We start from the raw sequence: 57,671 nt of genomic DNA on the forward strand, positions 1-57,671 counted from the left end.
CGGCACTAATAAACTGCCAGAACTCCTCTTGCAAGTCGTACTTATCAAACTCATCCAGTAAGACATTCTGGTTATCAGTTTGCGCGGCAATAACTGCCAGAAGAATGGAAGTCAACTGAATATCTGTTGTCTTTGCTAATGCCGCCATTGCAACTTGATAAGGATTCTTACCGGGCTGATTCAATTGTTTAAACCGTGCAACTCGCTCTTTATTGTTAAAGAACTTAGCCTGATCACGAACAAATTCACGCTGACTATCTGGTAAGCCAAGTTCCTTTTGCAACATCGCAGCAGCATCTGCCGTAAACTCCTGGTTATACAGTTCCATGTCGGTTAAGAAATCTAACGAAATCTCGGGTTTCGAATACGGTGAATAAACCAATGCGCGCTTCCCAGCTTTCTCAAGGTCAATCAAGTGCAGTTTTGTCTTCACCTGTTCACGATGATTTAACACGACAATTGGTTCACGAATCTTTTCCCTAAGTTCGTCCAAGTTGTCGGTAAAGTCCCCATTTGCGTCGTACCAGAACACAAAATGCGTCATGTCATTGAACAGTTTCTCAATACCAGCCACAACATCTTGCAAACCAACTTCAGCCATATTTCCTCCTGCTAAATACCAATCATTCTCAATGTTTACTTGCAATAAGTATAACGAAGCACATCACTAAATACCACAAGATGACTGTTCTTTTGTTCACTCCAAACTATAATCAGAGCGTCATCAAGAACCTGGTAACGATGATTTCTGAGGAGGATTTCGACGTATCCAAGGAGGGGCAGGTCGAAATTATTGGGTGGTTGTATCAGTATTACAATAGTGAACCAAAGGACGAGGCATTCAAAAAGAAGAAGTACGACTCTTCCGAGATTCCAGCCGTTACGCAACTTTTTACGCCTGACTGGATCGTTAAATATCTAGTTGAAAATTCTCTCGGACGATACTGGATCCGAGTCTTACATGCTCGAGGAGATAAGCGATCCGCTTCAGAAATAGCTTCTAATTTTGCCTGGAAATACTTCATGCCCGAAGCTAAGCAGGAACAAGACTTGGCACAACCAGAATTTGCCGAAAAAAAAGTCGAGGCTATTACGTTTGATGATCCAGCAATGGGATCAGGTCACATACTGATCTATGCCTTTGAAGTTTTCTTACAGATTTATGAATCGGAAGGTTACTCACGTCGAGACGCTGCCAAAAGCGTAGTAGAGAACAATCTTCATGGTTTTGACATTGATCGTCGGGCATTTCAGCTTACCTACTTTGCGGTCATGATGAAGTTCCGTGCTGAGAATCGTCGTGCTCTAAGATTAGATTTGCGACCAAACGTTTTTGAGGTGCCAACAACCGGTCTGACATTAGCCGACTTTGGTATTGAGAAAGATACAAACAAGCAAATAACTAAAAATCTAGCTGAGCTACTGGCAAATTTTAAAAATGCAAAAGAATTAGGCTCACTTCTAGATTTTTCGACAGTTCAACTAAACGACGAATTAATTAATTCGATTGTTAGTACTAAAAGAGTAGGACAATTATCTTTTGATGAGTCTCAGAGCTTGGAACATCACAATGAGCTTTCTAAGCTAATTGCTGTGGGCACAGCATTACAGAATCGCTACGTGATAAATGTTACGAATCCTCCCTATATGGGATCTGGAAAGATGCCATCCATATTATCAAGGTTTGTAAGTAAACACTATCCAGCAAGTAAATCAGATTTATTTGCAGCCTTTATTGAACGTCTTCATGGTATGACAGATGAAGATGGGCTGTTTGCGATGATCACACAACATCAATGGATGTTTCTCTCCAGCTTCAAGGCGCTTCGTGAACGCATGATGAATTGGCCAATTATTAACATGGCACACCTTGGCACACGAGCGTTTGAAGAAATTGGCGGTGAAGTGGTACAAACCACGGCATTTGTTATACAGAAGCATCCTGAAAGTGAATACGTTGGCACTTATGAACGCTTGGTCAACTTTGATTCTCAGTCAAAGAAACAAAAGGCGTATCTTGAAGCGGTCAAGACTCCTTCTCTTAACTATGTTTATCGTACTAATCAAACGAATTTTGAGAAGATTCCGGGAAGCCCTATTGCTTATTGGGCAAGTAAAAATCTAATTATTGATTTTGAAAAAGGTGTTAATTTAGATACGATTGTTGACCCTAAGGCGGGGCTTACGACAGGGGATAATGCTCTATTTCTTCGGCAGTGGTTTGAAGTTAGTTCTGAGAACATTTTTTTTAATGCTCACTCAAATGAAGAAGCCACTAAATCAAGTGCCAGGTGGTTCCCCTACAACAAAGGAGGTTCCTACAGAAAATGGAGCGGAAATTATGATTTCGTAGTTGATTGGAAAAACAATGGAGTTGCAATTAGAAACTTTACCAGAGGAACAACACAAATCAAGTCTCGCGTTATGAGTTCTGATACGTATTTTCATTCAGCAATTACCTGGTCTCTCATAACAAGTGGCGGATTCAGCATCCGTTACCGTCGTTCAGGGAGTATTCATGATAGTGCTGGCAAAGAGGCTTTTGGATCGGAATCTAACTTACTTTTAGTTTTAGGGTTACTTAATTCAAAACTCGGAGACTATATTTTTAAGTTATTGAACCCGACAATAAATATGCAGATTGGCGATTTTAGAAACTTTCCAGTATTGAAAATAAACTCTCAATTGAATATATGTGGAATCATAAAACAAAATATTGAATTATCTGATTTGGATTGGAATGTTGATGAAACTTCATGGGATTTTTTAACAAACCCGTTAAGTGCTTCTATCGCTGAGCATAATCGAGCATCTCCGACAAAATCCTTGCATTTCAAAGTCATTTGTGACAAATATGTGCCAACTATGCAAGGAGGTTGTATTAATGGTTAGTTATCAGAAACGCGGAAAGGTTTGGCAGTACGAAATATCTTACAAAGATCTTGACGGTACATACAAGAAACTGCGCAAATCCGGTTTCGCGCTTAAGGCTGATGCAGAATTAGCTGCAAGCCAGATAAAGTCGTCTTATATTGACGTGAAGCAGTTTAAAGCAGGTAATATAACATTGGCGGATTATTTCGAACGCTGGATTCATCTGTATAAACAAGGAGCGGTCACTAAAGTTACGTATATCAAGTATGAGAACACACTCAACCACATCCATCGCTTATTCGGATCTCTCCTACTTCGAGACATCACGCGCTCTATATATCAAGAACGGCTAAACGCCTTTGCAAAAAGCCACGCTCCGAGGACTGTTGCCGCTCTTCATAAACAGATTAGATCAGCTATCCTTGATGCGATTGATGAGAAAGTTCTCCAGTTAGATCCAACAAGAAAGGCCATTATATCCGGAAGAATTATTCCACAACAAAGACGAGCACTGGATTATAAAGAATGGTTAACCCTGGTTCACCATTTAGACACAGCAGTCCCTAGTCAAATGATTATCTACCTCGCCGCGGTGACAGGTCTCCGCTTCGCAGAAATACTCGGCCTCACTCCACGAGATATAGTTTTTCAAAAAGGAGAATTGACAGTCAACAAAACGTGGGACTACAAATATCAGTCGGGTTTCAAGAAAACCAAAAATAGAGCCTCCAACCGAACAATCCTTTTAGATACAAAGTCACTGGAACATCTTCGTGACTTTATTACCACCAATTGGCAACCGTCTCCTGATACGCCACTTTTCATACACAACAACAAGGCCCCTGTTAGTGCGGAAATTAATAAAGAATTGTCCCATAAGCTAAAGTCTTTAAACCTTCCTCGAATCACCTTCCACGGTTTACGACACACCCACGCGTCTATTCTGCTTTACCAAGGTGTCAGCGTTCTCTCCGTTTCAAAGCGTTTAGGCCACAGCAACATCACAACTACACAGTCCACTTATCTACACGTAATCAAAGAACTAGAGAACAAGGACAATGATAAGATCCTATCAATTTTAGAAGAAATATAAATTGGCACATTTCTTGGCACAACAAAGGCGATCGCACACCACGCGATCGCCTTTGTTGGTCATTTAATTGGTGTCAGAATTTTAGTTCCTGCTTGAAGTTTCTCGTGGTTTACCAACACGCCATCATCTAGATCCAAATCTATATTTAGATTTGCTACGTGCTGAAGCTGCTCATCATACTTCACTAATTCTGTCATCTGTTTTGTCAGTTTACTGATTTGCTTCTTATAAGCATTTTTCTGGCGAGTCTCTTTTTCCTTCTCTGCAAAGTTTTGAAGCTGTTCGAGACGCTGCTTATATGCTTCTTGCAGCGGATGTAAATACTTCGTCCGAATCATCGCCATCGTCCCAGTATTATACCGATGCAGGTACATTAAGCCAACAAATCCGCCGTTTCTTCCAGAATTTAATTCCCAATAAATTGGTCGTTTCTGGTAAGTTGAAAGATGATCCTTTTGGTAGAAGTCATCTCGAATGTATGAACGGATTTGTTCTTCTGGTGTACTACCTCGCTTGCCCAAAGCATTAGCAATAAACTTCATGTTTTCAGCCAAATGCTCTTCGCCAAAAGTCGTGGTCAAGAACTCTTTGAATCTGTTAATAATGTCCCGCGAATCACCAAAGTAATCTTCATCAGTTAACAAAATAAAGTCATCGGCACTGGGCTTAAACGTTTCATACTTAGTAGAATCCCACGACCCTCCTGCAAAAGCGAGGCCTGGTGTGTCGATCGAATAACGCCCAAAGACACAGCCAATGAAGTAAGAAATAAATGCTTTAATATCCCGCGTCAAGTCTGCTTTGCGAACAGATACCTCTTTATCGTCTTCTTCAGGAGACAACTCGTCCTGCAAACCATAGAGATCGATAAAGATGCGATTTAGCTCCTCTTCGTTTGACTTCAGCTGGTTAAAACGATCTTCTGCTTCTCGCTTCCACTGATTGAACGCAGCTTCAACTGTCCAATTTCGATTATGCTCAGCGATACATGAAACTAACAGATCCCATTTAAATCCCCAAGATCTTTCATCTAAATTCCAATCGACATGGCAAAGAACAATATTTTGTCTAACCTTCTCGGTTATATTCGGTTCTTGTGCGGACCTTGAAACAGGTAGATTTAAAAAATATCCTGATTTCATATGGATCGTTGGGTTTAAGATTGACAGGAGATAATTTCCAACCGTAGAATTCGCAAACCCCATTAAATAGCGGTCGGATATATTCTTCTGCTTTGAAAAAGCGGATAAAGCATTGCTTTCGAATAGCATTCCTGGCAAGAGGAGTCGCATGCTGAATTTTCCGCTAGTAATGTCAGACCAAGTAAATCCAGAATGGAAATAGAATTGTTCATTTGGTACAATTGCTTTTTGTTTTGATGCCCCAAGATGTTGCTTGATCTCATTACCATTGTTTTCCCAATTAATGACATATTCTAAATTACCGAACCATTTTCTGTACGGTCCCCCCTTTGAAATAGGAGCCCACTTTTTTGAAGTGCGAGCGAAATCTATTGCATCGCATGCATTAAATTTTATATTTTGAAAAGAAACTTCATACCATCTTCTGAGAAAACGCAGGTTATTGCCAGTTTGAATACCAACTCCGGCAAAAAGAAAATCACTAATTGACGGAGAATTCTGAAATTTTTCAAATACATTTTCTGGCACCCAATAAGCAACTGGGCTTCCCGGAATCTTTTCAAAATTCGTTTGATTAGTACGATAAACATACGAAACTGACGGATCTTCAATGGCCTTTTTAACATACTGCCGTTGTATTTCCATGCCGCCCTTAAAATCTGAGAGTTTTAGGTAAGTCCCCGTAAAATTATGGCTCTGAGAATTTCTGACAACAAAAGTGTTGATCGGAACAGTCGCCTCTTCAAACGCAGAATACTCCATTTGTATTAAGCTTGATATTTGTTGATTTTCGAGAATGTTGCGACGCAAGGATTCATAAGTCTTTATAAACATCCAAACGAAAGGTGTCATGAATGCCGCATATCCGTTTTGTTTCGTCATGTTGATATTTTTCCAGATAAATACTGAAAAGAGATCACCTGAGTATGGCTTGTAGTACTTCTTCACAAACTTTTTGAGATCGCCATTCATTCGGTTCAAGTAAGGGGGATTAGTCGCAACTACGTCAAACTTAGTCTGAAGAACACTTGCTATGGAGACCATTTGACCTAGGGCCTTTTTTGCTTGATGAATACCAAAGACATCTAATCCAGTATTCTCTGGTAATGTATCAATAGCTTGCCGAATTGCTACAAGGTCATAATTCTTTTCGAAATGCATAATTGAACCTAACAACTTGCCCTCTTTGAAAGTCTGAATAAGATCACGAATATCGGCAATCGTTTCAGAGTTTCCTTTAAGCTCTGCAAATACATCTTCCGGTATTTTCTGCATATTCTCAAAGACGTTTAAATGATGTTGAATTGGTTTGCGCAATATTCGGCGGTTGTATTGCCGAGCTTTCATCATGAGCGCAAAGTAAGCCAACTGGTAAGCACGCTTGTCAATTTCCAGACCGTACAAGTTATGTGCCAAAATCATGGCTGCAGCTTCGCGATTACTGTAACCTTGCTCGTCATACATTTTGATCAGTAAATCAAAAGCATAGACCAAGATGTGTCCAGAACCCATCGCGTCATCAAGAACTTTCAAATCGGCTAAATCTAAGGGCTTATCAGTGCGTTCAATAGGTCCTGGCAAAAGATATTTCAAATCGTCCTTAATTGGCGAGTTTGGATAATGCTCTAAATAAAGCTTTCCCAGAGAATTATCAATCATGTAACGAACTACCCAATCAGTGGTAAATAATTGTGTTGCTGCTGGAATGTCACTAGTTTTGACCGGGCCGCCATTGATGTTCACAACCTGATCGTGTGGCTCACTATTGTAATACTGATACAACCACCCAATAATCTCGACCTGACCTTCCTTGGACACATCGAAATCCTCCTCAGAAATCATCGTTACCAGGTTCTTGATGACGCTCTGATTATAGTTTGGAGTGAACAATAATTGCATGAAGTCATCCGTTTTTTCGAACAACTCCGGCAAGTTTTTGTGTAAAGCATTCGCTTGCTTAGTGAACAGCATTGCATATGCACTGTCCATATCTTTAGGTAGCTCAGTTTCCTGTGCCTTTCTAATCAGGTTGCGTTCGTCAGGCGTATAGCCTCCGAGCGCGTCCTCAGCATCAAATGCGTCCCGAAGAATGTCTGGTTCATTGCGGTGTGTTTCTGAAGAAAGCACACGAACACCACTAGGTAAATACCCATTAACTTCCATGAATCGAATTGCAATAATCCGGTTAAACCATGTATAGGCAACCTCTTCGGTGAGATCTTTAATTGCATCTTTCAGACTCTTGTCTTTGGCCATCGCAGTTAGACGATTGACCAAAGCTTGGCGCCGTTTGATGTCTTCCCCAATAACGGGCGGCACATCCGGACCGTAGAATTCAATTTGGCTGGTTGATCTTTCTTCCTTCGCGGCAATACCAGACTCCGTAATGCCGAGATTGCGGAGACGCAGAGAAATGTCAGTGATTAATTCTCGACGAGCTTCAACCGCGAACTTGTTAATGGCTTTTTTATCCATTTGTATCCTCTCTGATTTAACAAAACGGCATCAATCTATTTCCAATTTAATAACTTGATTCTGCTCGCTTGATAGTTTTGCCTCTAATCTTTGTTTGAAAAGGGCTGCGATCTTCTCTATATCCTCGGAATCTTCAAGTTTATAGTCGCCCGGATCAAGTAACTGACGCATTTTAACAATTCTCTCTGCCTTTTTAACTTGGACTTTTGGCGTCACCAGTTCAGGATTTGTGCCTTCCCCAGAATCGTCCGACTTAGGCTTAACTACCGGTGGTTTAACAGCCAGTTTAGCTGTCATGTCGGCAATGCGGCCAGTAAGCTGTTCCAATTGTGATCGGGCCTGAGCAGGCTTTACCGCTAGTGCATTAATTGTAGTGGCATCTTGACCTTCCTTAGCAATTCGGTCAATGACCATCACGAATTCCTGTTTCAATTTTTCTTGGGTCGTAGCTTCTAAACCCGAATCTGACAACCGATCCAACCCGCGTTTCTTAAGTTCTTCGATCTCGGCCAAGTATTTAGCTGCTTCCTTATCAAATGCTTGAATAAACAATTCATTGAATTGAGCGCGCAGTTCTTTAATCGATGGAACCGTTTCCTTGCGCAACTTCTGCGATTTTAGGGCAGTTTCCAATTGCTTTGCTATTTCCTTCAAATCACCGTCACTCAAAAAGTCACGAGATTGTTGGTAATTACGAACTGCTTCTAGTCCCTGTTCCCAGATCTCTCTCTGGGGAATGGAAAAGTAAAAGTCTCGGATACCATCATCAATATAATCTTCATGCCAGTCTTCCAACCTGTCAGCATTTTTAAACACATAATCATAGAAAACACTGGCGTCATTAATCGTCACTAAGTCTTTTGACATCCGTATCCCAGTTTGTAACAAAACATGGCCTGGGAAGCGCTGATCAAGATTCTCAAAATCCTGAAGATTCTTTAGGTCACTCTGAATTTTAGCTTTTAGTTCGCTAGCCATCTGTTCTTCATTGTCTGAGTCAAAGGTCTTCTTATCAAAAACCTCCGCAGCGACTTCACGCATCTTCTTAATCTTATTAGCTGGGATCTCCGGTCGAACTTGGAATGCAAGATTGGTTCGTTTCTGCTTTTTGGTAAAGAACTCGGTCATTGCTTTGGAAGAAATCCCATCGCTCAAAGTATTTATCGGCGATCCATTAAAGAACATCTTTAACTTGCCATCTGTCACCAGCTTTGCTAGCAACCATTCGATGTCTTCTTCGGTGTAACCATATGGGATGCCACGGAATTTAGCCAAGATACTCGTCATGGTTACATGGGTGTTATTCTGATTCTCTTGAATTAGCCAGTCAGTCAAAGCATCCAGCGCCTGACGGTTGTCGCCTTCATCGATTGATAAACGATCCGGATCAAATAAGTCTTGGATATCTTTTTCAGACTTGGCGGCGTTGATATAATCAAGCTTCCGATAGTTATTGTCAATCAGTAACTTCATCGCAGCGTCTAGCCGATTCTTGAAGCTGGCTTCGGATTCAATTTTTCGACCGCCAACATAAACGTCAGCATCATCTAAAGCGTTAGTCATTTGAATATTTGCCTGCTTAAGTAATTGCACGCGCTCACCTTGACGGGCATCGACCATGATCTTGTATCGTTCATCTCGTCCCGTTGGATTAGTGTTAACAAAATGTTCAATCTTCAGGGCACGGCGAACTTGGTCAATGTAATCTGATGTAGCTGGTAACGCAACCAAAACAGCATTGCTTTCTATTCCAGAAGAAGCTTGCAAAAAATCCGTTTCATTTTGAAAATCACCGTCTAAGGGTGTAACCACATGAACGGTTAAAGGATTGCGATGTTGCACACTATCAACATTGTCAATCTTCTTGTCAAAGTTGAAGATATACCGGCCGTTCAATTTGGGATACGAGTATGCTCCGTTTAGGGCTGATTTTCCCTCAAACAGATAGTCACTAATCTGTCTGGAAATGTCACCACTCTCAATTTGCTGATTCTTGATATCGCGCGTAATGTCCTGCTCAGCATCAGTCAAGAACTCATAGGTCTTATCGCTCAGATTATTTTCCACGAATTCTTGATTCACCAAAATGGTAAGCGCATCGGATACGCGCTTTTTCAACACGACTCGATCTACATCTACTTTATCGATCATCAAGGTCGTAATGTTGTTCAAGGTTGCTTTGAATTTCTTGACATACTTCACCATAAACAAAACCTTGAGGATCTGTAGTGTAAATGGATTGTCCTCATGATCTGGGTTAACCTTCGCAGATTCACGGGCACGTTGAATCACGATCGCATGGGTATGATCAAGAAATTGATCTAGTCCTTCAAAGAAAAGACTGAATGGTGCCAAAACATTATCTTCAGATGTCATCATTGCTTCGGCGGATTCTTGGAACAACGACAACATTGAGCGTTCGCCTTCAGACAAATGCTTGCCTTCCGAGCCGTTTTCTCGAATAGCAGTTAACACGTCCTGCAATAAATCAAATTGATATGGAATAAATGGATAGTTTTGCGCAAAATCACGACCAGAATTGTACTTTGGCCGGCTAATGCCGTCGTCGAAATCAATGGCATTGTTGATAGATGCAGCATTCGCCTCGTATTTCGACTCTAACAGATTTTCTGCTGGTTCCGTCTTAGTTAAGAGCCGTTGCCGAATCACTTCGTCAACATTAGTTGAACTCATGGCAATTCTGGTTTTGAATCGCCCTTGAATTTTCGAGAAATCTTGTCCTGAAGCAATATCCGTTACTTTGTCGATCGCCTGTTGCGACGTGACAACGACCCACGCTTTACCATGTGTTTTTGTGCCAAGTTGTTCCACAATCGTTTGCAAGTTCAACATCCGCTGGACACTATCACCAATAAATTGGCCCACTTCATCAGCGAGGAAAATAACGCGATTACCAGTTTTTTTAGTATAAGCACTCACACAATCAGCAAACTCCTCGATACTGATTTCATAAGGTGTACTTAGCTGTTCAATGAAACCCTCTGCATTAGATTCACTTGCATAACCGCTAGCAACCATAGCCGCCTGAATAGTACCCTTATTAAAATAATAGGCATCGCGTAGTTCTTCCCAAGATTGATGTTTAGGATCAATAGAGCTTATCTGTTCCTTAAACGCATCAAATTTGCCCGCATCTGTTAGTTTTCGCTCCAACTCAGCGATCCAAAAATCAACATCAGTGAATCCCTGCATTTCGTTAAAGACCTGCATGAAGACTTTTAAAATGGACTGCTGATCAGTTCCGCTGTTGTCCTTAGCCTTAGCATCAATGTTGAACAAAATAACCTTATTTTTAGCAGCCGCTGCGGCATGCATATCGTTAAGCACCATCGGATCATTGATCTTGTCATCAAAAAAATCGACAGCTGGTTTTTGATTAACAGGACGATTCGACAAAATGTAAGAGATAATCTTTAAAAAATGTGATTTCCCAGAACCGAAGAAGCCTGAAATCCACACACCCATATCATCCGTTGGGCCATGCAAGCTCTCGTTGAAAGCACTGAAGAAATCAGCAAAATGGCGTTGTAACTCTTTTGTCACAACGTATTCTTCAAGCTCCTGTCTTACATTTGCGTCATCATCTTGATCAACTTTGATGACACCTTGAATATTTCGATCGATCGGTCGTTTGAACAATTCTTTAATTTCCATGCCCCATACCCCTTTTCTCTTTAACAATGTCCTTTTGATCTTTCAAGTTGACTTTAATTAACCAATTCGGAATGCTCGATAATAATTGTTATCTGACAATTTTCCAAAAATATTAAGATTTAAGCTGTTATATTTACCTGGAAAAAACATAACCACCGGTTGCTTATCAATGACCTGATTTAATGTGTTCAAAACGCGGTGAGATCTGATCAACGGGAAGACCTGACCCACCCCCGTTAAGAAAATAATGGTCGGAGAATCATTCCGAATCAAGTGCTCTTCTATATACTGAACGATCAGGTTATGTTCATGCCCCATCTTCAGAACATTATTTACTTGCCGAATGACCACGCTAATGCCGTCTTTTTTCTCCGCTTCTGACAGGCTATACCCCATCTGTTCAAATATAGTCATGACAATGTTTAACAAGTTGAAGACCTGGACGTTAGCTTTAATTGTCGCTGGTGTTGAGGTATTTGCAATGTTTTCCACCTCATTGCGGACTCGCAACTCATCTTTGGGATCATAGTCAAAAATATAAAAACCGACCTCGTTTGATAGTCCACGATTCTGTTGAAAAGCCGGATCCTTCAGCTTCTCACGAAATCGTTCAAATCGTTTATCCAATGCTGTCATACTTGTCTCCCTGTTAGTGCCTCGATATATTGCGTCATATCGTGTTGTTTTAGTAGCCGTTCGACTTGGGGATCTAAAACTGCTCGCTGCAACACAAGGTTTTCCTCCTTATGCTCCGCCAATCCACTGGCAACTAAATATTCACGTAACTTGTTCTTAAGCTTTTTTACTGTGACCGAACGCCAGTGGCTCGCTTCCGGATGCATCAAAGGTAAGTTTCTCATGTAAGTCCCGATCTCATATGGTTCCAGCTTTAAATCACCCATCACAAATTCTGTCTTAACCACAGTTAAAACGAAATCTTCAACTAACGCTGACATCTTCATGATGGCAACTAGATTAATTAACTTTTGATTGCTTAAGGTAAACTGGTCCAAATTCTTTGTGAAATCATCTGGTAATTCGTGGTAACGCCGGTGCATCGCAAGGCGCACATCGTTTTGTCGGTTTTTCGAAGACAGCTGGAACACGTTGTCTTCTATAATGGCCTGATCGACGTCATTCCAGGATTTCCCAGAGTTCAGCATTGATGCCGTTGCAACAAATTCCCTAAACCAAAAACCTTGAGACACAATACTAGCAGACAGTTTTTTCACAATGTGCCTCCTTTACCGTTAAAAGTAGAAACCGTTTCATTTCATATTATATCAAGAAAACCTGCTGCACGCTGGCTCTCCTAAAACTAGGCTGTGGATAACTATTTTTGCCTCCACTACCCCACAACCTGCCTAACCGCCACCCAAATCAACCCAGCAGCCATCAACCCCATGGAAACATTAACCACCCGCGACGCGATCCGCCGCTCGCGCTCGTCCATGTCTTCCAACATGCCAAGGGTGTAGTCGTTATACGGCCCGGCATCCCAATAACCGACATAGTAGCTCAAGATGCCTTTTTCGCGGAAGGTTAACGGCTCGCTGCCTTCGTGTAGGAGCAGCTTGTCGTCGAATAGCGCGTATAGATCGTCGCTGAACATGGCGGTGCGGCGGTTGTGTTGAGCCTCTGTCTTGACGCGTTCCAGGAGTTTGTGGAATCTGTCCCATTCGCGTTGGTCGGCGTCGTCTTGTGGGGTCCATTCGTCTAACTTTTTCTGGAAGATGTGGAGGACGTCGTCGAAGTGGCGGCGTTGGTAGTTGTTGGCGAAGGTTAAGTAACGGTTGTTTTCGTTGAGGTGTTTGGTTTGCCAGGTTTGAAACAGGAAAAGGCCTAGCAGTCCGAGGGTTGTTATGGCGTTCAGGAGGTTGCTGAAGTTCCATTGTGCCATGAGGTGTTGGAGGCTGCTGATGACCCAGAAGGTGGCGATGAGCAGCGTGACGGCGATGGAAAGTAGCTGCTTTTGGCGAATTTGTGGATTTTTTTGCATTTCTTCGTAGATGGTTTGCCGGTATTTTAAGTACATGATGATGTAGTCCAGTAGGTTCAGTGAGCGGACTTGCCGGTAAGTCTTGACGATTGCAAATAACAAAACGACCAGGCTAACGAGGTTGATGACCTGGTTGATCGCATCAATTTGCGCCATAGCGTAACTCCTTTGCAAAAAGTATCGGCACCCATTTTTCCAGCCAGAACCGTTGGCGACTGTGGCTTGTTGACTGGCCATTTTGCCCTATGCGCCAACATAATTTGATTTTAAACGGAATCCCATTAAATTGCGAGGTTAACGAAAAGGTTCTGCTCAACTGCAAAAGTTGGATAAGTTGGCTTTTCCCCTTCGCGCTGGATGTGCTACAGTTAGGTTCTGTATAGAAGTAACATCAAGCATCTTTGGGGAGCAGAAAAAATTGACCAAACAAGCACATCACATCGTCATCCCTGACGCCATCATGGAAGACCTGGATATTAAAGATGGCGAACAAGTCGAGGTGACGTTAAAAGATAAGGAAGCGGTGATTCGGCCGAAGCAGGCGGATACGGGGACGCAGACGATTTCGCTGCGGTTCTTTCTGATTCCATCAATTCTGTCAGGGATTATTTTTCTGGCGTATTTCTTCTACTTTAACATCATGCAAGTGCCGATGACGGGGAAAAACTCGATTGCGCAGATGGTGATTGTCCTTGGCGAGCTGAGTGGCATGAGTACGTTTGCGGTGGCGTATATTCGCAATCACCGGCAGATCCATGGACGTGATCATCGGCGTCGGTATTGGCGGATTTTCCCGACGTTGCTGCTGTCGTTTGCGATTATTCTAGCATTCGTGGCCTCGGTGTTTTTCTGGGCGATTGGTTATATGTTTGAAGGCGTCAGTTTTGATATTTACACGGCGACCGGGCTGTTCTTCATTTTTATCAGTATTGTGAACTACCTGATGATTTATTCGGCGCTGTCGATTTCGACGTCGTTTATTACCACGCTGTTTCTGTCAACATTTGTCGGCGGCGTGGTGGGCGCGATTGTGACCAACAGTTCGCGTCAGTGGTGGCAGCACAATGTCAGCTTTTTAGGCACCAGCAAAGCCCTGAACGCGTGGCAGTTTAACCTGACCATCGCGGTGTCGGCCTTGCTGTGGATCGCCTTGGTGGACTACTTATTCGTTCCGCTCATGGCGCATCGCAAAACCGACTGGCGGCTAATCGCGCTCCGCATCTTACTGACCGTCGCTGCCATCGCCTTGCTGGGGGTCGGCCTGTTCCCGAATAATCGCGGTATCCTGCATGTTCTGCACACCCAAAGCGCGTGGTTCCTGAACTACTTCCTGATCGGCATGATCATCGCCGTGCGCTGGCTGCTGCCGGGGGTATCGCGCGAATTTCTCAGCACCAGCTACACCATCGGCGGCATCATTATCTTAGCCGCCATCCTGTTCCAATTCGTGCACTACCTGTCGCTGACTGCGTTCGAGATGATCGCCTTCGCCTTAGCCATGTCATGGATCATGCTGCTGCTGCAAAACATCCACCGGCTTTATCAAAAAGATGAATCCACCTTCGTCGTGACGGTGACGAGTGGAAAAGAAAAGTCATCTGAAAAATCGGCATAGAAATTACATCAAATGGTGAGCCTCAGCGCATAAACTGAAGTTCGCCATTTTATTTTGCTCCAATCGCTGACACCTTGAACTGCTGTACCCTATCGTTGGCGCATTCAAACATACCGTAACCGGCCGTCTATGTAAAAAACAACCTCACCAGCAAATCGCCAGTCAGGTTGCCTTTTGTCGATCACCAAACGACCTAATTTCTGCATCAGTTATCTCCGACACTTCAAAATCATTCAATAATTTTCGATCGCCGCGTAATGGTGTGCATTTTCTCAATCCACGGGTGAATCGGTTCCTTCAAGAAGAGTCCCAACAAGAAGAAGCTAATGCCGAATACGGCCAGAACGGCGAGGTCAAGCCAGAGATTAGGCCAGTAGATACCACCGACCGTTTCCCGTAAGAGGTTGACGGCGTAGGTGAATGGCAGCCACGGATTGATCATCTGGAAGAATTTGCCTGACAGCACGACTGGGAAGTTCCCTCCGGCTCCGGAAATGGACAAGACCAGAATGATGATGCCGATGCCTTTCCCGATGTTGCCGAATAGCGAGATCAACATGTAGAGGATCGAAACGAAGACCACGCTCAGCATCATGGAAAATAGCAGGTAAAGTGGCTTGTCGACGACGTAAGTGCCAATCAGGAAAAGATTGCCAAGTGCCGCAATGAGGCCCTGCAACATCCCCAGTCCCACAAACGTCAGCCAGCGTGCAACGTACATTTGTTTGACCGTGGCATCGCTGAGTGTTGCCGGCAACTGGTATTCGGTGACCAAAATCGCCCCAAGTAACAATGCCCCGACCCAGATACACAAGGCCAGATAGAATGGCGCACTTTGCGATCCGTACGTCGGAATCGCGTAGAAGCTTTGTTGCTTGAGCTCGACCGGTTTAGCCAAGAACCCGGCCTCTTTCGTCGCATCCCGGCGCAAAAGCTTGATCAGTTGCGACAGGTCAACCGACTTTTCACCTTTTTTGATGGCAGCGGCGCCTTTTTGAATGGCATCTTTTAGGGTCGGCCAGTCGTTTTTGATGAAGGTATGCGCATCATCCAGCCCACTCTGCAGCTGCGGCATTTTTTCGTTTGCCAGCGCCAAGGTGTTGGTCAGATCCTTTTCAATGCCCGGCAGATCCTGGTTAATAAAGTCGGTCGCCTTCGTCAATTTGGCTTTAAGACTAGGAAAATCGTTTTGGTACAAATCGGCAACGGTCGTCACGCCACTCGTGATCAGGTTCATGTGTCCATTCAGTAAGGTGTTGGCATCGGTTAGTTCCTGCTTCAGCGCTGGCAATTGTTGTTGAGCCTTGACCAAAAAGCTATGCGCCTGCGTGAGCAAATCCTTGGTGCCACTGAGGAGCGATGGTAGTTCTGGCAAGATCTGATTGTTGATGGTGGCAAGCGTGGTGCTGGCGTCCTCAAGTGCGGCTTTAAAGTCGTTCAACACCTGTTTGACACTGGTGCCGATATCGAGTGCCTTGAGCGCATCAGCAGTGGCAGCAAACTGATCAGCCGTTTTGGCTAGCGCTCCCAAGCGTGCCTGGATCTCACTGGTACTCAGATTAGGCACGTCCTTGGCCAGCGCTTCGGCACCATCCTTCACTGCGGTTGCCGTTGCCGCAACTTCTTTCAGCTGGGCAATGGCGCCGGCCAAGATCTGGTCGTCTTTACCGGTATGTTTGTTAAGGCTGGCCTGCACCCGTTCAAGCATTTCGGCCAACCTAGTCGCGTTGTCCGCCACCTTGCCCTGCCGCTTCGCCAAGGCCGTCACCCGTTCGACCATCGCCTGCTTAACGGCGGCCTTATCCTGATTATTGTCAAGCTGCTGGAGTTGATTCTGCAAGGTCGTTAAATCCGCACTTAGGCTGGTGTTGGCTGCCGCAATCAGCGTCAAACCGGCATCGGTGGCATTTTGCACAACATCCAAAGCAGTACTGATTTTCGGCAGCACCTCATCTTTGGTGGTCCCCACTGCCGCCTGCGCTTTTTGGCCGAAATCCGTCAGCGCTGGTAAGGTGCCATCGACCTGATTAATCACCGTGATGCCTTGATCGGTCACTTTGACCGCTTGACTGACGCCGCTTTCCAGTTGATCAAAATTGGTGACCACCGTGTTCAGCTGCGCGCCGGCTTGCTGAACTTCCGGTAATTTGCTTTTCACCGCAGTTGGCAGTTCACCGGCATCTTGCACCATCGGCAAATAACCATTCGCGGCGGTTAGTTTCTGGGCCATTTGATTGACTTCTGGGAGATACCCGGCGATTTCATTTGCCATTTGTAACTTTGCCCGAATTGCCGGCATTTTTCCTTGTAAGTCGTCCACTTCAGCCAGGTACTTTTCAATGGTCGGTAACTGATCATTGGTATTCGTGACCAGACTGGCAAACCGCCGAATCATCGGCAGGTTTTGATCCAGCTTGATGCCGGCTTTATTAAACGTCTTGACCAGCGTTTTGGCGACGGTTGCGACGAATTCATCCGAAATGGTATTTTGCAGCGTGCTTGCGCCGGTGCTGGTAATTTTCGGAGCAATCGCATTGATTTTCTCGTTTACATAATAATCCAGCTTAGACTTATGGATCTTCCCGTCAACAAAGCTCAGCAGATCAGTGGAAAAATGCTTTGGCACCACGACACCGGCGTAATACTTGCCGCTTTTGACGCCTTCTTGGACGGCCTTTTTAGAATCCACAAACCGCCAGCCAAGCTGTTTATTGTGCTTCAGTTGATCCATCAGCTCGTCCCCGACCGCAATTTTCTGATCCCGAAAAGTCGCCGGCTGATCAGCCGAGTATACCGCGACCGTCAGATCCTGGGTATTGCTGTAAGGATCCCACAGCGCCCAAACGTTAAACCAGCAATAAAGGCTGGGAATGATGACCAGTGCCGCGATCAGCAGAAAAGCGAACGGACTTTTCACAATCCGTTTCCAGTCCAAAGCAACTAGTTTACCAATGTTACGCATAACTTCCTCCGAATGTCAGCTTGAAATATTGGTTGATTATATCACAGGTGTTTGCTCACGCCATTGGACAAAATGCGGGATGTGTTAGGTTTTGCAAGGACAGCGCTTGACGTTTCAGAATATCAAAAACATCATAAAAAGCCTTAACCCTACCTTATCAGGCATCCAAACACCCAAGGTAGCATTAAGGCTTATTTCAATGCAATTTTTCCTACAACGACGCCGGCGAAACCGACTCAACCTTCACATCTTCCCGTTGAACCGCAAGGAGATCCGCACCAGCTTGAACAGTTGTGTCCGCAACCGGCTCGATACGCGCGTATGATTTACTGTTCGTGATCAGCACGATGGTGGTTGGATCAAGTCCGGCCTTTTTGATCGCCGCTTGATCAAAGGTGCCGAGTAAGTCGCCCTTGTTGACATGCTGACCGGCTTTAACAGCCACCGTGAACGGCGCGCCTTTCAAATTGACGGTGTCGATGCCCAGATGGACCAGAATTTCCATGCCGTCATCGGTCGTCATGCCATACGCGTGGCCAGTGTCGGCAACCACCGACAATGTACCGGTTTGCGGGGCGTAGACGTTGTTGACGCCTTTTTCTGCTGGTTGGATCGCCAGTCCGTCGCCCATCATGCCGGAAGCGAAAACCGGATCGCTGACCTTGGCCAAGGCCACGGTTTCACCGCTGACCGGTGCGTAGACTTTGTCGTCGCTGACGGTGGAGGAAATCACGGCATTGGCCGTCTCGACGTTTTCGTCAGGCTTCAGAACTTCTTTAGGAATTGCGAATGCGTTGGTGGCAACGAAGGCAACCACCACCGTACCTAACGAAACCACTGTGTACCATAACAATGCGTGGCCGTTATAGATGTACATCAGGTAAGACGGCACCACCGCGAGTCCGTATGAGTTGGCTGCGACGTTGAGCATGCTGAGAATGGCCGCCCCGAGCCCGGACGTCAGCACCGTAACGATCAGTGGCCGGAAGTTGTAGCGAATTAAGACCCCGAATAACGTCGGTTCCGAAACCCCGAAGAGCTGCGACGTGAACGCGCCCATTGACGTGGCTTTTGCCTTATTGGAACGGGCCCGCAGGAAAATGGCGAGCGCCACGCCTAAGTTCGCGAATCCATACATAGCTTCCAACGTGATCAACGGGTTCAACCCGGTTGACGCCAGCAAAGATGTTTCGATGGCAATCATGGTCTGGTGGATCCCGATCAGGACCATCAGCGGATACGCTGCCCCGATCAGGAAGCCGCCAATCCCAAATGGCAAGTGGATCACCGCTTCAACGCCGACCAGCATCCCACTTTCAATCGCATGAACAATGGGACCGACCCCCAGAATCATGATGGCGAACGTGACCAGCATGGTGAGAAACGGCGTCAGAATCTGTTCCAACACATTGGGCATGTGCCGCCGGAAAAAGAGTTCCAATTTTGCCCCGATAAAGCCAGCCACCAGTGCGGTTAACACCGATCCCTGACTACCTTCAACCGGCAACCAGCCAAACAACATAATCGCCTTGGCACTGCCATCCGCCACAGAATAGGCATTCGGTAAAATCGGCGACACCAGCATCAAGCCGATGACGATCCCGATAATTGGCGTCCCTTTAAAATAGCGGAACGTTGACCAGACAATCAGCGCAGGTAGGAACGCGAACACCGTGTCGGTCAAAACGGAAATTACCGAGGTTAAACTCGCGGGAATATCACTGGGAACCGCACCGAAAAGTTTCAAGACCTGAGCGTTCGTGGCAGCACTTTTCAACCCTAAAAACAACCCGGTTGCGGCGATGACTGGAATAATCGGAATGAAAATACCAGACAACATCGCCATCAAGCGTTGCACGAGCGTTTTGTGCTCACCGGTTGCCGCCGCAGTCGTATCGGCGTCATCCTTGCCATAAATGGCATTCACCGTGCCTAGCTTGGCAATCGCCGCATACACATCGTTGACAACACCAGTGCCGATAATGACCTGATACTGGCCAGAGCCATAAAACACGCCTTTGACTTCCGGTAGTTTTTCCAGCGCCTTGTCGTCAATTGCCTTGCGATCCTTGACTACAAAGCGCAACCGGGTTTGGCAATGGGTCACGGAATCAATGTTGTTCTCCCCGACCAGCTTCAGAATTGCTTTTGCTTCTTGTTCATAATTTTTTGCCATCTTAATTCACCTCAATGAGAATTGCTTGATAAGGTTTCAACGTTGGTGCGGCATCCGGATAGTTATTAAGCCAGATCCGCCCAGCCGGTAATGCGACCGTTGCCGGCTGGGCGCTTAAATTGACGAAAATCTGCACATGCTGCCCGCGGGCATAGGCGATAACATGATCGTCTGCGACCTTGATCGGAGCAAAATCGCCCTCAATTAGATCCGTCCGCAATGACGAATCGTTGCGCAACCGGCAAAGCTTTTGGTAAAAGTGCCACACCGAGTTTGGATCTGCATGCTCATCCTGCCAGTTCACACCAGGGGCCTGCTGGGCGATTGGCAACCACGGCTGATGGGTGCTGAAGCCGCCATTGACCTGATCATTCCAAGGATACGGTGTGCGCGCATTGTCGCGTGACCGCCGATTGACACACGCCAGCGCCTCCGCTGGGGAATAGCCTTCCGCAAGCGCCCGCTGATAGTTATCGTGCGTCGGCAGATCGTCAAACTGGTCGATCCTGGTTCGCGTTGCATTGACCATCCCTAACTCCTGCCCTTGATAAATGAACGGACATCCCCGTAAGCAGAAGTACAACAATGCCAGTGCTTTGGCTCCGATAGCATTGCGATAAGCCGGATCCTTAATATACTTGCTCAAACTCCGCGGCTGGTCATGATTTTCCAAAAAGTTCGCGCCCCAACCAACCTTTTGAATCGCCAGCTGGCTTTTGGCAATCGCGTCACCTAACATTTTGGGTGTCCAGTCCGTTTGTTTGAACCATTCGGAACCGGAAGCCACATCGATATCGGCATAATGAAAATCAAAAATCATGGAAAAGTAGCCGTTGGGACCGATGAAATCAGCTAGCTGATCGTAACTTACCCCAGAAGCCTCGCCAATTGTGACGGCGTTGGCTGGACGAAAAGTCGCATCATTTAGCTCTTTAAGAAAACGACCCAGACCCGGACGATTTTCAGCCTTACGCTTGATCTTGCCAAGGCCATCACTGCCATCAGGGGTCAACGCCGCAAAGTCCTGATCCTTTTTAATAAACGTGATGGCATCAATGCGGAAGCCAGCCAAGCCTTTTGCCAGCCACCAATTAATCATTTGGTAAATGGCTTGCCGCAGTTTCGGATTTTCCCAATTGAGATCCGGTTGTTCCGGCGAAAAAACGTGCAGGTAGTATGTGTTCGGCTCACCCGGCACCACGGTCCAGGCCGAGCCGGCGCCGAAGTTCGAGCGCCAGTTATTCGGCGGCTGGCCGTCGTGACCCTGACGAAAAATATAAAACTGCCGATACGGCGAGTTTGGATCTTTTAACGCTGCCTGAAACCACGGGTGCTGATCCGATGTGTGATTCACCACCAAATCCATCACGACTTTAATGCCAAGCGTCTTAGCTGTTGCCATGAGCCGGTCAAAATCGGCCATGGTGCCAAACTGCGGATTGATGGCTTGATAATCCGAAATATCGTAGCCGTTGTCCACCATCGGACTTTTGTAAATCGGCGACAGCCAAATCGCCGTCACGCCTAATTCCTTAAGTTTTGGCAATTCCTCAATGATGGCAGGCAAGTCACCAATGCCATCGTCGTTACTGTCTTTGAATGACGCCGGATAAATTTGATAAAAGATTTCCTGTTGCCACCATGTGCGGCTGGTTGGATTGACCATGTTTGAATCCCCCTGCTAAATGACGCTTTGATATTTAAAGTGTGGTATCGATTCCATATTGGCTAAAAATAAAACTCAGGCGCTTTGCCTGATTTTTAACGATAACGCTAATGTTGCCGGATCCTTTTGGTGGTCGCCGCGGCCAAGTCCGCGCAACAACATATCCGTGGCAACCTGGGCCATCTCGGTCACCGGTTGATGAACGGTGGTCAGCGGCACGCGGGCGAACGGCGCAAATGGCTGATCATCATACCCCATCACCGCGATGTCATCCGGTACCTTCAGATCCGCCGCCAGCAAACTATCCAGCACGCCAACCGCCACTTCATCCGAGTTGGTAAAAATGGCGTCAGGCCGCTTGACTGGTGCTAATGCGGCTAATTGCTTGCCAATCGCTTGGCCTTCCGCGGCGGTATGCACTTGATCGAAAAGTAATGATGGCTCAACTGCCAGTTTATGTGCCGCCATAAAGTCAAAGAACGCTTGAGTACGGGTCTTCCCGTGCCGCGCGCTTTGAATGGCACCGCCTGTCACGTAGGCAAATCGGCGGTGCCCTTTTTCATACAGGTAATCAAGTGCATCCCGCGTTGCCTGATAATGCGGCAGCACCAAGGAAGTCGCATGTGGAATCTTCACATCGGCATTCACCACTACGACACGCCCGGGAAAAGCTTTGGCAACAGCCGCAACCCGCTCCGGTGCTTCAACCGAGGCCAAAATAATGCCATCCAGTTTCCGGCTTTTCAATTGATCCAAAAACCGCTCCTCGGCATCCGGATCGTCATAAGTCTGCGAAATCATCACTTGATAACCTTGCTCATGCAGCGTGCGCTCAATTGCATCAAACAACCCAGCGAAAAACGGATTCGTCACCCGCGAGACCAAAACCCCGATATTGCCAGTGGCTTGGGCCCGCAATGAGGTCGCTGCAGCACTCGGTGTATAGCCTAGCGTTTGAATCGCCGCTTCAATCCGCGCCTTCTTGTCCGCGGAAATATACGGATGATGATTTAAATATCGCGACACGGTTGTCACGCCGACCCCCGCTGCTGTCGCAATTTCCCGAATCGTCGCCATGGACTTGCTCTCCTTTTTATGGAATCGATTTCATAAAACGAGTATACAGCGCTTTCAGAGAATGTCAAGTTGTTATCCGGGAATTTTCCGCGCACTTTGCGCAGGACTGTCCTCACTAAACACCACGCCGAGGCAAACAAAAACTCCAGCCACATGACCAATTAAGGCCACATAACTGGAGCAAGGACATGACTTCTTTTAATCCTGCATTCGCCGGCCTCACAACCCGCCGTTATCCTTCCGCAAATTCCATGCCTGCACCGCGCTGACCGCAGCTGCCGGGGTGACGCGCACGGCACTGGGACAGGTGTCGCCAAAGAACCGGCCGGAAACCACGCGATAGCCATCGTCAATGAAAAGCTCGAAAACGGACACGTCAATGAACAACCGAATCGTCACGGTCTTACCTGCTGGAAAACCAAATTGCCGCAGACTACCGCCATTATTGCGGTTCTCCCGCTGCACCATACCCTGCCCGCTATCGGAATCAAGGTTAATCAGCAACTGATCATGATCGCCGTCAGGAATATGCAGCGTCGTCTTCTGTCCGGCCGCCAGCGTCATCGTGAGTTCGAAGGCACCGGTTAAGTCGGCCACTGACCAGTTGTCGGCCGTCTGTGTCACAGTCGGCAAGCTATCATCCGCAGTCTCGCGCAACGTCTCAACGTTTGGATGCGGCACCAGACAAACATGCCCATCGCGGAGATCCAGCTTCCGCACGTAACTCAATACGCCTTCCCAGCCATCGTCATCAGTTGGATAACTCGTGTCCGGCAAGCCTAACCACGAAATCGCAAGCGTGCCATCCTTTTCGGTATTGGCCAGCCGAGTCGCGTAAAAGTCAAAGCCTTTATCAATGTTCTGCAAGTGCTGATGCGTCAAGGCACCGGTTTCAGGATCAAAACTATCGGCCACAAGCGCAATGTTAGGGAAAACATTTTCATATTCGAAAAAGTCCTGATCCAACCCTTGCGGACAATAAACCAACACAACCTTACCGTTAATGAAGGCGATGTTAGGGCACTCAACCATGTAACCGCAAAACTCGTCCGGGATCCCGAGCGGCGCCACGAAACGCCAAGTCTTGTCCGGTTTTTTTTCGTATAACAAAATAGCGCCAGTGTGATCAGCACGCTGGCCGCCCACTAGGACATAGGTTTTGTCTTGATATTTGAAAAGAAACGGATCGCGAAACTCTTGGGTATACCCAGCTGGTGGCGCAGCAATCAACGGCTTAGGATCTTTAAACAGCCGACTATCCGCACCCAACACCGCACCCAGTTGAGTCGCATGCCGATGCCATTGTTCGTCACGCACATTCCCGGTGTACATGATCCGCAACGTGCCATGCGTCACCAGCGCAGAGCCAGTATAAGCCCCTTGCGCATCATGCTCGTCCTCCGGCAAAAGATCCCCCGGCACCCGCCGCCAGTTAAATAAATCTTTTGAGACGACATGCGCCCACGACTTCAGGCCATGAACGGGGCCAAATGGAAACTGCTGATAATAAAGATGCCATTTGCCGTTGAAAAAGTTCAGACTACACGGATCATTGATCAAGCCGGTGTCTGGTTGAACATGGGTTTTGGTCCGCCACTTACTTGCGGCGACTTGAGCTTTCAAGCTAGCCACGTATTCCGGTGTCCAAGCTGAATACGGCTGATAACGCTTTGCCATATGCTCAATTGAATCGGTCATGTACTTACCACCTTGTGTTTGAAATAATACCCTTATCTTATCTGAGTTAATGGCAATGTCAATGAAAGCGTGAACAAAATAACTTTAGTTTTTCCATTGTGCTTGATGTGCTGGGATTTAACGGCAAAAATGTGACGGCTTGGAACATCATGCCTAACCCTTTAAGAGTTCATTCGTAATATAACTCAATAATTCGCGCTCACCAAACAAAAACCCCGCAGCTGCTTGCTACGGGATTCGGGCTTGGCCGATCGGATGGAGGCCGATCGGCGACTTCACTTTGGAGGAGTAGAAATGAAAAAGTTGGTTGGGGTTTAGGAATGAGTGGGTGGCTCACTTCTATGCTGTTAATACTACCGACCATGTTTGAACATTTTGTGACGCTAAGTTGTTCTTTGTGTTAAGCATCTTACAAGCTTTCAGATCACCCATATCTGACCAAAAAGTCGTCACAACCGACTCACTAGTCGTACATGTAGTCACGGGTCGCCGGCAAGTCCTTGCCTGACGGGCCTTTACTAATCAAATACTGCATGACGTCGATATTGCCGGCCTCAAAACTGGCAGCTGCGGCCTGCAGGTAGACATCCCACATCCGGGTGAACTCATAACCGAACTTTTGCTGAATCGGATTCCGGTGATTGTTGAAATTCGTATCCCAGAGTTCGAGCGTGTGCTGATAATGACGCCGTAACGGTTCCAGATCATCCAGCTGCATCCCCGCATCGATAATATGACCCAGATTTTCCGTCATGCCCGGAATATAGCCATCCGGGAAAATGTACTTATCAATCCAGGCATTTGATGCTCCGCCTTGTTGCCGAGTAATACCATGGATCAAGGCAACACCATCATTTTTAAGTAGTTTAGCAACATCTTTGAAGTAGCCTTCAAGGTTTTCCTTGCCGACGTGTTCAAACATACCGACAGAGGTAATGTAATCAAACGGCTCGCGATCGAGTTCGCGATAATCCATATACAGCACTTCAGCTACATCCGTCAGATGCTCGGCTTCAATGCGATCGGAAACCAGCTTGAATTGTTCCTTGCTCAGGGTAATGCCGACAACATGCAGGTGGTAAATCTTAGCCGCCCGCAACATCAACGTTCCCCAGCCACAGCCGATATCCAGCAAGGTACGCCCGGGCTGCGGATTCAGTTTACGCAGAATATGATCGATTTTATTCAGCTGAGCGGTTTCCAGATCGTCATCCCAGTTTTCAAAATAGGCGCAGGAATACGTCAGCGTCGGATCCAGCCATAATTTATAAAAGTCATTGCCGAGATCGTAATGCGAATGAATATCTTCCTTCGACTTACGCTCGGTGTGGCTTTGTTTAGGCAGAAAGTGTCTGAGTTTGCTGCTGCGCATAAAACTGCCGGCATTGGCATAAGCCGACGCAATCAGGCGTTGCAATGGTCGATTGCTACCCAACACCTCAATGTCACCACGCATATAGCCTTCACCTAATGCCAGCGAAGCATTTTTGATCAGCTGACGTACAGGAATAGCTTTTTTCATTTTAATTGTGATCGTTGGTTCGCCGGTGCCAAAGGTCTCTTCGGTATGGTCCCAATATTCAACCCGGACCGGAATATTAAAAGATTGACTGAACATGGTATGGTAGAACTTTTTTTCGAGCATGATGGCCTCCGTTTCGAAAAGTTACAAAAGTAATTATAAAACTTTTTAACCAAAGAAAAACACCGCCGTAAAAATGGACGGTGTGGTGCCGTTTTCATTAAAATTGCCGGAACCGCGCCTGGCGCTTGGCAACCAAGCTTTGCGGATCCATGGCCGTCAGCTCAGCCAGTTTGGGCTTCACTGCGGCTTTGAGCGCTGCCGGAAAATCCGCACCGGTATCGGGAACGATCCGGTCACAGACCCCTTTTGCCAACAGATCCTGCGGTGTCAGCTGCATCACTTCAGCTGCTTCTTTCGCGCGGCTGGCATCTTTCCACAAAATCGCGGCAAAGCCTTCCGGTGACAAAATGCTATACATACTCTTATCGGTCATCCAGACTTCATCCCCAAACGCCAAGGCAAGCGCACCGCCTGAGCCACCTTCACCGACTAAAATAGCCAGAATCGGCGTCGGCAGATCCGAACAGGTCACAAGTAAGTCAGCGATCGCTGCTCCTTGCCCGTTCGCTTCGGCTTCTTTACCTGGGTAAGCACCCGGTGTATTGATCAGCGTGACAATCGGCCGGTGAAACTTAGCAGCCTGTTTCATGAGGCGCAACGCTTTCCGGTATCCCCACGGTTCAGGACTGCCAAAATGGGTCTGCAGCCGCTCCGTCAAATCATTGCCCTTGTCAGTCGCAATGACGGTCACGGCTTGCTGATCTAGCCAGCCGATGCCGCCGATCACCGCCGGGTCATCATGGCTCTGCCGATCACCATGGAATTCATGAAAATTGGTGACCAGACCATTGATGAGCTCACGGGTTTGGTACGGCCGCGGTGCACGGGCCGCCTGAACGGTTGCGTAGGCTGAAGTTTCTTTTTTTGGCATGCGAAAATGGCCTCCTTGATTCGGTTAGTACTTGGGGAGATAGGGTGAGAATAGGTGTACGGGACGTTCTATGATGCAAACGCGTTCGCAGTCGCAGAAATCTACGTGTAAGGACCTCAAGCTTTAAATGGCCTAAACCCAGCCTGTGGCTTTCTTGCGCACAAACGCGTTCGCAGTCGCAGAAATCTACGTGTAAGGACCTCAAGCCTATATGGCCAAAACCAGCCTGTGGCTTTCTTGCACACAAACGCGTTCACTGGCGCAGGAGCCTGCGTGTAAGGGCCTTGGTCGCAATGGCCTAAACCCAGACTGTGGCTTTCTTGAGCACAAACGCGTTCGCAGTCGCAGAAATCTACGTGTAAGGACCTCAAGCCTAAATGGCCAAAACCCAGCCATTTAGGCTTGAGGCCACTTACACTCCGATCTCTAAGCGCTCCTGCTCACGCTCTATGCATTTTTAACAAATCCCCCACATAAGCTTCCTGCTCACTCCGCGGCACGATAGCGTCGATGAAGCCACTTTGCAGCAAAGTTTCGGCGCGTTGGAAGTTTTGGGGAAGTTTTTGGTTGATGGTCTGTTCGATGACGCGACGGCCAGCGAAACCGATTAAGCTGTGGGGTTCGGCCAAGGTGATGTCGCCTTGCATGGCAAAGCTGGCGGTCACACCGCCCATGGTTGGATCAGTGAGAATGCTGATGTAAAGCAGGCCGGCATTGCTGTGGTTTTTAACCGCCGCACTAACCTTAGCCATCTGCATCAGTGAATGAATGCCTTCCTGCATCCGGGCACCACCGCTTGCGCAATACAAGACAACCGGTAAGCTGGCTTCTGTGGCTTTTTCAAATAAACGCGTTAAGCGCTCGCCAGTCACGGTCCCCAGAGAGCCCATCATAAACTTAGGATCCATGATGCCTAGGCCACAGACTTGGCCGCCAATGTTAGCTTGGCCAGTCCAGACGCTATCTTTTAAGCCGGTCGCCTGCCGTCCCGCTGCGAGTTTCTTGTCGTAGCCGGGGAAGTCAAGCGGATCGGTTGTGACCAGATCGGCGTCCCATTCAGTTGTTTCGGTTGCCACCAGCGCTAACCGCTTCTTGGCCGTGATGCGAAAGCCGTAGTGGCAATGCGGACAGACTTGAGCATCGCCTAAACTTTCCCGATAGCTGCCTTGCTTACAGTATGGACATTGAATCCACAGGTTTTCGGGCAAGGCCGCTTCACGAGCAAGCGCTTCTTGGGTTAGTTGTGGTTGGAACATGCAGCATCCTTCCTTTCATCCTGCCATTGCGGCAAAAAGTCGCGGTTAAGATAAGCGGTATCGGCTTTACCGGCCAATACAACGGGTGCCTGGAAAAGTGCCAGCGCAAAGTCACGGTTGGTTTTAACGCCTTGAACATCCAATTCGGTCAAGGCGCGGTGCATTTTTGCCAATGCTTCTTGGCGGGTTTGCCCATGGACAATGATCTTAGCAATCATCGCATCATAGTAAGGGCTGATTTTATCGCCAGGCGCAACGCCGGTGTCAACCCGCAAACCTAAGCCGCCGGTCGGGAACCGCAACTGATTCAGGGTGCCGACATCGGGCATGAATTGATGGTCAGGATCTTCGGCATTGAGCCGACATTCAATTGCAACGCCAGATGGCTCGGGCGTCGTCAATTCGACGTCTTCGCCAGCAGCAATCTGCAACTGTGCGCGAACCAAATCGACACCGGTCACCATTTCGGTAATCGGATGTTCGACTTGAATCCGTGTGTTCATTTCCATGAAATAAAAATGATGTTGCTTGTCCATCAAGAATTCAATGGTGCCGGCATTGAGATAATCAACGCCATTGGCAATAGTTTCTGCCAACTGCAACAGCTTGGCTCGCTCAGCGGATGTTAACACTGGGCACGGACTTTCTTCGATCATTTTTTGACTGTGGCGTTGTAAGCTGCAATCACGTTCAGGGAAGACGCTCACATGGCCTTGCCGATCGCGCAGCACCTGCACTTCGACGTGTTTCGCTGGCACAATTACCTTTTCCAGATACATCGTTGGGTCGCCGAACGCTGCCTGGGCTTCTGCCTGGGCACCGGCAAACTCGGCGGTCAGCGCATCGGCGTCGGTCAGCTTACGGATCCCTTTACCGCCGCCACCAGCACTGGCTTTAAGCATCAAGGGATACCCGATTGCCTGAGCCGCTGCCAACGCCGTATCGACATCCTGCAACGGACGGCTCCCGGGAATCACTGGCACTCCAAGATCAATCATGGTCTGGCGGGCGACCGCTTTATCACCCATTTGCTCAATTGCGGTTGGCTTAGGGCCGATAAAAGCCAGGCCGGCATCGGTCACCAACTTGGCAAACTCGGCATTTTCGGATAAGAAACCGAAACCCGGATGCACAACTTCAGCCCCGCTTAAAATGGCGGCGCTGACAACATTGCGCATATTCAGATAAGAGTCGGTTGCCCGCGGACCGCCGATGCAAATCGCTTCATCTGCCAGCGAGACATGTAGGCTGTGGCGATCGGCATTCGAAAATACCGCCACCGAGGTGATGCCCATTTCCCGCAAGGTTTGGATGATGCGGACCGCAATCTCGCCACGGTTGGCAACGAGTACTTTTTTGAACACAGTTCCACTTCCTTACACGAGTCTGAATCCGGCGATGTTAGCCAATGGCAAAAACGAGTTCGGCACTGCAGGCCATGTCTTCGCCGACGTATACCTTGCCTTTGCCTAAGCCAGCATGGTCAATCAGTTTTTCCAAGGTGACTTCGATCCGCAAAACGTCGCCTGGACGAACCATGTGGCGGAACTTGGCTTTTTTAATGCCGCCAAGATAGGCGGTTTTGCCTTTGAAGTCTGGCATTGACAACAAGGCAATTGCCCCGGCCTGCGCCATGGCTTCAATTTGTAAGACGCCCGGGAAAATCGGGTTGCCAGGAAAATGACCTTGGAAAATCTGTTCGTTGATGGAAACATTCTTTTGGGCCACAACTGATTCGCCGGGTTTAAGATCCAGTACTCGGTCGATCATGAGCATCGGATAGCGATGCGGTAGAATTTGCTGAATTTCTTGTGCTTCAAGTGTTTTCTTGGTTTCGAGCATGGAATAAAATTCCTCCTTAAAACGCGTTTGTTAGGTTAGCAGCTGCGCTCAACGTTTTTCTAAGCGCAATCAAGGGAGGGGGATAGTTCTGCTTATACAGAGAATTTTAGGCAATTTGTTCCATGCCGTGCCAAGCTCCGCACTCTCCGGCCAGCTGGGGTGGCGACGCGAAGCTAGAGTGGTGGGCGCGACTTTGAGCCTCTGCAAAACCGGCAGAGTCTCAAAGCTCGGCCTTGTTGTAGGCGGGGCAAAAGACGCCCCACCAACAACAATTTCACCACTGAGCCCCATCTGGCCTACGATTGCTCCGTCTTGGCACTAGGATTATTAGATCCCTTACAATTTCTCTGTAATGAACTACGCCCTGCCTACGCCGCTTATTCTTCGACCGTAAACAACGGCTGATCATATTCGACCAAGCTCTCATTGTCGACTTCGACAGCCTTGAGCGTGCCGGTTACGGTGCTTTTGATTTCGTTCATCATTTTCATCGATTCGATGATGCAGACAACTTCGCCTTTTTTGACGTGGTCGCCGACTTTGACATACGGATCGGCGCCTGGTTTGGGTGCCAGGTAAACGATACCGACTAGCGGAGCCTTGATGGCGGTGCCGGCGGGTTGTTCAGGTTGGGCAGCCGGTGTCGGGTTGACCGGTGTGGCTGGCACCGGATTGGAAGCCGGAGCAGCCGGTGCCGGTGCGACCGGACCCGCTTTGACGAGATGCAGGGAATCCTCGCCGAGCGTCAGTTCCAGCTCGTTCAAAGAACTTTGCTCCAACTGCTTAATCAAGGATTCGATCATTTTGGTGTCCATGACACTCACCACCTTTTGAAGGCCAAGACCGCATTATGGCCGCCAAAGCCAAAGGAATTGCTCAAGGCATAATCAACTGTGGTATCACGATTGTCTTGGTTGACCAAGGTGATGGGGCAGTCTTCATCTTGTGCCGCGTCCACGACGTTCATCGGTAACCGACCATCCTGCAACGCGCTCAAAGTCATAATTGCTTCAATGGCACCGGCCGCACCTAACAGATGACCTGTCAGTGCTTTAGTCGAACTGACCAGCACGTTGTCGCCGAAAAGATCATGAATAGCTTTGCTTTCCATGGCATCATTGGCTTTGGTGGCCGTACCGTGCGCATTGATGTAACCCACGTCACTAGGCTGAATGCCGGCTTCTTCGACAGCCAGCTGCATTGCGCGGGCGGCTTGGGCACCACTCGGATCAGGAGCAGTCATGTGATACGCATCACTAGTTGCACCATAACCTACCACTTCGCCTAAAATCTTGGCGCCGCGTTTCTGGGCATGGTCAAGACTTTCAAGAATCAGCGTACCGCCGCCTTCACCAAGCACAAAACCGTTACGATCGGCCGCAAATGGCAAACTTGCTTGGGTCGGGTCTGCGGTTTTGGACAAAGCTGACAGCGCCGCAAATCCGGCAATTCCGATTTCGTTGACGGATGCTTCGGCGCCACCCGTAATCACAACATCGGCTTTGCCAGCTTGAATCCGCATCGCTGCTTCGCCAATGGCGTTCGTGGCAGAGGCACAAGCTGTGACCACCACATAACTAGGACCGTGGGCACCAAAATATTGGGAAATGGTCCCGGCAACCATGTTACTAATGGCTTCAGGCACAAACAGTGGACTCACCCGATCCGGGCCTTTTACATACATCTTCGTCACTTGTTCCTGAATGGTTGTCAAACCACCAATCCCTGATCCGAAAATAACGGCCATACGATCAGCATCAACGGCGTCTTTGGTCAGCCCGGATTGCTCGTAGGCTTCAATGGCGCTGTAAAGACCATATTGGGTAAACAGATCCAATCGCTTGCTGAGACGCTTTTGCATGCGTGCTTCAGGTTTGAAATCTTTGACTTCACCAGCGACTGTGATGCCGGTTTTTTCAGCATCAAATTTGGTGATAGGTTGAATACCGACTTTGCCAGCGTCCATCGTCGCTACGGTTTCAGCGACTGAATGACCCAGTGGATTCACGGTACCCATTCCGGTTACGACTACTCGTTGCAATGTCATTCCTCCGTTCATGTCCTTAACCTAACCCGCCGGCGACTGTCAAAGTCTGTCCGGTTATGTAGGCATTTTCGACCAGAAAGCGGGCCGTGTGCGCGATTTCTTCGGGTTGGCCGAAGCGCTTCAACGGAATTTCCGCTAAGATCTGGTCCTGACTGGATTGGCTCAATGCTGCGGTCATATCCGTGGCGATCATCCCCGGCGCAATCGCATTGACGCGCACGCCGCGCATCGCCCCTTCACGTGCCAGTGTTTTGGTCAGGCCGATAATGCCGGCCTTGCTGGCAGCGTAATTCGCCTGCCCGATGTTGCCGGTCAATCCGACCACACTGGCGAGGTTAATGATGACCCCGGCACGCGCCTTCATCATTTTCTTGAAGGCAGGTTGGGTCACATAAAAAGTGCCATCTAAGTTAACTTGGATGACCTTGGCAAAAGTGGCTGGTTTCATCCGCATCGCCAACATGTCATCATTGATACCGGCATTATTGACCAAAATATCCACACTGCCGAATTGATCCAAGGCTGCAGCTACCAGCTGTTCACCAGTGGCTGGATCATCGACACTGCCTAAGACGGTGACAACCCCGTGGCCAAAGCCTTCTAATTCTTTGATCAAAGTTTCCGGAAATTCGTGGCGTGCATTCAGCACCAAGTTGGCGCCTGCCTGCGCAAAATTTCTGGCAATCGCTTCACCGATGCCACGCGAGGCACCCGTGATGATCGCGGTTTTATCAGTTAATTTCAATCTGCCTTCACTCCGTTATTCAAATCGGCGACCTCATTGAGGCTCGCTGCATCACTAATCAGATGCGTTGTCATCTTACGGTCAATCCGCTTAATCATCTTGCTAAGCACCGGTTTGGGACCCAACTCAACGATCGTATCGACGCCTTCAGCCTTCAGTTGCGCGATCACCGCCGCAAATTTGGTTGGTTCCGCAACCTGGGCGGCGAGCACGGAACGCATATTGCGCGCCGTAAACGGTTTGAGCGCGGTGGTGCTGATCACCGGAATCACTGGTTCAAACACATTGGCCTGTTTCAACGCTACCTGCAACTGCGGTTGGGCACTTGCCATTAAGGGACTGTGAAACCCGCCAGCCACATGCAACGGAATGGCGCGGACGCCTTGTGCTTTTAGCCATTTTTCAACGGCTGCCAAGGCTTCATGGGTGCCTGCCAAAACCGTTTGCTTGGGGCCGTTGTAGTTGGCCGGCCAAACATCCGGTGCCTGTTCGCAGGCTTCCTGAATGACCGCCTGATCACCGCTCATAACCGCCAACATACCACCTGGCCGATTCTGACAAGCCGTCGCCATCGCTTTACCGCGCGCCGCGACTAATTTAAGTCCGTCTTCCAGACTAAGACCGCCGCCAGCAATCAGCGCACTGTACTCGCCCAGACTCAATCCGGCCAAAGCCGTTTCCGGTGGTAATTCAGCGAATGCGACTTCATGCATGGCCACACTATAAGCCACCAACGCCGGCTGCAAGTCATCCGGATGCGCGGCAAAATCGCCATTGGCCAAAAACTCAGGCAAGTCAAAGTCCAAAACGGCGTCGGCACGGTCAATAATCTCTTTGAATATCAAAGTATTCTGGTAAAAATCGATCCCCATTCCGGGGACCTCGGCACCTTGGCCGTTAAACACATAAGCAAATTGCAACAGATGGAACCCTCCTTGTCATGTGTTTACTGACGTGGAAATGCATCCGCAGTCGTACTTGTGAGAAGGTCAGCCATTTTTGAGCCGGCCAAAATCTCTTTTGCCTGCTGCATGACTTCTTCAACGATGTCCTGACTGCTTTCTTCGCGCTTGACCAAACCGGAAATTTGACCGGCCATGAATGAACCATGATCGCGATCGCCTTCCAGAACAGCTTTACGCAAACTGCCATTACCTAATTCTTCAACAGCGGTAAAGTCAGTCGTACCGGACAAGGCGATTTCCTTTTCCAGTTTCAGGTAGTTACGACTCATCGGGTTTTTCAGCACGCGGGCTGCATGACCGACATACATACCGGTAACAAGCGTATCCACGTCTTTCGCCTTGATCACCGCATCTTTATAGTTTTGGTGAATCCGGCTTGAAGTTGATGTCAGGAAGCGGGTGCCCATTTGAACGCCGATCGCACCCAGGCTGAGTGCGGCCGCAACACCGCGACCATCGGCAATCCCACCGGCCGCAACAACCGGAATATCAACGGCATCAACGACTTGTGGCACCAAGGCCATGGTCGTGATACTGCCAATGTGACCGCCGGATTCCATGCCTTCAGCAATCACACCGTCCACGCCATCACGCGCCATGCGCTTGGCCATAGCAACAGACGGCACCACCGGCATCACAACGGTGCCATTTTGCTGGAGCCGTTCCAGATAGCGGCTAGGATCGCCGGCGCCTGTGGTTACCAAGGCAACCTTGGCATCAACAATGACATCAATAACCTGTTCGACAAAAGGCGATAACAGCATCACGTTCACAGCGAACGCCTTGTCTGTCATTGATTTTGCAACTTCGATCTGTTCCTTAACCCACGAAGCAGGGGCATGACCGGAGCCAATGATACCAAGACCACCGGCTTCAGAAACCGACGCAGCTAATTTACCGTCAGCAACCCATGCCATGCCGCCTTGAAAAAGCGGATACTTAACGCCTAAGCGTTCCATTAATGGACTCATTGGCCCACTCCTCTCCAGTTGTCTTAAGCTTCGGTCTTTTCAGTGATGAAGTTTACCAGATCAGCAACCGTTTCGATGCTTTCATCGGTTTCGATCTTAACGTCGAATTCGTCTTCGATTTCGTTGATGATTTCGAAAATGTCCAAGCTATCTGCATCCAGATCATTCTTGAAGTTGGTTGTCAACGTAACATCTTCAGCGTTTTTGTCCAATTGGTCAGCAATGATGTTTTGTACCTTAGGCAATACTTCTTCGTTTGTCATGTTAAAATGTTCTCCTTTAAATTAAGTGGTTTGACCGTTTTTTCGGTCAGTCTACTGGGATATTCGAATTAATACGTCATAATCAGCGACCCGACTGATAAGCCGCCGCCAAAACCGCTGAGGACCAATTTCTGCCCCCGTTTCAGGCGACCGCTTTCAGCTAATTGTGCCAACAGAATCGGCACGCTGGCTGCGCTGGTGTTGCCATACTCATCAATGTTGATGGGAAACTTGTCGGCAGTAACTTTCAGTTTTTTGTTCACGGATTGAACAATGCGGGCATTTGCTTGATGAAGCAGGAACCAATCGATATCATCCGTGGTCATCGCCGCTTGATCCAGCGCTCGCTGAATCGACCGTGGGACTTCACTGATGGCAAATTGGTAAACCGCCCGGCCGTTCATTTTGAAATAAGCTGAAGGTTCTTCAGCCGCATCCGCAAACGGACTTTGATTGCCTTGAGCCCCAGCTGACAGTACCATCTCGGTATCGCCGAAGCTTTTGAGGTCAACTGCCTGCACCGGCGCGCCTTGATCACTGATCAAAACGCCACCAGCACCATCAGCGAACAACACTGCTGTGCGGCGATCATGCCAATCAACCAATCGGGAAAGCACTTCGCTTCCGATGACCAAACCTTGATGAACCGTCGGGCTGGTCATCAGTCGATCGGCAACGTGCAACGCATACTCAAAACCGGCGCAGGCAACGTTGAGATTAAATGCAAATGCATGATTTGCATTAAGTGCTGCTTGCAGGCGATTTGCCTCGGCCGGGGTTGCATAGTCCGGGCTCATGGTCGCCACGATGATGAAATCAAGCTGGTCGGCACTCGTCGCCGACTTCGTCAAAAGCTGCTGGGCAACATCATACGCTAGATCAAAGTTACGCTGATCGGTGACCACATGGCGGGTTTTAATCCCCGTACGTTCTCTGATCCAACTGTCAGATGTATCCATAAATTGACGTAACTGCTCATTTTCAACACGCGTGGCAGGTACCGAATAAGCACTGGCCAGAATCTCCAAGACGGGGCCTTCTTTCTAATGACGATATTCGTCAATAAATTCATTGAGATTATCCAGCGCGCGTTCGATCAACTCGATTTGCGGCTCGGTAAATCCTTTAACAAAACTTGCAACCATTTTCTGGTGAAAGGCAAGGTGGGCGCGATACATTAGGCGCCCTTTGCGGCTAAGTCGCAGATTCACGACCCGTTTGTCCGACTCAAGATGCAGTCGTTCGACATACCCTTTGCGTGCCAGATTGTTAATCGCCACACTTAGGGTTCCTTGCGTCACATGCAGCTTTTTGGCCACATCACTTGAGCTGGGTGTCGCATGAATACCAATCGCATCAATGGTGTGCATTTCTTTAATACCTAAATCCCGGAACTGACTTTTGCGCAGTTCCTCTTCTTCCATTCGTAGGATATCTGAATAAACGCGAATGAGTTTATCATTAATCCGCTTGACGCTTGGCTTTTGGGACATTGGTGTGCCTCCATGTACAACTGATTTGAAATTCAAAGTATCAGTTGAAAAAAAAAGCCTGTCAAGTGAACTAAGCATTTGCTTCTACCACAAAATGCAATTCTGCGTGGCAGACGAGCTCATCACCGATACTGGCGGTCGTGGTGACCACCCCCATGTTCGCCCGAACCTTGCCCATTTTGACTGCCAGCGTCAAAACGCTACCAGTCGGGACAGGCTTCAGGAATTCTGTTTTGCCGATACTTGCCAGATAAGCGGTTTTACCGGCAAACTTTGGTGATTTCAAAATCAGGATTGATGCCGCTTGGGCCAGCGTCTCAATAATCAACGTCGGCGGCATGGTTAACTCGCCCGGCAGATAAGCAACCAGATGATCCTCTGCCACGCTGACATACTTCTCCGCGACAATGGATTCATCCGGTACTAGTTCGGAGACCCGATCGATATAGAACAAAGGATAACGATTCGGAATCAGCGTCTGTATGGTTGAGGTATCCAAAGTTGTCATAGCCTCGCCTCCTTTAACCACGATCGCAATTGAGCACTTGCAGAAAAGATTATCTTGTCGCCAAACAAAACAAAAACTTCCGCTTGGATCAGGCGCTCACATGCTTTCGCTCTTTTGTCCAACCAGATTAATTGGATGTTCAAAGCATATGCAGAACTGTTTTGATTGTCAAACCTTTTTCGCCTATATTCTTTTGTGAGAATATAGGCACAAGCGAATGAAGGCGGTCCCAGATAACTTTGTTGTGGGATTTAAGGCATGCCATAAACTGTGAACGGATACAAAAAATAATTTTTGAAAAATTGAGTTTTTGCGGCCCGCTTTTCTGACCAAAATAAAAAACGCGATGACCGTTGCAAGACATCCGATCACCGCTAAAAATATAATTTTTTTGGTTAGAATTCACTTGTACTGATCAATTACCGGCGGCTAAGTGCAGCGCGCAACCGACTATCCTTCAACTTCAAGCGAATAATGGTGCCCACTTTTTCGGGGTCGTCGATCCACGGCTCATGGCCAGCACCATTAATGGTCACCAGTTCGCCATGTTGCACCACTGCCGCAATTTCCTGACCTAACTCTGGCCTTGCAAGCGCGTCATTCGTGCCCCAAATAAGGGTGGTGGGTACGGAAAGGTGCCGTAGTTGGTCTTCGCCAAGGCCATTATGGTTTTTCTCTGAATTCATGCTGCGCAACAAGGACAAGGTCGATACCGCGTAATTCGGTAAGTGGTCAAAGGCGTAGACGCACGCGGCAAAGCTTTGCGGCAACTTGCTGACCGCCACTGGATCAGTGCCCATGCGGTGAAGCGGTCCCCATGCGCGCTTGGCAGATTTTGGGATCTGGCGCTTCATAAACCACTGCCCCAAGCCCGGCATCATCGCCATCTTGAGCACACCAGGCGTTTTGGTCATTAACATCCGCCCCGGATTGCCTAAAAGAATCAGCTGGTCAACGCGTTCTGGATGCACCAATGCAAACCAAGTTGCCCAATGTGCGCCCATGGAATGCGCAATAATCGGCGCCGATTTCAAGTCAAGCTTGTCCATGATTTGGCCGATTAAATCGACTGCAAATTGGTGTACATCCACCTGTTCATGATCAAATCCGTCACTTAAGCCCCCACCTGGCCGTGCCAGCACAAACAAGTGATAACCGGCCAGTTGCGGTAAAAGCGGCGCAAACGGGTAAGGATCGCCGGTATTGCCGGGAATGATAAGCACAGGATCCCCATGGCCGAATTCAAGCACTCTGACTCGCAAATCGTCTGGTGGCAATTTAAACCAACGCGCCTTGGGTTTCAGGTTAAAATCGGCCCATAGCTGGTTTTCGGCGTTGCGCGCTGCCTGAAAAGCGACTGAATCATGTTCAAGAATCGGTTGCGTCACAAACTTTCCCCCTCGTCAATCATCAAACAATCAACCAAAACCATCAGCTATGCCGTTAAGCCGTCAGTCATCGCGGCTTGATAAATGGCTTTGACATCTTCTTCCGACAACGGCACATACGCACGTGTCTCGAGTCTGGCATTGGCCACAGCAGCCGTCGCCATCGCATCAAAGTGGCGTTCATCGGCAATGCCGACTTCCGGCAGTGTCATCGGAAAGCCTAAATGCTGGATCCAGTCAAAGGTCTCGTCAATTGCCGCTTGCGCAACGGCATAAGTTTCGTCCCCTTCAAGATCCCAGACATGGCGACCAAAGCGGGCAAACATCTCGGCCGTTGTCGAATCCTTGGTCAACGCATATTCCATCCACCGCGGGGTTAAAATACCCAGACCGACACCATGCGTAATATCATAATAAGCCGACAACTCGTGTTCAAGGCTGTGCACGGTCCAACCATTTTCGTTGGCAACGCTCATGACACCATTAAGTGCCATCGTCGCACTCCACATCAAATTAGCGCGCGCATCGAAATTGTCCGGCTCTTTAACCGCAATCGGGGCCCACTTAATCACCGTTCGCATGAGGCCTTCCATCATACCTTTGCTAGCGTCATTGTTTTTAGAGCGATCAAAATACTGTTCAAGCAAATGACTGAAAATATCCATCGAACCGGCTGCGGTTTGGCGATGCGGAACGGTATAAGTCAGTGTTGGATCAAGAAACGACACCGCTGGGGTATTCGGTCCGTTGGTGCCAAGCTTTTCATGGGTTTCCGGATTGGAAATGACCGAACCACTATTCATTTCACTGCCGGTTGCGGCTAAGGTCAAAATGTCCACGACCGGTAACTGTGGCAACTTGTGCCGGGTCACACCGCGATCTTTGACCAAGTCCCATGGGTCGCCGTCATAAAACTTCGCGCTGGCGATGACCTTGGCTGCGTCAATTACCGAGCCGCCGCCGACTGCCAGCACCACTTCGACGTCGTTATCTTTAACCAATTTCTGGCCTTCGCGAATCGAAGCAATTTTAGGATTGGGTTCAATCCCCGGCAATTCGGTAAGTTGCAAATCTGCGAGCAAACCTTTTACCGTATCGTAAAGTCCGGATTTTTTGATTGAGTGTCCGCCATAAACAAAAAGAACCCGCGAACCAAATTGACTCACAGCATCGTGCAGTTCAACGTCAAGCCGCCCTGTCCCAAAGCGAATGTCAGTGGGATTTTTAAACCGAAAGTTCTTCACAGTGCCATCTCCATTTCTTTCACCTGTTATCAATTTAATTGTACCTTTATTGCGATTGAAATAGAAATGTTGTTGGTGCTTTAAAATTTCACTTTTATTGAACCGGTTCAACTGGCAAGTTCATCCCTCGCCATCCTTCTAGGGCACCTGCGAGTTCAAATGCTTTAAAGCCGTGCGTCAGTAAAATAAGCAGGGCTTGTTTGCCCAAAGTCGTCCCGGCTGTCCAGTCGTAAACGACATATGTTTTGTCATGATCGAGTTGATCAACCTGACTTGCGAGATCTTTTACAGGTAACGCATGTGCCCCTTTAATTTGAACTTTCTTTGCTTGAGCTGGAGCATTTCGAACATCCAAGATTTCATAGGTGTCGTCTCCCGCGTTCAAGGCTTTAAGGACGGTGAAATGGTCGATATAAAGACTTAGGTATGTTTTTAGCAAATCAATTTTAGCTTGTTCCATGGAGATGAGCCCCTTTCTGTCTGTTATTGCGTATCTGGCAATAACTTATCCAATAAATGATTGAGTTGAACCTGTTCATCGTGAGTCAAATGTCTGAATAGGTGATTGACAGCTTGATAATTCACCGGTAAAAACCGATCGAGCAATTCCGCACCTGCATGTGTCATCTGTATAAGCGTTGCGCGTTTGTCTGCAGCTGTTGATACTTTTTCAACCAAGCCGCTTTTGACCATTCCTCTGACCAGTTTGCTGGTCGTCGCCTTTGTTGCACCAAGTTTGGTTGCCAACGTTGTAATACCCAACGCCTGTGGCTGATTGTGATAAAGAAACATTAAAATCAAAAATCGCGACTCAGTCAAACCAAAGCGATCCAAAACCCGTTGGTAATCGGCAGCAACTGCACGAAAACAGGCACGAAAATTCAAAAAAGTTAAAACCGATTGCGTATCTACATCGGGATAAGCTTTGCGCATAAGCTCAAGCCGATGTGCATCCGGTCGGTCAGTAAAGTCAAAACTCACAAGTCATCCTCCTATATTGTTAGCCGGCTAACAATATGATTATCTGCTGTATTGTTCATCGTGTCAAGCACGAAGGAAAGTTTGTGTGCCATCTTTTTTAAATTTAACTTATTTGCCACGTGCAGTGACACAGAGTTTTGTGACTGCCAGAGCTAGACGATTTCGACTCGTTCTATTTTCGGCGGAAATTGGGCTGCCCTTCACTTTCTATGACGCGCTCACAACAAAAAAAGCCCGACCAAATAGTCGGACTCAGAGGTAAAACTCGTTTTAATGGCTGACTTTGACGGCATAAACCACATGTATCGGCGTTGACCGAACACGTAATAGTCGAGCTGCCTCCTGGTTGCCATGCGCGGCACGAATACACAACATGCGCCGTGCCTGTTTGGCCACTAGCAGTGTCGGAAAGTCTTTAGGAAATAATAGTGCAAATAACGCTTCATTCGACGCGCCAATCAATGATAAGGGACACCTTTCTGCTTGCTGAATTTGTGCATAGTTTAGCATGTTTCTTTGCAAGCGCCAAGGGGGTATTTGATTTTTTTGTTATTTAAGTTAATTACATGATGCTAACAGTGGGTTTCTGTAAGTACATCCTGCAAATCTTCAGTATATTGAGCTTCTTAACTTTGTTCAAAGATTTAGAAACAGCTTCCATCATTCAAATTCGGTTAGCAACTGTGACGTCATTTTAACTGGGTATTTATCACAACACCGGTGGCCCAGTTGATTCTTATTGACGGTATACGCATCAACCTATAGACTATGTTTACGGCCTAGAAAAGGACTAATTACCCTTTTTCTTGGTCTAGCGGATTGGATGGCACCCACCCCTCAACATTTTTTGAGACGTGGAGGTGAGGGCCATGCCAAATTCAGGAGACGAAAGGGGTTCGCCGCGTTGGATGTGGCGTCGATTATCATCGCGCTAAGCATACTGATTACCAGTAGCGCTAAAGCGTACGCGATAATCAAAAAAGCTAACCGTCAAAGTTAGCTTCCACCCTTGTCATCTGAGCCGTGTCGAGGTCATCGGGGGCTCATCCCGGTGGCCTCTTTTCAACTCTTAAAATTATACGTTAAGACTTGCCAATTCGTCAACAAATCTCTTCCCAAACAAAGTGGACAAATAAACGTTAGTCCTTCTTTTAGCCCGTATCTGATAGTTGTAATTGGCCCTTTAATCGGTCTCACTGTAAAGCTACTAAAAGTTGCTTTAGCGTCTGCGTCAGTGCTTCAGGGTCCTTAACGTTCGTCGCAAAAGCCTTTTCGAGCACCTGAAATAGCTCGTGGACTTCTGTCGCCGTGGCTTTGCCCGCTTCGGTTAAAAAGAGTTGCCGCTCACGATCACTGTGCGGCGCCATTTGCTTTTCCAGCAAGCCTTGTTGGATCAATCGTTTCACCAAGTTAGACACGCTGGCTGGCCCGCGGCTCAAGTCGATACTGATTTGGCGTTGGTTCGTGCCAGGATGAGCGGCGACAAACGTCAATACCTTGGCTTGATCACTATTTAAGTCGAGATCGCTTAAGTGCTGGTTCAAAAAGTACTTCTGTAGCTTTGCCAGCTGATAAATTAGGCCGGAAATATTCGAATCGGTTTGCATACATGACCTCCATGTCTACTAACATACGCTTTTTGGTTTTAAATGCAACAGTTTCATCAGCGCCCCTTCAGCCGACTTTTTAGCCAATTTAAAATCTGCCTTATTTCAAAATAACAAAAAGGCATTTCACAAGTAGATTTTGCGAAACACCTCTTTAAAAATTAATCGTCATCGTCTTGAATCAGTTCCCACTTACCGGAATCATCGTCATACTTGCTCATCTGATCATGAATTTCGTCATAACGGTATTTGTTATGCAACTCACCATCATCTTTGTCGTAAACATCGACTTCTTTCATATTGGTCGCAGGTGACGTTACTTCCACCCGATACTCATCAAGGTCAAAATCGTCGAGATCCGTAGCCATTTTGGCAACTTGGCGATTACTCAAATCACTGCCGCCCGTTGTTGTAGTACTTTCGTAACTCTCCGCTGCTGCCGATTCACTCGCGTTGGCAAGTGATTCACTGGCTGCTTCTTGCGATGCCGCGAGTGAACTCGATGCCGCCGCCTGCAAAGATTCTGCAGACGCTGAGGCAAATGAAGCTGACGAAGCATTCGCCGCTGAGGCACTGGCTGAACTGGCAGCAGCTTCTTGCGTTTGCTGACTTTGATTCTGGAAAAATAATACTGCGATGACAACGATAACCGCCGCGGCCAGAACCAAACTGACCATCAGCCAAGGGCGGCGCGGCCCATTTGGCGCACTGCCATTACTACGCTGCCGTCTTGAGTTTGGCGGCACTGCCCCTTGCCCTGTTGGCTGTTGCGTTGGACCGGTTGAAGATGCATTGGATGAGCCATTTTCTGCGCCCGTTGTTCCCTGATGTTGCGCCCGATACTGGGCAAGATTAAACCCGCATTGATGACAAAATGTTTCGTCGGCGCTAACTTGCGCGCCGCAATTTGGACAAAACGCCATGACCATTCTCCCCCTTTTTCATTGATCGGTCTGCTGATGCGAAAATCGCTCGCAGCCCATGGCATCAGTCTCGCGGCAGTAACCGCGCTGTCACAAACATGACCAAAGCCGCCCCGATCCCAATCGAATAACCGATACCCGGACTCAATAATCCTTGGATTTGATTACTGCCACTACTCATCAACGGCGCGTACACAAAGTAAAGCGATGCATAGCCAAGCAAGCCCAACATGCCACCGAATCGCATCATGCCGCGTGACCGGAAGAAACCAAACAACAAGCCCAATGCCGGACCCAAACCTGCTAACACCAAAGCCAGATAAGGCAAATTAGCCTTCGCCGAACTGACGGTACCGGCAGCTGCGGCGGTTTCTGCTAATGTATTCGCACTGCGCACCAAATCATACAGACTCCCGCCAACTGCAGTGGTTCCCACGCCGCTGGCACCAAATGGCCACGCATAGGCAGCCATCAAGGCAACAAAAGCAGCCAGTAAATAAGCAATCCAAATCACGCCACCGCGTCGTCGCGGTTTTCCGGCAAGCCGCGTCCACCAGTGTTGCGGCCCGTTCGTCGTCATTCCCTGTGGCCACGGTGACGATGTCGATTGACCACCCGCTGACGCAGTATAATTTGCACCTTGCCCCGTCGCAGCAGATTGAGGCATCGTCCAAATGTCATCATCATCTGGCGACTCAGCACTGAACTTGCTTTGGTAAGGTGCTACCACTCGCCGATTAGCCACGACATAAACTCCGACCGTGCTAATGACCGCCAATAGCCAACCAATCCAAACAGAAAAACTGAAGACACAAAAAAGAACCAGTCCCCCGATCAAGGTGTACACGATATGCGTTGCCAACCAGTCGAGAAAATGTTGAAAGCTATCGTCCGTCAACACCAGGCTTTTCTTAACATGCCCCGTTTTCTCCTGCTGCCGCCGTGATCGGCCTGCCGTTTCTCGCTGCGCTGCATGCGTCGTATCGCTTGCCGTCTGCTGCATCGTCGGACAGCTTTGTGTTTGCTGCGTTGCTGATTGAGCGGCCAGGCGCGCATCAAATTGCACCAAGTCCATGCCGCAATTCGGGCAAAACTTCACCCCTGCCGGTATCCTAAAGCCGCAATTTGGACAGTACCGCATTTTTTCAGCCAAATCGGTGACCTCCATTCTAAAATGCTTAAATCCATCTTGCCTGCTTCCGGCAAAATAGTAAAGTTTTCGCCAAACTTTTAATGAAAATCAAGCGATTGGGAGCGTGTCTTAAGCCGTTCTGACCCTTTTGACGCCAACTCAAAAAAGATCTTCCGGGAACTGACCGAGAAGATCCTTTTCATCTAATAGCATTTCAGCAAAACCGTTGCACTTTTTATAAAACCCTGTTCGGTCTAGAACCGCCGATCAAAGCCCCGCGGACCGCCAGCGCTAAAACTCCCAGGATAGCCGCGGCGAGGGCCATGATGACCGTGATGGAACCGTTCTGCCCAAATCCGCATATCATCGAACTGTTTACCTTCCGGCCAGCTCAAATCATCGCGGTTGGCGAGATCTTCCGATAGTTTGTTGATTAGCTTCAATAATTCAGCCTGTTCTTCTTCAGACAAGCCGCTGAAGATTTGATCAGGCAAATCGGTTCGAAGCTTACCGGTGGTTTCAATAAACTTGCGACCGTCATCTGTGAGCCCGATCAGTTGCACCCGCTTGTCAGTTTCCGACTCGTGGCGACTGATCAGGCCAAGTTCCTCTAACTTCTGCACTAACGCAGAAACCGAGCTAGGACGAATATCCAAAGCCTCTACCAAGTCCGAGTTGGTCATCTCACCTTTTTGATCCAGCAAGCGCAACAATCGCAGCTGGTTCGGTTGCCGCTGACGATCGCCAAACCGTAAGCTGCTGGCAACGGCACCCATGAACGGCCGCTTTTGGATTAATTGGCCGAATGCTTTTAATAATGCTTCTGATGTTTGTGTCATGTTACGTGGTCTCCTTTGAAGGTTGAAATTTTAATAGTTAGTTTTTTAAATACAAAACTAACTGAGTAGATAATAGTCAACTTGTTAGTTCATGTCAATAAAAACTAACGAATGATCTGCCGCCCACAAAAAAAGGAGCCGGGAAACCATCCTCAGCTCGCTTTCTCGATAACAGCGTGTCAATCAAGAACAAATTATTATTTGGCCTGTGTTTTCAAGTAATCCCGGACGCAATCGATCATGTCACGCGTCTGCTGACTAAACAATGGCGGTAAATCATCAAAATCAAAATACCGTAGAGCCAAGGTTTCCTTAGGGTCGGCATCCTCCAAGCTTCCGCCAATCGGATTGACCAGATAAAACCGACAGACAATCTGCGCCTGATCGCCATTCGGGTAAGTCGTAAACCCGCGATCGAAGGTATGCAGGACCTTGATCGGCTCAACCAGCAGACCGGAATCTTCCTTCATCTCGCGTTTGAGCGTCTCAAGAAACGACTCGCCATATTCCATCATGCCGCCGGGGACGCTCCAATTACCGGCATCGGTCCGCTGTTGCAACAATAACTGCCCCTGATCGTTAACAACCGCACCAGCCACTGCATTGAGAAAAATAGGCATATGCCCGACCTTGCTGCGAATTTCTTTAATATAGTTTGCCACTTAACTGCCTCTTTTCATGAACCATTTAAACTGATTATCAGACAGTTGAGCTTCAGGTGCAAGATCACGCCACATACCTTCACTGACGCTTAAGCATTCTGACGCCATCTTAATGCGGACAAAATACCGATTAACGAAAGTCCGCCCGCGCCGATCATAGCCGCTTGAAACCCTCTGGAAAATTCGAGCGATGTGTCTGCACTGCCAATTGCATAGAAAATCAAAACTGAAATGGTGACCCCAATGGCACCGCCAAACAGTCGAAACATATTGTACAAACCTGAAGCTTTTCCCAGATTCTTTGGGCTGACAGCACCCAAGACTGCTTTTTGCAATGCTGGCCCTGCCATTGAAAGACCAATACCTGCCAGACCAAGCGGCACGATCGTTAGACTATATGTATAACCATCGTGAACGATTAACCCAATAAGCAAATAACCAAGCCCTTGCAGAAATAGCCCAACGATCGCAATGAGCTGTTCTCCAAAGCGATCCACGGCGCGACCCGCAAACGGGGCAACAAGAACCAGCATGCCCGTCCATGGCAGCATTTCCATTCCGGCAATCATCGCATTGACATGTCCAACCACCTGGAAAAATTGAGGAAGGAAGAACACGACCCCATACATTGCGGCATATAGAAGCGCCGTTGCAAGATTAGCACCGGTAAATTGCCACCGCTGGAAAAAACTTAAAGGAATCAAGGGAAAGTCTTCGCGTTTTTGTCGCCATACGAGTAACAACGCAAATAAAACACTCAAAACTGCCACAATGATAGCTGCTGTAGGGATTTTGACTGATTTACTTGCCGAAAGCGCCCAAATCAGACCTGCTGAAGTTAAAACCACTAAAAGTGAGTCAAGGACATTGATCTTTTGGGATCCGGCTTTGGTTTCAGGAAGCTTCTGTTGTGATAATAAGATGCAAATTAAGCCAATTGGCACATTAATCCAGAAGATCCACTGCCACGCAATCTTGGCGACGATAATTCCACCTAATGCCGGTCCGACAATAAGCGCCAGTCCGCCAATGCCGCTCCAAATACCTAACGCCTTGCCGCGGCTTTCCACTGGTACGTTTGCTGTTAAGATGGCCATTGACATCGGCGTGATAACCGATGCGCCAACACCTTCAACAACCCGGGCAACAATCAACGACATAATATTCCCGGACAAGGCGCAGAGAATCGATCCAATAACAAAGATGAGTAGCCCCAGTTCATAAACTTTGCGATGTCCGAGCCGATCGCCTATCGCCACACCGACCAGTAATACGGCAGCAATCGCAATATTATAGGCATTTAAAGCCCACTGCAACTGATCAACAGAAATAGAAAAGTCACTCCTAATAGCCGTTGAAGCAGTCGTCACAATCATTGAATCCATCATTGACATAAAAAAGCCAAGCGATGTCAAAAATAAGATCCAACCTGTCTTTGGTTTTGCCTTTTCAGCATTTAACATACGAGCACGCTCCTAAATATTTAATAGTTAAACGATCGTTCAACTATTAAACCTTAAAGCTTGCTTTCCGAAATTGCAATGCAAAGTTCAAATTTTTTTGAACTATTTTGTATAAAAATAGCCGATAGACATCTACCGGCCATCTACAAATTTTTGTAAAAATTTGTTACATAGAGATCAAAATTTTCAGCATTAAGCGAAACGTACTTCTCGCGTGAAGATTTTCGTGTCTTCGTCAATCCGGCTTCACGTAACAAGCGAAAATGATAGGATCCCGCCGACTTGCTCATTTTAATTGCCTCACCGACTTCGCCACAGGTGACCTCCTTGTTCACCTTTTTTAAATAGCGAATAATGGCCAGTCTAACTGGATCAGCCAATGCTTTAAAAACCTTAACCTGAATTTCATCAACTTGCGCGCTACTTAGTTCAATAATCATACAACTATTATAACCTGCCTCTGCCAAACTACAAACTTAATCAGCTTTAAACTCGGTTCGCTAAATATTAAACGACAAAAAGACAGGCACCTTCGCGCAAATTTAAAATCTGCACGAACAATGCCTGTCTTATACGAGTTCTTTAGCCAATCAAGACAGAATTAATTCAACTTGGTCTTGCTGTTAACGTTCAACTTTTCATCAAAGTCATAAACAACCGGTTCGCCAGTTGCCATTTCCAAGTTCATGATGTCAGCGTCGGAAATGTTTTCGATGTACTTGGTCAAAGCGCGCAGTGAGTTACCATGTGCGGCAATGACAACGTTCTTGCCATCTAACAGATCCGGTGCGATATGGTCTTCCCAGAATGGGATAACCCGTTCCAGCGTAACTTTCAGGTTTTCGCCGCCAGGAATGATCCGCGGATCAAGGTTAGCATAACGACGATCCTTAGCAGCGGAGCCTTCATCGGTTGCTTTCAACAATGGTGGCAAAACGTCGTACGAACGGCGCCAGATGTGAACTTGGTCGGCGCCATATTTATCAGCCGTTTCCTTCTTGTTCAAGCCTTGTAATGCGCCATAGTGACGTTCGTTCAGACGCCAGGTCTTCATTTCCGGAATCCACAATTGGCCGGATTCTTCCAAGACGTAGTGCAGGGTCTTGATCGCACGGGTTAAGACTGAGGTGTAAGCCTGATCGAATTCAAGCCCGGCTTGCTTGACCAATTGCCCAGCATGCTTTGCTTCTTCGACACCTTTTTCACTCAGATCAACATCCACCCAGCCGGTGAATTGGTTGGACAGGTTCCATTCACTTTGCCCGTGACGGATCAATACTAATTTCGCCATATCAGAGAATACCTCGCTTTTATGATTTGACAGTCTTCTGTCTGTTTACAGAATCTCATGTTACACCATTTTCAGTAAGTTCGCACCCGCTTTCTCTGGTATATTGGAAACATAAGCAAAAAGTAAATGATTGAGGTTACCTGAACGGCATATAAAAGTGGGTCGCGCTCCGGTGATGATGACCATTGTCCAGTGCGCCCACCACACCGCGACAATAACCCACTACTTGGAGGTTATCTTGAAAAAAATCTGGTTAACGATCGGCGGCTTCTGGCTGATCAGTGTGATTTATTTTTTGGTCTATGTAAGCACCGCTACCTTTCAAGCGGCCGTGAATGAAAACGGCTTCTTGTCCTTGGTACACGGGGTCATGGATTTGATTTTACTCGGTACCACCTTTGCTTTGGTTGCCGGTGGTCTTTATCGGCTCTTCCATCGCAGGTGATTTTCGGAGGTAGCTTAAGGCATTCGTCAATTAATTTGGTATGATTAGGTGACGGGTGTTTTCATAGCTGGGGATTCGGCTCAGTTCGTGAACTGGACCGGGCCATCACGCCCAAGGCCAAGGCCACGTACACTCCGGTTTCTAACCGGGCTGGTTCACGCTCACTTTAACGCGTTCACCGGCGCAGAAGCCTGCGTATAAGGACCTTGGGCGCAATGGCCTAAGCCCGGGCCATCACGCCCAAGGCCACTTATACTTCGGCTTCTAACCGCGCCGGTTCACGCTTATCTTAACGCGCTCGCCAGCCCAGAAACCTGCATGTAAGGACCTCAGGCGCAATGGCCAGACCCGGGCCATCACGCCTGAGGCCACTTACACTCCGGTTTCTAACCGCGCCGGTTCACGCTCACTTTTACTTTGGAGGTAATTGTATGTTCAAAATATGTCCTAATTGCGGTGCCCATAACCTGGTAACCGCCAACTTCTGTGTCAAATGTGGTACTAATTTAGCTGACGTTGCGGTAGCACAAGAACAAGCTGATACGGCATCTCATACTGCACCTGCTGAAAAGCCGGCCACAAGTTCAGCCAGTCAGTCTGCCGCACCAATTTCAGCTGCAAAAGAAGCGGTGAAGGATGAAACGGCCAATTCAGTCTCAACAACAGCAACACAAAGCACTGCTGCCAATCCTTCTCAGACACCGCACAAGCCGGCAACTTCAACGGCAACTGCATCAACCAATACAAATACGAATTCTGGCGCCGAGAACAGTCAAACGGTCGCACAGACACCAGCAGCACCCAAACAGCCGAATCCAACGGTTGAAGCAGGCAAACAGTACGCTGGCAGTTACTGGCGTTATCTAGTTGACAGCATCAAGCATCCGGCGCAGATTGATCAGTCTTATCACCCTTATTTTGGCTTCACCAGTTTGGCTATTACCATTATCAGTCTGGCCTTGACGATCGCGTTGCGGGTTAGCAGTACGCTATCGTCACTTCCGGGTGGCGTTGCCAATATCGTTTTGAGCACCTTCATCAAACTGTTTGTCATGGTCGCCATTCTTGCAGTTGCCATTATTGCGATTTATTATCTGGCGATCCGCGGCATTCTGGGCGATCGGCGCCGCAATTTTCTTGAGTTCACTACCGCCTATGCCTTCCACGCTAACTGGATGGTGTTCTTCTCGCTTTTCACGCTGCTGATGCAGATCGTGGGTCTTATCAACGTCGGATCGGCAATGCTGCTCACCTTGCTCGTTGCATTAAGCCTCGGGCTCTTCCTCTTGGCCGGCCCCTATATGCTATTCACCGCGCAACCAACAAATCAGTTCGATAAAATCTACGCATACTTAATTGCCAGCGCTCTGCTCTTCCTAGTCTTCATGGTGGTTGGCATGCTCGGACTCTCAAGTATCATTAGCAGCCTTTACCAAGGCATCAACGATATTGGCCGCTCATTCAACTACTAACAGTTTTATTTAACGTTGCAAAAAAGACGACACTGGATTTTTTCCTCTAGTGTCGTCTTTTTTCTTGCGCTATCGAACCAACACTTCCAGATTTTGGGCTAACGTCACGGTGTCCGTAGTCATGGTGTGATTGCCAAACAGCACAACGCCACTTGCGGCATTAGCGCGGAAATAAGCCAACGTGCTGAAGCTTTCCGGATTGTCGTTGTACATGCCTTGCAGCAACCGCTGATCATCTAGCCAGGCCACCCCGCTGGCATAACGATTACCATCAGCATAGTTGGCGGTGATCAGCTCACGATAAACTTTAGGCGGAATGACTTTTCCGGTTTCTGCGGCAATGATGACTTTCGCCAAGTCGGTCACACTCATGTACTCGCTGCCGCTGCCAAGTAGGCTCGACAAGAGTGCCGGGCTAAGATCATCTGGCTGGTAGTGGTCATCATCTTCGGTGAGATAGCCTTGTGCTACGGGCATTTTTGCAGTTAGTTCATCAAAATTGCGGGTATGTTGAAGATTTAACGGCGTCAGAATCGTTTCTCGCAGTGTCGTCTCGAAGCTTTTGCCAGTCACCTTGCGAATGATTCCGGCCAACAGCGCATAGTTCGCATTTGTATAGAAAAAGTCATGCTGACCGGTCGACCCTAGTTGCTTCAGATTCCAGTCCAACGACTTCGATTCCGATGTCAAAACATTGTCCGGCGTTAACTCGTCCATCTGAATCCCGGAACGGTGATCAAGCAGTTGGCGAATCGTGATGTCTTTACTATGGGCAATCTCGGGATAAAACTTCGCCAGCTTCGTCGTTAGCTTCAACTGGTGATTGGCCACTAACCGGCCGATCACCAAAGCGGTCAGGTACTTTTCGACCGATGCCAACGGAAACATGGTGTCGCCGGTATTGGCCAACTTGCGATCGTGATTCGCTTCGCCAACACCACCGGCATACACAATCCGCCCTTGCTTGATTAATGCAACACTACCTCTGAAATCAGTCTCGCGAATTAACTTACGGGCACTTTTGCCTAACTGTGCCTGGGGAACCGGATGCGCCGTAATCTTAGTGGCATCGCGTTGATGTTGTACCCACGTCATCGTCAAGCCACCTGCTGCCACTACCGCCACGAGCACCCCGATCACGATCAACCAACGTTTTTTATGCGCCATCCCCATCATGCTCCTTTGGCTGCGGGATGCTGGCATACGTTGAATGATTGGCCTTCGTTCCGGCAATCTTTTTGACTCCGAGCACATCAAGGAAGAACGTAAAGATCGGAATCCCGACGATTAAGCCCCAGGTACCAAAAAGGCGTTCCGCAACCAGCAAGACCACAAAGGTGAAAAATACCGGCAGCTGCGTCCGACTGCTCATAAACTTCGGATTCAACACGTATGCTTCCAGTACATGGATCACGGCAATCATGATCAAAATGGTAATCACATCCTGCCAGCCACCGACAGTATAGCCGATAATGGTCAGCGGAATCAACGATATGATCGCCCCGGCCACCGGAATCAGTGACAACAGAAAGACCATAATTGCCAGACTAGGAATGTTCGGCATTTTCAGGAATAACAAGGTAATCGTCGTAATGACCGTGTTGACCACCGCAATAAAAATCTGGGCTTCCATCACCACGCCAAAGGTATTGATGAACTTCATGGCAAAATAGCGCAAGTCTTTGAAATACCAGCCAAATGGTGAATCCAGGAATAGCTGACCGAACTCAGGCAGGCTGTCCAGCTCGATCGTAAAGAAGAAGCTTAAAATAAATGACAGAACCAGTGTCAACCCCATGGCGCCAATATTGCCAGCATATTCGAGAACCGTCGACAGCCCGGTTTTAAGCTGCTCGGTCAGATTCAGACTCTTGGTGCTTGACAGTATCCATTGCATGACCTGATTATTCGCAAACGCATCGCTGTTATAAAAGTCCTGCACCGAGTTGAACAGCGTGATGGTCTGGCGGACAATCGCCGGTACATAATGTACAGCCGCATAAACCAGCCCCAAAAGAACCAATATGTAAACCGGCACCACAATGATAAACGGGCGAATATGGACATGCCGTTGCACCGCGTGAACCAAGCGGCTGACCAAAAAGGCAAAAATAAATGTCAGCAAAATATCGCTCATAATACTGCGTGCGAACCATAAAACTATAAATACCGAGAATAAAACAACGGTACGCCGAACCGGCACGTTGTTGATAAATTTTTCGTAAGCTGACATAGTCTCCCCCATTTAACATTCTTTATTCATTAAACTTTAGCCTGCCGCAAAAAGAAAAAAAGTGCAAGCATTCGCTCACACTTGCTTAAATTATAAGAAAATTTTCAAATTCTGACTGTTGGCATCTTTAACCGATTGCAGTTCACCTTGAACAATGATCCGATCCACTTCGCCTTCAGTCGGTGACGCACATGTGACCAACGTGATCAGTTTCTTGCCCGCCACATCATCGATCCATTGGACTTGGGTCTCATTAACAATCTGTTTAGTCGTCACCTTATACGTGTAGATATGCTTCATATTCGTGATAACAACCGTATCGCCTTTTTTAACGTTCTTTAATGGCGAAAAGAGGATGCCTTGATTGGTCATATAATGGCCAGCCAACGCGTAATTGCCTTCGCCCATCTTTTGATCGGCCTTCATCGTCCCGGCCCCGGCACTCAGGTTATCATTGGAAAGACCTTTGAGAATCGGCAGCTTCAGGTTGACACTGCTAATAGCAATTTTGCCGATGGGATGCAGATTACGCGTGATCGCCGCATTGCCGACCGTATTGATGTCCAGCGCTTTGACGCCTTTAAAATCAAACGTCGCGTGCTTCTTTTCGTTTTTGTCAACCGTGTCCCGATCAATATGCGCCATCGTTGTCTGACTTAAATGATCGACCACAAATAACTTAATCGGTTCATTGAAGACCAACGCTAAGCCAAGAAGGATACCGAGCGTGAAAATCGTCCGCCAAAGCCAACGATGCCTGCGTGGCGGTTGTTGCTTACTAGATTTTGTCATCGTCACCCTCCTTGGGAAAAGGATACCCTGAAATTTGCTGAGATTCAAGCGCGCTTACAGTACAAAAATAACGTTCGAATCTGCTTACTAATTGTAAGACAAAGGCGTGCAAAAGTGCAAGTCACTTGATCATTCGCCGGCTGACGCCCCACTGCGTTGCATGGTATACTGTGACGAGTTGCCATTATTCGGGCCGGCACGCGTGCCAAACTTAATACTAGAGGAGCACATTCCCTTGAAAACCCTGATTCAACTTTACCGCCGCTACGAAATGATCATCAACTACTTGTTCATTGGCGGCCTCACAACCCTCATCAACTTTGTCACTTTTTTCGTGATGCGCTATTTTGGCATCGGCTTGGTGTTAACCAATACCACCGCGAATATCGTGAGTGTTATCTTTGCGTTTTTTGCCAATAAAAGTGTCGTCTTCCACAGCGACTATTCAAGCAAGAAAAAATTTTGGTTCGAACTGACCAGCTTCCTGATTCTTCGCGGCGTGTCACTCCTGCTGGACAACTTCATCATGATCGTCGGCGTTGACTGGCTGCATGGCAATGAGATTCTGGTCAAAATTCTCGATCAGGTCATCATCGTGGTGGCCAATTATCTGTTCTCAAAATTAATTTTCGTGCGCAAGCGTTAATCGGCTGGCAAGCCCACGCCACCAGCGCCTTGAGCAAATCACAAGTCCCCATTAACAGTCTGAAACACGGCTGTCGACGGGGACTTTTTAGTTGGTCATTGGCAATAAGAACATCTGCGTGGTCTGTCGCAGGGTAACCGTGATTGGCGTCGTGTACTCTTCACCATCCATTTGAATCGGCACCGTAGCCTCCGTGACAAAGTCAAATTGATCGGCCTCAAGATGATGGATGGCACGATGAACCGATCGGCCGCTTAAAATGGCAACCGCGACTTGAAGCAAAGTGCCAAGCTTTTCGCGACGCACCTGAACCAGTGATAGCCGTTCCCGCTGATCCATCACGTCCGGAAAAAGGCGAATACCGCCGCCGAGAAACGGGTGGTTGGTAAAAACGTTCAGATAAGCGTTATTAGCGTGTTCCTCAGGGTGGCCAGCGACTTGCCAAGTGGCCGGGAAGCCTTTTTGCACCCGCAGCGCTTTTAAAATGCTGGCGCCGTACGCAAATTGGCCCAACTTGAGGGCATTTAGCGTCCCTTTATGCAGCGAATGATTGGTTTGGTAAACAATCTGGGCATCCATGCCAATCCCAAAATTATTGATAAAATACTGGGTTCCGTACTTGGCTGAATTCGCAACCCCGATCCGCACCGGCCGCGGCATGGCAGTGACCAATGCCGCCGCGGCCTTTTTCGGATCCAAGGGTATCTGCTGAGCACGCGCAAAATCATCGCCTGTGCCGGTCGGAACATAGCCAATAGCCACTTCGGGATGACCGCGGCGTTGTAACCCATTCACAACATCATGCAACGTGCCATCGCCACCGATAACAATCAGTTGCAGTTCGTCAAGGTGATCATGATAGGCTTTAAGCAATTTCTCGGTAACAATCTGCGCATCACCCGGCTGTTGGGTTCGGTTCACCCGCAACCGCGCAAAGTGCAACTTAAGCAGCGCCAACAACGCCGGCAACTCCTTCTTCCAGCGTGCATTACCCGCACTTGGATTCATAATAATTTCAGCAGCAAACATCCTGTTAGGCCATCCTGTCATTTAAGTCACGAGACAATTCATGCCATAGACGAATTGCCCGGTTAAGTCACATGATACCATTTTCGGGCTGCGCAACCATTGATTGTGCTTCATGAAAGTGGCAGGACAAAATCTGACAAACCTTCAGCCGTCGGAATATAAAAACGAACGCACACAATTGCAGCGCACGTTCGTTTAATGTCCACATACAAGTAATTTGTCAAACTGTTCAATCACTAGTGCCAAGGCGGAGCAATCGTAGGCCAGATGGGGCTCAGCCGTGGAATTGTTGTTGGTGGGGCGCTCTTTGCCCCGCCTACAACAAGGCCGAGCTTCGAAACCGCGGGCTTTGCGGGTTCGAAGTCGTACCCACAGCGTTCCAGCCACATCTGGCCGGAGATTGCGGAGTTTGGCACAGCACGGAACTCATTGCCCGAGTTTTTTCCCCTACTCACACAATTATCCAACCGGAACGTGATGCGCCTTCAAAAATTCACTGAACGGCACCAGCTTATCCGCATAGTAACGTTTCTTGAATGCTGCAATGGTCGGCGCATCGAAGCGATCAGGATCCAGTTGCAGGTGCTCGACCGGAATTGGCCGTTCGTTGGTAATTTTGGCATCAATCAGCGTCGGTTTGCCGGCAATGCGATTAACTTCGGCTTCATCAAACGCGTCAGCAAGTTCCGATACCTGCGTCACCGTGATGCCTGTCATCCCCATGCCTTTCGCGACTGTCCCAAAATCAATCGGCGGCATGTCGATACCGAACCACTCATGGCCGTCATCTTCCTGCTCATCTTCGATATAACCTAACGCATTATTGGAAAACACAACGTTAATAATCGGCAAATGGTACCGCACTTCGGTATCGAGATCCTGCATGACCATTGCTGCCGCACCGTCGCCAGTCAGATTGAAGACCTGTCGTTTAGGGAAACTCAACTGTCCGGCCAAAGCGGCTGGCAAGCCAGCGCCCATGGTGGCAAACAAACCACTGGTCGTCCAAGCTTGACGGCCGGTGACTTTCAACAGCCGCACGGCATTTTGCGTTACATCGCCGACATCAATGGCAAAAATCGCATCGTCAGTCGCTAACCGATTAATTTGACCGAAGACTGGCTCAAACCGCATATCACCAGTGGTCCGCTGCATCATGTCATCGTTGTATTGATGCCAGTTTTTCACGTTGTCGACATTTGCCTGATACCAGCCGCTACTTGGTGCATCCTCGCTGCGGGCAATCATTTTCTCCAGCGTTGCCGGTGCGTCTGCCAAAATGGCCACATCGGTGTGGTGCCGCTTGCCAAGTGTCTTCGGATCCGCTTCAATCTGAATGAACTTCGCTTTAGGCGAGAACATGACTTCGGCAAATGGGTAGTTGGAGCCGACGAACATGATGAGATCCGCGACCCGTAACGCTTCATTGGCCGGTTTCGAGGCAACCCGGGCAGCCGAACCCAGTAATGCTTCGAACTCGTACGGAATGATCGGTTTACCAAGCGCGGTGGTAATGACCGGCATCTGTAACTTTTTGGCTAGTGTCATAACGGTATCGGCCGCACCACGGACCCCTTGGCCAACATACAACACTGGTCGGGAGGCCGCACCGATCAGCCGCAAAGCTGCATCGACCTGCTCATCGCTGCCAGCCGCCAAAACCGGCGTTGCATGCGTTTCAGCCGCGCTGTAATACCCGTCAGCCGGGATCGGTTCTGCCGGCAAGTCATTGGGGATGATCACCACGGCAGCACCACGAGCGGCATAAGCACGGCGAATGGCTTCATCGATCACATGGGGCAGACTGCGCGCGGTGGTCACCGTGCGGGCATAAACGGCGCCGTCTTGAAACATTGGATCCTCGTCCAATTCCTGGAAGAAATCGGCATTCATAAACCGCTGTTCGACCTGCCCCACCAAGAATAGCGTTGGCACTTTATCCATTTTGGCATCATAGATTCCCTGGAAAAGGTGGGTTGCTCCGGGACCGGCTGATCCAAATGCCACACCAATGTGACCGGTAAGCTTACCATCGGCAACTGCTGCCGGTGCCCCGACCTCTTCATGCCGGACATGAATATATTTGATCCGCGCCTGCTCTTCATCCAGCGCATACATCATGTTATTAAACGTACCGCCGGGAATGCCGTAAAGATGGGTCACACCCCAACTTTCCAAAGTCCGCAAGGCAGCAATTCCTGCTTTAATCGTTTCAGCCATCAAAACTCTCCTCCTTTAGGTGAGCGTGAACACTTCATAAAAACCCGTTATAAACAAGTTAATCTTTTCATAGCATTAGATGCTTCTTCGCGGTTATCGTAGTCACTAAACGCCTAGAAGGCAAGCCATCTGCTCATTAACTCATCCAACAAAAAACCAAGGAAGCTATCCGCAATGTTGCGAACGACTTCCTTGGCGTTAATGATCTTCTATTTCTTCAAATCTTCAATACTGTTAATGTTCTTC

49 protein-coding genes and 2 pseudogenes (2 of these 51 cut by a window edge) are annotated in these 57,671 nt (G+C 48.1%); 6 read left to right on the top strand and 45 right to left on the bottom strand.

What is annotated here, in order from left to right; translation table 11 throughout:
• Positions 1–601: the 5' portion of a BREX-1 system phosphatase PglZ type A gene (pglZ, locus tag GSO_RS09970; protein WP_010491689.1), read on the bottom strand. The gene continues 1,919 nt to the left of window position 1, outside the view; only the first 601 of its 2,520 coding nucleotides appear in the window; its start codon is at positions 599–601; its stop codon lies beyond the left edge, outside the window.
• An 80-nt stretch (positions 602–681) separates the two neighbouring features.
• On the opposite strand from pglZ, the gene pglX (GSO_RS09975) reads away from it, so the two are divergent.
• Both pglX (GSO_RS09975) and GSO_RS09980 read left to right on the top strand, forming a co-directional pair.
• Positions 682–2,892, top strand: coding sequence for a BREX-1 system adenine-specific DNA-methyltransferase PglX (pglX, locus tag GSO_RS09975; protein ID WP_155807532.1), 2,211 nt, complete (start codon positions 682–684; stop codon positions 2,890–2,892).
• On the top strand, positions 2,885–3,967 hold the full coding sequence (locus tag GSO_RS09980; RefSeq protein WP_010491694.1) for a site-specific integrase: 1,083 nt from the start codon (positions 2,885–2,887) through the stop codon (positions 3,965–3,967). The genes pglX (GSO_RS09975) and GSO_RS09980 overlap by 8 nt, the downstream gene beginning before the upstream one ends.
• Before the next feature lie 59 nt (positions 3,968–4,026).
• Here the strand turns inward: GSO_RS09980 and pglX (GSO_RS09985) are convergent, their stop codons facing one another.
• From pglX (GSO_RS09985) to GSO_RS10005, 5 genes are all read right to left on the bottom strand, one after another.
• Positions 4,027–7,584, bottom strand: a complete 3,558-nt coding sequence (pglX, locus tag GSO_RS09985; RefSeq protein ID WP_010491695.1) for a BREX-1 system adenine-specific DNA-methyltransferase PglX — start codon at positions 7,582–7,584, stop codon at positions 4,027–4,029.
• A 30-nt stretch (positions 7,585–7,614) separates the two neighbouring features.
• Positions 7,615–11,259, bottom strand: coding sequence for a BREX system P-loop protein BrxC (brxC, locus tag GSO_RS09990; protein WP_010491697.1), 3,645 nt, complete (start codon positions 11,257–11,259; stop codon positions 7,615–7,617).
• 57 nt (positions 11,260–11,316) lie between these two features.
• The gene (locus tag GSO_RS09995) at positions 11,317–11,895 is read right to left on the bottom strand and encodes a DUF1788 domain-containing protein (protein WP_010491699.1); all 579 of its coding nucleotides are present in this window, start codon (positions 11,893–11,895) and stop codon (positions 11,317–11,319) included.
• Positions 11,892–12,491 (bottom strand): DUF1819 family protein, encoded by a 600-nt coding sequence (locus tag GSO_RS10000; protein ID WP_010491701.1) that lies wholly within the window; start codon positions 12,489–12,491, stop codon positions 11,892–11,894. Before GSO_RS10000 ends, GSO_RS09995 begins: the two co-directional genes overlap by 4 nt.
• A gap of 116 nt (positions 12,492–12,607) precedes the next feature.
• Positions 12,608–13,414: a hypothetical protein gene (locus GSO_RS10005; RefSeq protein WP_010491704.1), complete on the bottom strand. Its 807-nt coding sequence runs from the start codon at positions 13,412–13,414 to the stop codon at positions 12,608–12,610.
• Between the two features lie 262 nt (positions 13,415–13,676).
• On the opposite strand from GSO_RS10005, the gene GSO_RS10010 reads away from it, so the two are divergent.
• Positions 13,677–14,873 (top strand): AbrB/MazE/SpoVT family DNA-binding domain-containing protein, encoded by a 1,197-nt coding sequence (locus GSO_RS10010; protein WP_010491706.1) that lies wholly within the window; start codon positions 13,677–13,679, stop codon positions 14,871–14,873.
• Between the two features lie 229 nt (positions 14,874–15,102).
• On the opposite strand, the gene GSO_RS10015 is transcribed toward GSO_RS10010, so the two are convergent.
• The 33 genes and pseudogenes from GSO_RS10015 to GSO_RS10170 form a co-directional block, all read right to left on the bottom strand.
• Positions 15,103–17,835 carry a YhgE/Pip domain-containing protein gene (locus tag GSO_RS10015; protein ID WP_010491708.1) on the bottom strand — a complete coding sequence of 911 codons (2,733 nt, stop codon included), beginning with the start codon at positions 17,833–17,835 and terminating at the stop codon, positions 15,103–15,105.
• A gap of 211 nt (positions 17,836–18,046) precedes the next feature.
• The gene (locus tag GSO_RS10020) at positions 18,047–20,011 is read right to left on the bottom strand and encodes a PTS sucrose transporter subunit IIABC (RefSeq protein WP_010491710.1); all 1,965 of its coding nucleotides are present in this window, start codon (positions 20,009–20,011) and stop codon (positions 18,047–18,049) included.
• Position 20,012: 1 nt separating this feature from the next.
• Entirely contained in the window at positions 20,013–21,677 is a 1,665-nt protein-coding gene (locus GSO_RS10025; protein WP_010491712.1) for a glycoside hydrolase family 13 protein, read from the bottom strand.
• Positions 21,678–21,752: 75 nt separating this feature from the next.
• The gene (locus tag GSO_RS10030) at positions 21,753–22,754 is read right to left on the bottom strand and encodes a LacI family DNA-binding transcriptional regulator (RefSeq protein ID WP_010491714.1); all 1,002 of its coding nucleotides are present in this window, start codon (positions 22,752–22,754) and stop codon (positions 21,753–21,755) included.
• Positions 22,755–22,973: 219 nt separating this feature from the next.
• Positions 22,974–24,452, bottom strand: a complete 1,479-nt coding sequence (locus GSO_RS10035) for a sucrose-6-phosphate hydrolase (RefSeq protein ID WP_010491716.1) — start codon at positions 24,450–24,452, stop codon at positions 22,974–22,976.
• Between the two features lie 463 nt (positions 24,453–24,915).
• Complete coding sequence (locus GSO_RS10040) at positions 24,916–26,097, bottom strand: SAM-dependent methyltransferase (protein ID WP_010491718.1); 1,182 nt, start codon at positions 26,095–26,097, stop codon at positions 24,916–24,918.
• A gap of 97 nt (positions 26,098–26,194) precedes the next feature.
• Complete coding sequence (accA, locus tag GSO_RS10045; protein ID WP_010491720.1) at positions 26,195–26,968, bottom strand: acetyl-CoA carboxylase carboxyltransferase subunit alpha; 774 nt, start codon at positions 26,966–26,968, stop codon at positions 26,195–26,197.
• 440 nt (positions 26,969–27,408) lie between these two features.
• Positions 27,409–28,224 (bottom strand): acetyl-CoA carboxylase carboxyltransferase subunit beta, encoded by an 816-nt coding sequence (locus GSO_RS10050; protein WP_010491722.1) that lies wholly within the window; start codon positions 28,222–28,224, stop codon positions 27,409–27,411.
• On the bottom strand, positions 28,206–29,588 hold the full coding sequence (locus tag GSO_RS10055; RefSeq protein ID WP_010491724.1) for an acetyl-CoA carboxylase biotin carboxylase subunit: 1,383 nt from the start codon (positions 29,586–29,588) through the stop codon (positions 28,206–28,208). Before GSO_RS10055 ends, GSO_RS10050 begins: the two co-directional genes overlap by 19 nt.
• A 37-nt stretch (positions 29,589–29,625) precedes the next feature.
• Positions 29,626–30,066, bottom strand: a complete 441-nt coding sequence (gene fabZ, locus GSO_RS10060) for a 3-hydroxyacyl-ACP dehydratase FabZ (RefSeq protein ID WP_010491726.1) — start codon at positions 30,064–30,066, stop codon at positions 29,626–29,628.
• A gap of 377 nt (positions 30,067–30,443) precedes the next feature.
• Positions 30,444–30,881: an acetyl-CoA carboxylase biotin carboxyl carrier protein gene (gene accB / locus GSO_RS10065; protein ID WP_010491727.1), complete on the bottom strand. Its 438-nt coding sequence runs from the start codon at positions 30,879–30,881 to the stop codon at positions 30,444–30,446.
• A gap of 5 nt (positions 30,882–30,886) precedes the next feature.
• Complete coding sequence (gene fabF, locus GSO_RS10070; RefSeq protein ID WP_010491729.1) at positions 30,887–32,107, bottom strand: beta-ketoacyl-ACP synthase II; 1,221 nt, start codon at positions 32,105–32,107, stop codon at positions 30,887–30,889.
• A gap of 22 nt (positions 32,108–32,129) precedes the next feature.
• Positions 32,130–32,858 (bottom strand): 3-oxoacyl-ACP reductase family protein, encoded by a 729-nt coding sequence (locus tag GSO_RS10075; protein ID WP_010491731.1) that lies wholly within the window; start codon positions 32,856–32,858, stop codon positions 32,130–32,132.
• Entirely contained in the window at positions 32,855–33,778 is a 924-nt protein-coding gene (locus GSO_RS10080; protein WP_010491732.1) for an ACP S-malonyltransferase, read from the bottom strand. The genes GSO_RS10075 and GSO_RS10080 overlap by 4 nt, the downstream gene beginning before the upstream one ends.
• A gap of 26 nt (positions 33,779–33,804) precedes the next feature.
• Positions 33,805–34,794, bottom strand: coding sequence for a nitronate monooxygenase (locus GSO_RS10085; RefSeq protein WP_010491734.1), 990 nt, complete (start codon positions 34,792–34,794; stop codon positions 33,805–33,807).
• 23 nt (positions 34,795–34,817) lie between these two features.
• Positions 34,818–35,057: an acyl carrier protein gene (locus GSO_RS10090; protein WP_010491736.1), complete on the bottom strand. Its 240-nt coding sequence runs from the start codon at positions 35,055–35,057 to the stop codon at positions 34,818–34,820.
• Positions 35,058–35,125: 68 nt separating this feature from the next.
• The gene (locus GSO_RS10095) at positions 35,126–36,085 is read right to left on the bottom strand and encodes a beta-ketoacyl-ACP synthase III (protein WP_010491738.1); all 960 of its coding nucleotides are present in this window, start codon (positions 36,083–36,085) and stop codon (positions 35,126–35,128) included.
• Between the two features lie 15 nt (positions 36,086–36,100).
• Positions 36,101–36,550: a MarR family winged helix-turn-helix transcriptional regulator gene (locus GSO_RS10100; protein ID WP_005684753.1), complete on the bottom strand. Its 450-nt coding sequence runs from the start codon at positions 36,548–36,550 to the stop codon at positions 36,101–36,103.
• A 70-nt stretch (positions 36,551–36,620) separates the two neighbouring features.
• Positions 36,621–37,058, bottom strand: coding sequence for a 3-hydroxyacyl-ACP dehydratase FabZ family protein (locus GSO_RS10105; protein WP_010491746.1), 438 nt, complete (start codon positions 37,056–37,058; stop codon positions 36,621–36,623).
• A gap of 419 nt (positions 37,059–37,477) precedes the next feature.
• The gene (locus tag GSO_RS10110; RefSeq protein WP_010491748.1) at positions 37,478–38,446 is read right to left on the bottom strand and encodes an alpha/beta fold hydrolase; all 969 of its coding nucleotides are present in this window, start codon (positions 38,444–38,446) and stop codon (positions 37,478–37,480) included.
• A gap of 47 nt (positions 38,447–38,493) precedes the next feature.
• A complete protein-coding gene (locus tag GSO_RS10115; RefSeq protein ID WP_010491750.1) occupies positions 38,494–39,690 on the bottom strand; it encodes an iron-containing alcohol dehydrogenase in 1,197 nt (398 codons plus the stop codon).
• Positions 39,691–39,784: 94 nt separating this feature from the next.
• On the bottom strand, positions 39,785–40,150 hold the full coding sequence (locus GSO_RS10120) for a rhodanese-like domain-containing protein (RefSeq protein WP_010491752.1): 366 nt from the start codon (positions 40,148–40,150) through the stop codon (positions 39,785–39,787).
• 23 nt (positions 40,151–40,173) lie between these two features.
• The gene (locus GSO_RS10125; RefSeq protein WP_010491754.1) at positions 40,174–40,671 is read right to left on the bottom strand and encodes a MarR family winged helix-turn-helix transcriptional regulator; all 498 of its coding nucleotides are present in this window, start codon (positions 40,669–40,671) and stop codon (positions 40,174–40,176) included.
• Between the two features lie 270 nt (positions 40,672–40,941).
• Positions 40,942–41,133 carry a hypothetical protein gene (locus GSO_RS18425; protein WP_010491756.1) on the bottom strand — a complete coding sequence of 64 codons (192 nt, stop codon included), beginning with the start codon at positions 41,131–41,133 and terminating at the stop codon, positions 40,942–40,944.
• Positions 41,134–41,864: 731 nt separating this feature from the next.
• Entirely contained in the window at positions 41,865–42,278 is a 414-nt protein-coding gene (locus GSO_RS10135) for a MarR family winged helix-turn-helix transcriptional regulator (RefSeq protein ID WP_010491758.1), read from the bottom strand.
• Between the two features lie 161 nt (positions 42,279–42,439).
• On the bottom strand, positions 42,440–43,201 hold the full coding sequence (locus GSO_RS10140; protein ID WP_010491760.1) for a zinc ribbon domain-containing protein: 762 nt from the start codon (positions 43,199–43,201) through the stop codon (positions 42,440–42,442).
• Between the two features lie 64 nt (positions 43,202–43,265).
• Positions 43,266–43,766 (bottom strand): annotated as a pseudogene (locus GSO_RS18675) (zinc ribbon domain-containing protein); the annotation flags it as partial.
• Between the two features lie 89 nt (positions 43,767–43,855).
• A pseudogene (locus GSO_RS18680) lies at positions 43,856–44,354 on the bottom strand (zinc-ribbon domain-containing protein); the annotation flags it as partial.
• A 233-nt stretch (positions 44,355–44,587) separates the two neighbouring features.
• The gene (locus tag GSO_RS10150) at positions 44,588–45,172 is read right to left on the bottom strand and encodes a MarR family winged helix-turn-helix transcriptional regulator (RefSeq protein ID WP_010491764.1); all 585 of its coding nucleotides are present in this window, start codon (positions 45,170–45,172) and stop codon (positions 44,588–44,590) included.
• Between the two features lie 197 nt (positions 45,173–45,369).
• Positions 45,370–45,834: an NUDIX hydrolase gene (locus tag GSO_RS10155; protein ID WP_010491766.1), complete on the bottom strand. Its 465-nt coding sequence runs from the start codon at positions 45,832–45,834 to the stop codon at positions 45,370–45,372.
• 89 nt (positions 45,835–45,923) lie between these two features.
• Entirely contained in the window at positions 45,924–47,297 is a 1,374-nt protein-coding gene (locus tag GSO_RS10160) for an MFS transporter (RefSeq protein WP_010491768.1), read from the bottom strand.
• A 143-nt stretch (positions 47,298–47,440) separates the two neighbouring features.
• A complete protein-coding gene (locus GSO_RS10165; RefSeq protein WP_010491770.1) occupies positions 47,441–47,737 on the bottom strand; it encodes an ArsR/SmtB family transcription factor in 297 nt (98 codons plus the stop codon).
• 161 nt (positions 47,738–47,898) lie between these two features.
• Complete coding sequence (locus GSO_RS10170; RefSeq protein ID WP_010491772.1) at positions 47,899–48,588, bottom strand: 2,3-diphosphoglycerate-dependent phosphoglycerate mutase; 690 nt, start codon at positions 48,586–48,588, stop codon at positions 47,899–47,901.
• A gap of 238 nt (positions 48,589–48,826) precedes the next feature.
• Here GSO_RS10170 and GSO_RS10175 point away from each other — a divergent pair, with 238 nt between their 5' ends.
• Positions 48,827–49,033: a hypothetical protein gene (locus GSO_RS10175; RefSeq protein WP_010491773.1), complete on the top strand. Its 207-nt coding sequence runs from the start codon at positions 48,827–48,829 to the stop codon at positions 49,031–49,033.
• 431 nt (positions 49,034–49,464) lie between these two features.
• Positions 49,465–50,505 (top strand): zinc ribbon domain-containing protein, encoded by a 1,041-nt coding sequence (locus GSO_RS10180; RefSeq protein ID WP_010491775.1) that lies wholly within the window; start codon positions 49,465–49,467, stop codon positions 50,503–50,505.
• Positions 50,506–50,574: 69 nt separating this feature from the next.
• On the opposite strand, the gene GSO_RS10185 is transcribed toward GSO_RS10180, so the two are convergent.
• The 3 genes from GSO_RS10185 to GSO_RS10195 all read right to left on the bottom strand — a co-directional run bounded on the left by GSO_RS10185 (position 50,575) and on the right by GSO_RS10195 (position 53,530).
• Entirely contained in the window at positions 50,575–51,672 is a 1,098-nt protein-coding gene (locus GSO_RS10185) for a serine hydrolase domain-containing protein (RefSeq protein ID WP_010491777.1), read from the bottom strand.
• Positions 51,662–52,738 (bottom strand): AI-2E family transporter, encoded by a 1,077-nt coding sequence (locus GSO_RS10190; protein WP_010491779.1) that lies wholly within the window; start codon positions 52,736–52,738, stop codon positions 51,662–51,664. The genes GSO_RS10185 and GSO_RS10190 overlap by 11 nt, the downstream gene beginning before the upstream one ends.
• A 90-nt stretch (positions 52,739–52,828) precedes the next feature.
• A complete protein-coding gene (locus tag GSO_RS10195) occupies positions 52,829–53,530 on the bottom strand; it encodes a class A sortase (protein WP_010491781.1) in 702 nt (233 codons plus the stop codon).
• Positions 53,531–53,765: 235 nt separating this feature from the next.
• Between GSO_RS10195 and GSO_RS10200 the strand changes: the two genes are divergently transcribed.
• Positions 53,766–54,176 (top strand): GtrA family protein, encoded by a 411-nt coding sequence (locus tag GSO_RS10200; protein ID WP_010491783.1) that lies wholly within the window; start codon positions 53,766–53,768, stop codon positions 54,174–54,176.
• An 87-nt stretch (positions 54,177–54,263) separates the two neighbouring features.
• Here GSO_RS10200 and GSO_RS10205 read toward each other — a convergent pair whose 3' ends face one another.
• The 3 genes from GSO_RS10205 to GSO_RS10215 form a co-directional block, all read right to left on the bottom strand.
• Positions 54,264–55,205, bottom strand: a complete 942-nt coding sequence (locus tag GSO_RS10205) for a diacylglycerol/lipid kinase family protein (RefSeq protein WP_010491785.1) — start codon at positions 55,203–55,205, stop codon at positions 54,264–54,266.
• A 459-nt stretch (positions 55,206–55,664) separates the two neighbouring features.
• Entirely contained in the window at positions 55,665–57,425 is a 1,761-nt protein-coding gene (gene spxB, locus GSO_RS10210; protein ID WP_010491787.1) for a pyruvate oxidase, read from the bottom strand.
• Positions 57,426–57,634: 209 nt separating this feature from the next.
• Positions 57,635–57,671 carry the 3' portion of a glycine betaine ABC transporter substrate-binding protein gene (locus GSO_RS10215; protein WP_010491789.1) on the bottom strand. The gene runs 869 nt beyond the window's last position, so 37 of the gene's 906 nt are visible here — the last part of the coding sequence; the start codon falls outside the window, past its right edge — the gene reads right to left on this strand; the stop codon is at positions 57,635–57,637.

Origin of the sequence: Lacticaseibacillus zeae DSM 20178 = KCTC 3804 (assembly GCF_000260435.1) — a bacterium.
Taxonomy (GTDB): Bacteria; Bacillota; Bacilli; order Lactobacillales; family Lactobacillaceae; genus Lacticaseibacillus; species Lacticaseibacillus zeae.

Excerpts from the sequence above, each read along its gene's own strand:
- accA (WP_010491720.1), bottom strand. The coding sequence starts at position 26,968 with ATGCCAAAAAAAGAAACTTCAGCCTACGCAACCGTTCAGGCGGCCCGT.
- spxB (WP_010491787.1), bottom strand. The coding sequence starts at position 57,425 with ATGGCTGAAACGATTAAAGCAGGAATTGCTGCCTTGCGGACTTTGGAA.
- GSO_RS10100 (WP_005684753.1), bottom strand. The coding sequence starts at position 36,550 with ATGTCCCAAAAGCCAAGCGTCAAGCGGATTAATGATAAACTCATTCGC.
- GSO_RS09995 (WP_010491699.1), bottom strand. The coding sequence starts at position 11,895 with ATGACAGCATTGGATAAACGATTTGAACGATTTCGTGAGAAGCTGAAG.
- accB (WP_010491727.1), bottom strand. The coding sequence starts at position 30,881 with ATGGACACCAAAATGATCGAATCCTTGATTAAGCAGTTGGAGCAAAGT.
- fabZ (WP_010491726.1), bottom strand. The coding sequence starts at position 30,066 with ATGCTCGAAACCAAGAAAACACTTGAAGCACAAGAAATTCAGCAAATT.
- GSO_RS10090 (WP_010491736.1), bottom strand. The coding sequence starts at position 35,057 with ATGACAAACGAAGAAGTATTGCCTAAGGTACAAAACATCATTGCTGAC.
- GSO_RS10185 (WP_010491777.1), bottom strand. The coding sequence starts at position 51,672 with ATGGCGCATAAAAAACGTTGGTTGATCGTGATCGGGGTGCTCGTGGCG.
- GSO_RS09980 (WP_010491694.1), top strand. The coding sequence starts at position 2,885 with ATGGTTAGTTATCAGAAACGCGGAAAGGTTTGGCAGTACGAAATATCT.
- pglX (WP_155807532.1), top strand. The coding sequence starts at position 682 with ATGACTGTTCTTTTGTTCACTCCAAACTATAATCAGAGCGTCATCAAG.
- GSO_RS10170 (WP_010491772.1), bottom strand. The coding sequence starts at position 48,588 with ATGGCGAAATTAGTATTGATCCGTCACGGGCAAAGTGAATGGAACCTG.
- GSO_RS10040 (WP_010491718.1), bottom strand. The coding sequence starts at position 26,097 with ATGCTCGAAAAAAAGTTCTACCATACCATGTTCAGTCAATCTTTTAAT.
- GSO_RS10140 (WP_010491760.1), bottom strand. The coding sequence starts at position 43,201 with ATGGCGTTTTGTCCAAATTGCGGCGCGCAAGTTAGCGCCGACGAAACA.
- GSO_RS10105 (WP_010491746.1), bottom strand. The coding sequence starts at position 37,058 with ATGACAACTTTGGATACCTCAACCATACAGACGCTGATTCCGAATCGT.
- GSO_RS10050 (WP_010491722.1), bottom strand. The coding sequence starts at position 28,224 with ATGTTCCAACCACAACTAACCCAAGAAGCGCTTGCTCGTGAAGCGGCC.
- GSO_RS10205 (WP_010491785.1), bottom strand. The coding sequence starts at position 55,205 with ATGTTTGCTGCTGAAATTATTATGAATCCAAGTGCGGGTAATGCACGC.
- GSO_RS10035 (WP_010491716.1), bottom strand. The coding sequence starts at position 24,452 with ATGACCGATTCAATTGAGCATATGGCAAAGCGTTATCAGCCGTATTCA.
- brxC (WP_010491697.1), bottom strand. The coding sequence starts at position 11,259 with ATGGAAATTAAAGAATTGTTCAAACGACCGATCGATCGAAATATTCAA.
- GSO_RS10195 (WP_010491781.1), bottom strand. The coding sequence starts at position 53,530 with ATGACAAAATCTAGTAAGCAACAACCGCCACGCAGGCATCGTTGGCTT.
- GSO_RS10165 (WP_010491770.1), bottom strand. The coding sequence starts at position 47,737 with ATGATTATTGAACTAAGTAGCGCGCAAGTTGATGAAATTCAGGTTAAG.
- GSO_RS10150 (WP_010491764.1), bottom strand. The coding sequence starts at position 45,172 with ATGACACAAACATCAGAAGCATTATTAAAAGCATTCGGCCAATTAATC.
- GSO_RS10190 (WP_010491779.1), bottom strand. The coding sequence starts at position 52,738 with ATGTCAGCTTACGAAAAATTTATCAACAACGTGCCGGTTCGGCGTACC.
- GSO_RS10020 (WP_010491710.1), bottom strand. The coding sequence starts at position 20,011 with ATGGCAAAAAATTATGAACAAGAAGCAAAAGCAATTCTGAAGCTGGTC.
- GSO_RS10085 (WP_010491734.1), bottom strand. The coding sequence starts at position 34,794 with ATGAGTCCATTAATGGAACGCTTAGGCGTTAAGTATCCGCTTTTTCAA.
- GSO_RS10025 (WP_010491712.1), bottom strand. The coding sequence starts at position 21,677 with ATGGTCAATCCAACCAGCCGCACATGGTGGCAACAGGAAATCTTTTAT.
- GSO_RS10120 (WP_010491752.1), bottom strand. The coding sequence starts at position 40,150 with ATGGAACAAGCTAAAATTGATTTGCTAAAAACATACCTAAGTCTTTAT.
- GSO_RS10030 (WP_010491714.1), bottom strand. The coding sequence starts at position 22,754 with ATGGCGACGATTCGGGAAATTGCGACAGCAGCGGGGGTCGGCGTGACA.
- GSO_RS10160 (WP_010491768.1), bottom strand. The coding sequence starts at position 47,297 with ATGTTAAATGCTGAAAAGGCAAAACCAAAGACAGGTTGGATCTTATTT.
- pglX (WP_010491695.1), bottom strand. The coding sequence starts at position 7,584 with ATGGATAAAAAAGCCATTAACAAGTTCGCGGTTGAAGCTCGTCGAGAA.
- GSO_RS10135 (WP_010491758.1), bottom strand. The coding sequence starts at position 42,278 with ATGCAAACCGATTCGAATATTTCCGGCCTAATTTATCAGCTGGCAAAG.
- GSO_RS10015 (WP_010491708.1), bottom strand. The coding sequence starts at position 17,835 with ATGCGTAACATTGGTAAACTAGTTGCTTTGGACTGGAAACGGATTGTG.
- GSO_RS10005 (WP_010491704.1), bottom strand. The coding sequence starts at position 13,414 with ATGGCGCAAATTGATGCGATCAACCAGGTCATCAACCTCGTTAGCCTG.
- GSO_RS10180 (WP_010491775.1), top strand. The coding sequence starts at position 49,465 with ATGTTCAAAATATGTCCTAATTGCGGTGCCCATAACCTGGTAACCGCC.